Annotated in this window: 50 protein-coding genes (1 of these 50 only partly in view); 6 read left to right on the forward strand and 44 right to left on the reverse strand. The window is 38.8% G+C overall.

The features are described 5' to 3' along the window. From WQ54_RS05075 to WQ54_RS05085, 3 genes are all read right to left on the reverse strand, one after another. A protein-coding gene (locus tag WQ54_RS05075; protein ID WP_052737670.1) for a phosphodiester glycosidase family protein crosses the window boundary here: on the reverse strand, nucleotides 1-1,725 show its 5' portion. Its footprint begins 1,692 nt before the window's first position; only the first 1,725 of its 3,417 coding nucleotides appear in the window; its start codon is at nucleotides 1,723-1,725; the stop codon falls past the left edge of the window. 542 nt (nucleotides 1,726-2,267) lie between these two features. After that, nucleotides 2,268-3,245: a D-glycerate dehydrogenase gene (locus WQ54_RS05080; protein WP_046512995.1), complete on the reverse strand. Its 978-nt coding sequence runs from the start codon at nucleotides 3,243-3,245 to the stop codon at nucleotides 2,268-2,270. Between the two features lie 39 nt (nucleotides 3,246-3,284). Further along, complete coding sequence (locus WQ54_RS05085; RefSeq protein ID WP_084821835.1) at nucleotides 3,285-4,598, reverse strand: Nramp family divalent metal transporter; 1,314 nt, start codon at nucleotides 4,596-4,598, stop codon at nucleotides 3,285-3,287. 540 nt (nucleotides 4,599-5,138) lie between these two features. Between WQ54_RS05085 and WQ54_RS05090 the strand changes: the two genes are divergently transcribed. Further along, nucleotides 5,139-5,840: a GntR family transcriptional regulator gene (locus WQ54_RS05090; protein WP_046512996.1), complete on the forward strand. Its 702-nt coding sequence runs from the start codon at nucleotides 5,139-5,141 to the stop codon at nucleotides 5,838-5,840. 487 nt (nucleotides 5,841-6,327) lie between these two features. On the opposite strand, the gene WQ54_RS05095 is transcribed toward WQ54_RS05090, so the two are convergent. From WQ54_RS05095 to WQ54_RS05125, 7 genes are all read right to left on the reverse strand, one after another. Continuing rightward, a complete protein-coding gene (locus tag WQ54_RS05095; protein ID WP_231597453.1) occupies nucleotides 6,328-7,380 on the reverse strand; it encodes a zinc-binding alcohol dehydrogenase family protein in 1,053 nt (350 codons plus the stop codon). Then, nucleotides 7,377-8,480: a mannonate dehydratase gene (gene uxuA, locus WQ54_RS05100; RefSeq protein ID WP_046512999.1), complete on the reverse strand. Its 1,104-nt coding sequence runs from the start codon at nucleotides 8,478-8,480 to the stop codon at nucleotides 7,377-7,379. The genes WQ54_RS05095 and uxuA overlap by 4 nt, the downstream gene beginning before the upstream one ends. Before the next feature lie 153 nt (nucleotides 8,481-8,633). Beyond that, nucleotides 8,634-9,899, reverse strand: coding sequence for an MFS transporter (locus tag WQ54_RS05105; RefSeq protein WP_046513002.1), 1,266 nt, complete (start codon nucleotides 9,897-9,899; stop codon nucleotides 8,634-8,636). 281 nt (nucleotides 9,900-10,180) lie between these two features. Continuing rightward, a complete protein-coding gene (locus WQ54_RS05110; RefSeq protein WP_046513005.1) occupies nucleotides 10,181-10,936 on the reverse strand; it encodes a carboxylesterase in 756 nt (251 codons plus the stop codon). Between the two features lie 147 nt (nucleotides 10,937-11,083). Beyond that, complete coding sequence (locus WQ54_RS05115) at nucleotides 11,084-11,548, reverse strand: hypothetical protein (RefSeq protein ID WP_156177720.1); 465 nt, start codon at nucleotides 11,546-11,548, stop codon at nucleotides 11,084-11,086. Between the two features lie 274 nt (nucleotides 11,549-11,822). Continuing rightward, on the reverse strand, nucleotides 11,823-15,635 hold the full coding sequence (locus tag WQ54_RS05120; RefSeq protein WP_046513242.1) for a glycoside hydrolase domain-containing protein: 3,813 nt from the start codon (nucleotides 15,633-15,635) through the stop codon (nucleotides 11,823-11,825). A 51-nt stretch (nucleotides 15,636-15,686) separates the two neighbouring features. Next, nucleotides 15,687-18,695 carry a PA14 domain-containing protein gene (locus WQ54_RS05125; RefSeq protein ID WP_052737671.1) on the reverse strand — a complete coding sequence of 1,003 codons (3,009 nt, stop codon included), beginning with the start codon at nucleotides 18,693-18,695 and terminating at the stop codon, nucleotides 15,687-15,689. A 600-nt stretch (nucleotides 18,696-19,295) separates the two neighbouring features. Here WQ54_RS05125 and WQ54_RS05130 point away from each other — a divergent pair. After that, complete coding sequence (locus tag WQ54_RS05130) at nucleotides 19,296-19,811, forward strand: sigma-70 family RNA polymerase sigma factor (RefSeq protein WP_046513010.1); 516 nt, start codon at nucleotides 19,296-19,298, stop codon at nucleotides 19,809-19,811. An 81-nt stretch (nucleotides 19,812-19,892) separates the two neighbouring features. Here WQ54_RS05130 and WQ54_RS05135 read toward each other — a convergent pair whose 3' ends face one another. The 15 genes from WQ54_RS05135 to WQ54_RS05200 form a co-directional block, all read right to left on the reverse strand. After that, a complete protein-coding gene (locus WQ54_RS05135) occupies nucleotides 19,893-20,978 on the reverse strand; it encodes a LacI family DNA-binding transcriptional regulator (RefSeq protein ID WP_046513013.1) in 1,086 nt (361 codons plus the stop codon). Nucleotides 20,979-21,083: 105 nt separating this feature from the next. Further along, the gene (locus WQ54_RS05140) at nucleotides 21,084-24,224 is read right to left on the reverse strand and encodes a beta-galactosidase (RefSeq protein ID WP_046513015.1); all 3,141 of its coding nucleotides are present in this window, start codon (nucleotides 24,222-24,224) and stop codon (nucleotides 21,084-21,086) included. Nucleotides 24,225-24,320: 96 nt separating this feature from the next. After that, nucleotides 24,321-25,598, reverse strand: coding sequence for a sugar ABC transporter substrate-binding protein (locus tag WQ54_RS05145; protein ID WP_046513018.1), 1,278 nt, complete (start codon nucleotides 25,596-25,598; stop codon nucleotides 24,321-24,323). A gap of 61 nt (nucleotides 25,599-25,659) precedes the next feature. Next, entirely contained in the window at nucleotides 25,660-26,544 is an 885-nt protein-coding gene (locus WQ54_RS05150) for a carbohydrate ABC transporter permease (RefSeq protein WP_084821836.1), read from the reverse strand. A 29-nt stretch (nucleotides 26,545-26,573) separates the two neighbouring features. Then, nucleotides 26,574-27,470, reverse strand: a complete 897-nt coding sequence (locus WQ54_RS05155; protein ID WP_331435049.1) for a sugar ABC transporter permease — start codon at nucleotides 27,468-27,470, stop codon at nucleotides 26,574-26,576. A 794-nt stretch (nucleotides 27,471-28,264) separates the two neighbouring features. Then, complete coding sequence (locus tag WQ54_RS05160; protein ID WP_197089546.1) at nucleotides 28,265-28,822, reverse strand: DUF5381 family protein; 558 nt, start codon at nucleotides 28,820-28,822, stop codon at nucleotides 28,265-28,267. Between the two features lie 12 nt (nucleotides 28,823-28,834). Continuing rightward, entirely contained in the window at nucleotides 28,835-29,632 is a 798-nt protein-coding gene (locus WQ54_RS05165; RefSeq protein WP_046513021.1) for a hypothetical protein, read from the reverse strand. Nucleotides 29,633-29,641: 9 nt separating this feature from the next. After that, on the reverse strand, nucleotides 29,642-30,880 hold the full coding sequence (locus WQ54_RS05170; protein WP_046513024.1) for a WXG100 family type VII secretion target: 1,239 nt from the start codon (nucleotides 30,878-30,880) through the stop codon (nucleotides 29,642-29,644). Nucleotides 30,881-31,085: 205 nt separating this feature from the next. Continuing rightward, on the reverse strand, nucleotides 31,086-31,253 hold the full coding sequence (locus WQ54_RS33405; RefSeq protein WP_156177723.1) for a hypothetical protein: 168 nt from the start codon (nucleotides 31,251-31,253) through the stop codon (nucleotides 31,086-31,088). Between the two features lie 35 nt (nucleotides 31,254-31,288). Then, entirely contained in the window at nucleotides 31,289-31,591 is a 303-nt protein-coding gene (locus tag WQ54_RS05175) for a WXG100 family type VII secretion target (protein WP_046513027.1), read from the reverse strand. A gap of 903 nt (nucleotides 31,592-32,494) precedes the next feature. Next, on the reverse strand, nucleotides 32,495-33,079 hold the full coding sequence (gene sipW, locus WQ54_RS05180; RefSeq protein ID WP_046513254.1) for a signal peptidase I SipW: 585 nt from the start codon (nucleotides 33,077-33,079) through the stop codon (nucleotides 32,495-32,497). Beyond that, nucleotides 33,054-33,521: a hypothetical protein gene (locus tag WQ54_RS05185; RefSeq protein ID WP_156177726.1), complete on the reverse strand. Its 468-nt coding sequence runs from the start codon at nucleotides 33,519-33,521 to the stop codon at nucleotides 33,054-33,056. The genes sipW and WQ54_RS05185 overlap by 26 nt, the downstream gene beginning before the upstream one ends. A 48-nt stretch (nucleotides 33,522-33,569) precedes the next feature. Further along, a complete protein-coding gene (locus WQ54_RS05190) occupies nucleotides 33,570-34,136 on the reverse strand; it encodes a TasA family protein (protein ID WP_046513034.1) in 567 nt (188 codons plus the stop codon). Nucleotides 34,137-34,216: 80 nt separating this feature from the next. Next, nucleotides 34,217-34,798, reverse strand: a complete 582-nt coding sequence (locus WQ54_RS05195) for a TasA family protein (RefSeq protein WP_046513037.1) — start codon at nucleotides 34,796-34,798, stop codon at nucleotides 34,217-34,219. 107 nt (nucleotides 34,799-34,905) lie between these two features. Then, nucleotides 34,906-36,348, reverse strand: a complete 1,443-nt coding sequence (locus WQ54_RS05200) for an alkaline phosphatase PhoX (protein ID WP_052737672.1) — start codon at nucleotides 36,346-36,348, stop codon at nucleotides 34,906-34,908. Nucleotides 36,349-36,836: 488 nt separating this feature from the next. Here WQ54_RS05200 and WQ54_RS05205 point away from each other — a divergent pair, with 488 nt between their 5' ends. After that, nucleotides 36,837-37,406, forward strand: a complete 570-nt coding sequence (locus WQ54_RS05205; protein WP_046513040.1) for a dihydrofolate reductase family protein — start codon at nucleotides 36,837-36,839, stop codon at nucleotides 37,404-37,406. A 161-nt stretch (nucleotides 37,407-37,567) separates the two neighbouring features. Here the strand turns inward: WQ54_RS05205 and WQ54_RS33410 are convergent, their stop codons facing one another. Continuing rightward, on the reverse strand, nucleotides 37,568-37,735 hold the full coding sequence (locus WQ54_RS33410) for a hypothetical protein (RefSeq protein ID WP_156177730.1): 168 nt from the start codon (nucleotides 37,733-37,735) through the stop codon (nucleotides 37,568-37,570). 326 nt (nucleotides 37,736-38,061) lie between these two features. Here WQ54_RS33410 and WQ54_RS05210 point away from each other — a divergent pair, with 326 nt between their 5' ends. Next, entirely contained in the window at nucleotides 38,062-38,502 is a 441-nt protein-coding gene (locus tag WQ54_RS05210) for a hypothetical protein (protein ID WP_046513043.1), read from the forward strand. 18 nt (nucleotides 38,503-38,520) lie between these two features. Here the strand turns inward: WQ54_RS05210 and WQ54_RS05215 are convergent, their stop codons facing one another. Next, entirely contained in the window at nucleotides 38,521-38,739 is a 219-nt protein-coding gene (locus WQ54_RS05215; protein ID WP_046513046.1) for a hypothetical protein, read from the reverse strand. Nucleotides 38,740-39,017: 278 nt separating this feature from the next. Between WQ54_RS05215 and WQ54_RS05220 the strand changes: the two genes are divergently transcribed. Together WQ54_RS05220 and WQ54_RS05225 are read left to right on the forward strand one after the other, a co-directional pair. Continuing rightward, complete coding sequence (locus WQ54_RS05220) at nucleotides 39,018-39,371, forward strand: hypothetical protein (protein WP_046513048.1); 354 nt, start codon at nucleotides 39,018-39,020, stop codon at nucleotides 39,369-39,371. 58 nt (nucleotides 39,372-39,429) lie between these two features. After that, nucleotides 39,430-40,782, forward strand: coding sequence for a glycosyltransferase (locus WQ54_RS05225; protein ID WP_046513051.1), 1,353 nt, complete (start codon nucleotides 39,430-39,432; stop codon nucleotides 40,780-40,782). Nucleotides 40,783-40,991: 209 nt separating this feature from the next. Here WQ54_RS05225 and WQ54_RS05230 read toward each other — a convergent pair whose 3' ends face one another. The 17 genes from WQ54_RS05230 to WQ54_RS33415 all read right to left on the reverse strand — a co-directional run bounded on the left by WQ54_RS05230 (nucleotide 40,992) and on the right by WQ54_RS33415 (nucleotide 56,932). Continuing rightward, on the reverse strand, nucleotides 40,992-41,693 hold the full coding sequence (locus tag WQ54_RS05230; RefSeq protein ID WP_046513054.1) for a CpsD/CapB family tyrosine-protein kinase: 702 nt from the start codon (nucleotides 41,691-41,693) through the stop codon (nucleotides 40,992-40,994). Next, on the reverse strand, nucleotides 41,683-42,423 hold the full coding sequence (locus WQ54_RS05235; RefSeq protein ID WP_231597454.1) for a YveK family protein: 741 nt from the start codon (nucleotides 42,421-42,423) through the stop codon (nucleotides 41,683-41,685). Before WQ54_RS05235 ends, WQ54_RS05230 begins: the two co-directional genes overlap by 11 nt. A 700-nt stretch (nucleotides 42,424-43,123) precedes the next feature. Then, a complete protein-coding gene (locus tag WQ54_RS05240) occupies nucleotides 43,124-44,254 on the reverse strand; it encodes an endo-1,4-beta-xylanase (RefSeq protein WP_052737673.1) in 1,131 nt (376 codons plus the stop codon). 58 nt (nucleotides 44,255-44,312) lie between these two features. Then, entirely contained in the window at nucleotides 44,313-45,689 is a 1,377-nt protein-coding gene (locus tag WQ54_RS05245) for a sugar phosphate nucleotidyltransferase (protein ID WP_046513057.1), read from the reverse strand. Continuing rightward, the gene (pssE, locus tag WQ54_RS05250) at nucleotides 45,686-46,171 is read right to left on the reverse strand and encodes a PssE/Cps14G family polysaccharide biosynthesis glycosyltransferase (protein WP_046513060.1); all 486 of its coding nucleotides are present in this window, start codon (nucleotides 46,169-46,171) and stop codon (nucleotides 45,686-45,688) included. The genes WQ54_RS05245 and pssE overlap by 4 nt, the downstream gene beginning before the upstream one ends. After that, nucleotides 46,168-46,635, reverse strand: coding sequence for a PssD/Cps14F family polysaccharide biosynthesis glycosyltransferase (pssD, locus tag WQ54_RS05255; RefSeq protein ID WP_046513064.1), 468 nt, complete (start codon nucleotides 46,633-46,635; stop codon nucleotides 46,168-46,170). The genes pssE and pssD overlap by 4 nt, the downstream gene beginning before the upstream one ends. After that, the gene (locus WQ54_RS05260; protein WP_046513067.1) at nucleotides 46,632-47,615 is read right to left on the reverse strand and encodes a glycosyltransferase; all 984 of its coding nucleotides are present in this window, start codon (nucleotides 47,613-47,615) and stop codon (nucleotides 46,632-46,634) included. Before WQ54_RS05260 ends, pssD begins: the two co-directional genes overlap by 4 nt. A 1-nt stretch (nucleotide 47,616) precedes the next feature. Beyond that, the gene (locus tag WQ54_RS05265; RefSeq protein WP_046513070.1) at nucleotides 47,617-48,828 is read right to left on the reverse strand and encodes an oligosaccharide flippase family protein; all 1,212 of its coding nucleotides are present in this window, start codon (nucleotides 48,826-48,828) and stop codon (nucleotides 47,617-47,619) included. Then, entirely contained in the window at nucleotides 48,825-49,775 is a 951-nt protein-coding gene (locus tag WQ54_RS05270) for a polysaccharide pyruvyl transferase family protein (RefSeq protein ID WP_046513073.1), read from the reverse strand. The genes WQ54_RS05265 and WQ54_RS05270 overlap by 4 nt, the downstream gene beginning before the upstream one ends. Then, a complete protein-coding gene (locus WQ54_RS05275; protein ID WP_046513076.1) occupies nucleotides 49,768-51,240 on the reverse strand; it encodes an O-antigen ligase in 1,473 nt (490 codons plus the stop codon). The genes WQ54_RS05270 and WQ54_RS05275 overlap by 8 nt, the downstream gene beginning before the upstream one ends. Next, on the reverse strand, nucleotides 51,240-51,911 hold the full coding sequence (locus WQ54_RS05280) for a sugar transferase (protein WP_052737674.1): 672 nt from the start codon (nucleotides 51,909-51,911) through the stop codon (nucleotides 51,240-51,242). Before WQ54_RS05280 ends, WQ54_RS05275 begins: the two co-directional genes overlap by 1 nt. 17 nt (nucleotides 51,912-51,928) lie before the next feature. Continuing rightward, nucleotides 51,929-52,822, reverse strand: a complete 894-nt coding sequence (galU, locus tag WQ54_RS05285) for a UTP--glucose-1-phosphate uridylyltransferase GalU (RefSeq protein WP_046513079.1) — start codon at nucleotides 52,820-52,822, stop codon at nucleotides 51,929-51,931. A 16-nt stretch (nucleotides 52,823-52,838) separates the two neighbouring features. After that, a complete protein-coding gene (locus WQ54_RS05290) occupies nucleotides 52,839-54,167 on the reverse strand; it encodes a UDP-glucose/GDP-mannose dehydrogenase family protein (protein WP_046513082.1) in 1,329 nt (442 codons plus the stop codon). Nucleotides 54,168-54,409: 242 nt separating this feature from the next. Then, on the reverse strand, nucleotides 54,410-55,174 hold the full coding sequence (locus tag WQ54_RS05295; protein ID WP_046513084.1) for a tyrosine-protein phosphatase: 765 nt from the start codon (nucleotides 55,172-55,174) through the stop codon (nucleotides 54,410-54,412). Nucleotides 55,175-55,228: 54 nt separating this feature from the next. Beyond that, complete coding sequence (locus WQ54_RS05300; RefSeq protein WP_046513087.1) at nucleotides 55,229-55,930, reverse strand: CpsD/CapB family tyrosine-protein kinase; 702 nt, start codon at nucleotides 55,928-55,930, stop codon at nucleotides 55,229-55,231. After that, a complete protein-coding gene (locus WQ54_RS05305; RefSeq protein ID WP_046513089.1) occupies nucleotides 55,920-56,666 on the reverse strand; it encodes a YveK family protein in 747 nt (248 codons plus the stop codon). Before WQ54_RS05305 ends, WQ54_RS05300 begins: the two co-directional genes overlap by 11 nt. Nucleotides 56,667-56,791: 125 nt before the next feature. Next, on the reverse strand, nucleotides 56,792-56,932 hold the full coding sequence (locus WQ54_RS33415) for a hypothetical protein (RefSeq protein WP_156177733.1): 141 nt from the start codon (nucleotides 56,930-56,932) through the stop codon (nucleotides 56,792-56,794). Nucleotides 56,933-57,671: the final 739 nt, after the last annotated feature.

Genomic DNA, 57,671 nt, shown 5'->3' on the forward strand with positions numbered 1-57,671 from the left:
TGTGATCAAGGTTGATCCTTCATCTGTCTTTGCCATGACCGTAAACGTACCGTCTGCATTCTTTTGTACATCAATAACGGAAGAATCAAAGTCTAAGCTTACATCCTGAGGCTCTATTGGTGCCGTGTAGCCATTTTTGTCATATCCATTAACATGAAAGATATCTGTTGCTCCTGCTGCTAACCCAAGTTTGGGCACATTTGGTTTGATTTGTTCGAGCCCAGCTAAAACGGTAATTGGAGCGGTTCCTTTTTTATTTTCCACCTGTCCCTCGATCTTTGCTGTTCCAGGTTTTTCAGCTCGAAACACTCCATCTTTTTCAAACCTTCCTACATCCCCAGGGAGTGTCCCCCAGCTTATGTCTCCAACCTGAACGTGATCATAGGCATTGTCGTACCCCGCAGCCGTATAGTTTCTTGTTAATCCAGGGAATACACGATCAGAATGCTCTAGTTTTGACTGAGTTGTTACGTTAAAACCTGAAAGAATGCCGTTTCCTTTTTCAGTAAAGATGCCAATTCCATTTGGAACCGCACGTTCTGTCCCATCTGATGGATTATTTTTTATGTTCGCTTGATTTCCGCCAGCTGCACGCGCAACCATTGTCGATGATCCGCCGCCATCTAGATTAAGAGAATGAAAGGACCCGAATTCTTTCATGAGTTCTCCCATTTCGAAAAGTGTCATGCCGCGGCTGCTCGCTTGTCTGCCATCGACAACAACTAAATACATTTCTTTCCCATCAGCAGAAAAACCAACAGCTGTCCGAGGTGCTGTAACAGAATCATCAACCGGCTGTACCTTTCCCTCTTTTACAAGAACAGGATTTCCCCCGATGGCAAATTGAAATGGTTGTCCGTTTTGAACTTTAGGAGAATACTTGATGGTAACCTCATCTCCTACTTTCAACTGCTGCAAGATGGTGGCACCTGCTTCACGTCCGATCAGGATAAATGCGTTTTCAGAGATCGCGTGATTTGAAATGCTTGATCCCATTTCTACCACTTTCCCATTCTCTACTTTGACTTCCTGCACAGTTCCACTTCCATTCGCAACACCGCTTCTTGAAGCTGCTCCCCAAAGCGATGTATAAACCCCAATACCATTAGCAGGGATCGTGCTTTGATTTAAGGAAGAAAGTGAATGATTACGATTATGAAAGGTTACGCTTCCTTCTAATAGAATTGCTGCAAGCTGCCCAATGCCTTCTGCCGTAATACCCGCCGCCTGCTCTCTTCCAGGCTGGGCACCCTTCACAAGCTTTCCGCTTTCAATTTCGGCGCCTAGAGGAGCATTGGTGTTATTAATATCGAAAAAATCACCATTAACTCCAGCAATCGCACCTTTACGATTGGCTGATTTAGATATTCCTTCTGCCTTTGACACTACTCCTGGATGCAAGAGGTCGGCTGAGACAGATGGATTGCTTAAATCGACCTTCAACATTTCTCCGTTAATCCAGCCCCGGGCATCAAATCGTTCAAAGGTTGAAAACTCAACACCGGCACCGATCTGTTCGGTATGCCCTTTCGTAACAAGGGTCCTGCCCCTCTCACCTTCTAGAACTGTCTGAGGCTCATCCTTTTTCGAGGATTGAGCCGGACGCTCATCAAGGATTGAGGATGGGGCAAGTTTTGTCTGTGCTGATTCTGCTAAAGCAGGTGTCACAGAGCCAAATGCTAAAAATAAACTAAAAGACCAAATCAATAAACTTCTGAAATTCATTTACAACACTCCTCCTTTTATACTAAAAATGATTGTTCACTATTAAACTAGCAGTCATTTTTTAAGGGATTGTGTAATTTCATTGCTGTTTTTGTAAATAAATAGTAAAACAAACAAAATAAGGAATTAGACCTATTACGCTATGTAAGGAGAAAAGACATTTTAAACGTTTCTATCCCTATTAAAATAGGCTTTTTAACATAATAGTGCTATTGGACTTAAGTAACTTAAAAAAACGAAAAAAGATATAAAATGAGTCTTAAATCATCTCTGACCTTTTCTCATTCAGACTGCCACCGTTCGGCCCTTCTTGCTATCGGACTTTTCCATGATCATTGAAGAGAGGTTTGGCCTTGAGAGCCTTTCTATCGGACTTTTCTGTGATCAACGAAGAAAGTCTTGGCCTTGAGAGCCTTTCTATCGGACTCTTCCATCTTCTATGAAGAGGAGTTTGGCCTTGAATCTATAAGGCAAAATGAAATAAATCAGATAAAAATCAAAAAAGAGGCTGACAGCCTCTTTTATCGCTAAACAGAACGTATCTACTTAACTCTTACTTCACTTTTAATTAAGTTTGGCGGTGTTTCCCCCTGCAGGCCGGCAACTAAATTGGCTGCTCCCAGCATGGCCATTTTTAAACGAGTTTCATAGGTAGCTGATCCAATATGCGGCAACGTCACCACATTTCTCATAGAAAGCAATTGGTTTTCTGGTTGAACCGGTTCTTGAACATAGACATCCAATCCGGCAGCAAGAATTTGACCAGTTTCCAGGGCATGGATGAGGGCTTCCTCATCGACGGTTTTCCCTCTTGAGCCATTTATAAAAATGGCTGTTTCTTTCATTAACTCAAACTCTCTTTTTCCCATCATTTTTTCAGTCGAAGGTGTTAACGGTGTCATTAAGCAGACGAAATCTGATTGTGTTAAAAGTTCCTCCAGCGAACAGTAAATGGCGTTATAATCTTGTTCTGCTTTTTCATTCCTGGAACGATTATGATACAGAATTTGCATGTCAAACCCTAAATGGGCTCTTTTAGCAAGCGCTGTTCCGATTCCCCCCATACCAATAATGCCTAATACTTTATGGTGGACATCTACCCCAAACCATTCTTCCCCTAAATTCGACTTCCACTGGCCTTCCTTAACCCAATGGTCCAATTCCGGCATCCTTCTTGCAGCAGATAAAAGTAAGCCGAATATCGTGTCTGCCACTGTATCATTCAATACGTCAGGAGTATTGGTAGCCTGGATTCCCCTTTCTGTCAGTTCTGCAAGATCAAGATTATCGTAGCCGACAGAGGTGTTACACACCATTTTTAGATGAGGAGCTTGATCTAATAACTTTTTATCCACTTTTAATCCCGAACCTAAAATTCCTTGTGCATCCTTCAACTCTTGAAGAAATTTGGGATAGGTTTCTGAATCTAGTTTCTCAAAGTAAACAACGTCACAGGTATGTTGAATCAAATCTAATACCCTCTTATCCTTTTTCTTATAGACAATTACCTTTGGTTTCATTATTTATTCATCTCTCCCTTATCTTGTACAAACCGCTAATTAGAAAAAGCTGATTGCTAATTGTACGGCGGACCATATGGCTAAACCAGATGATAGAAATAGACACGCATTTTCAAACCAATTGTTTCTATATTCACCCATCAAACTCTTTTTGTTGGATAGAATGAGCATCCCTATGGCAATGACTGGGAATCCTACAACATTTAATGCATTCACCACAATTGTTAGTGTAATAAACCCGGGCATACCAGGAATTGACCAAATAATAGGAGTGACCAGTACAAAAATCATGACCCATTTTGACATCGGATCTTTGTTATATTGACCATCATATTTATCACGTCGCTTTTTATTAATGACATAATAAGCATCTGTGACTAACCTCGGATAACCAGTTGACTTTCCTACGATACTTGCAAACAAGACCGCAAATACACCTAAATAAAAAATTAGCCAGCCTGTTTGACCTAATGCTAGTTGAAGGGCTTGGCCCAAATCAGTAATGTTTTCCACATGTATATTATTTGGCTTCAATATTTCCGCCCCTACAATCCAAATAGCCAGGTTAATCACAATACAAACAGCAATCGCAAATAACAAATCATTTCGTTGTACTTTTAAATGACTATGATTAACCCATCCTTTTTCTTTCATGAAGTACGGATGAACAAAGTTAGAGATAGAGCCTGCGACTGCACCTATAATTGAAACCGCCACCAAAAGTGCTCCGTGGACACCTGTATCACTTGGAATACTAAAGCCAATGGTTCCTTTGACGATTTGCCCTGCATCTGGTGTTGATTGAATGGCTAAAACAAGGAAAGCAATGGTCATGATTGCCAGGATAATCTTCATCACATTTTCGATTGTATTATAAATATTTCTGCCAATTAATAATAATACTAATCCAACTACTATAAGTGAACCTAGAAAAGGTGAATTGATATTTAGCAAAATTGATAATACTTCTCCTGCTCCCTTAATCATGTAGGAATTAAACAGATGTCCCATGATTAAGGCATAGCCAAAAAGAAAATAGCCAAAAAAAGGATGAAGTCGTCCATATCCTTCAAGCAACGTCAAACCTTCAGTATTACATAGTTGAAAACGAGCAATTACATTTACAATCAGATAACGAAGTAATAAGGATAGAGCAAGTATCCACATTAAACTATAGCCGTAATCCGCTCCTGCTACCGATGAGGTTACTAAATCCCCTGCACCAAGCCATGTTAAAACAGCGAGAATGCCCGGGCCATACGTTTTTTTAAACTTCGTAAACAAATTACTTTTCTTTTCACTAATCTCAGGAACCGTTACAGTAGATTCAGCAAGGTTTGATTCGTTTTTCATAGGCCTTCCTCCATTCAACTAGAATGTATTCGCTTTCATTTTTAATCTGAACAAAAGACAGTGAGTCTTAAGATACATGCCAATCTTAATGGCTGTTCAAGAGCTTTTAAATGAGTCTCCAAGTATATAGGTTATTTGATAATCACTGGGGGTTGGTGTAAGCCCTTGTTTTGATGGTTGAGATTCTGAAACAACATGATGGAAGGACCTCTTTACAGTCCGACAAAGAAGAAAAAAGTAATTAGTTTGACTAAGACATAGTGGATTCTTTCGTGTTTAAATTTACGTTCCCGTCTATTCTTTATTTATTTGAATGGCAACCTCCTTTTTCTTATTTTTCGAATATTATTACTTTTGTATTGTAAGACAAATAAAATTGTTAGTCAATATTAATTAAGAATTTTTAAAAATATTTTAAGCGTTTCCATCCCTGTTAATTTAGCAGTTTTATTACTTAATAGTCCTATTGACTTAAGGAACTTATAAACTTAGAATTTTATACAAGTATATGAAGATCAAAAAACGAAAAAGGGTGTAAAAATGAGTCTTAATCATCTCTCATCTCAAAATAGAATGACACTAGGAAAGGCTGCCTATACGAAAATCCGGGAGGAAATTATCAATCTAAAATTTAAGCCGGGACAAATGCTGTCAGAAAGTGAACTGGCTACAACTCTAGGAGTAAGCCGCACACCTATTCGTGAAGCTTTTCTTAGGCTGCTCCATGAAGGACTGCTTGACATTCTTCCACAGCGCGGGGCACGTGTTGCTTATATATCATTAAAGAAAGTTGAAGAAACCAAGTTTGTCAGAGAGAGCTTGGAAATAAGTGCGTTCAAAGCAATAGCGAGAGACTGGAACCCTGATGACTTACGTTATAAAGAAATACATGAAAAAGCGATTCAAATGATTGAAGAGCAACAAAAGGCTGCTCTGAATGAAGATCATGTTCTATTCATGCAGTTAGATGAGGCCTTCCATCAAACGTTTTTAGATCTTTTAGAAAATCAAACATTAATTTCGACTGTTTCCCAAATGAGGGGTCATTTGTACCGTATGAGATACTTAGAGTTAGAGACACCGAACCATATGTCAAATGTGATGAAGCAGCATCAAGATATACTTCAAGCCATTTCCTCCAAAGATGAAGCAAAAACAGAGAAATTATTAAGACACCATTTTAATCCTAATAAAGAAGAATTTCCAAAAGTGATAGAAATGTATCCAGAGTATTTCAAATAAATTTTCATGTAAAAAAGCCTATTTCACAAGGAGTGAAAAAGGCTTTTTTGTTATCCTTAATTGTTATCCTGCTCTCTGTCAGCTTAGTCATTAAGAAGTACACTGTGTTTATGGCACTTTCTAGATTAAAACGGTTTAAACAAACAGGTGAAAGTAGACCTACAAGCACAGGGCACCGTAGAGCTGCCTTAACATTTTCATACGCGGGATGAAAGACCCAATCGCTTGATATCGTGCTAGGGTTTGGTCTTTAAACATGGCGTGAAAGACCAATTGCTAGATTTCACGATCGATTTTGGCCTTGATACACAGCATGAAAGACCAATCACTAGATTTCACGATCAGTATGGGCCTTGATACACAGCATGAAAGACAAATCGCTAGATTTCACAATCAATTGTGGCTTTCTACACCGCATGAAAGACCAATCACCGGATATCACGCACACTTTAACCTTCATACGTGCTTAAAGGACAAATCCCACTTTTTAATAAGTTAATACCACCTTCGTAACAGTGTTTGGGTGGTTCTTAGCGGTTAAAATCGCTTCTTCAATTTGGTCAAACGGCATGACAGTGCTAATAAAACGCTCCGCTATATCTTTGTTGTTCTCTAAGAAGTTCAGTACTTGATGATACTTGTTAACACTGTGCTTCGTTCCATGTAATTCAATATCTTTTTTCGTTAATAATAAGCCGGGTAATGTTATATCCTTTCCTGTTAATCCAACAATGACGATTCTCCCTCCGGCACTGACAAGGAGCACGGTTTGTTCAATGGTTATTGGAATCCCTGCAGACTCGATCACAATATTAGAGCCTTCCCCATTTGTCATTTCGTCAATCGTTTGAATCACATCTGATTCTCTTGAGTTAATCACGATGTCAGCGCCATAATCTTTCGCCCTGGCTAATCGTTCCGGCACAACATCTACAGCATACACTGTGACATCAAACTGTCTTTTGATTTGGGCTAAAATGTTTAAGCCGATCGGACCCATGCCTAAGATTGTGACGGTTTGCCCACCCTCAATTTTAGCCCGATCAATCGCTTGAGCACCAATTGTAAAGGGCTCACATAAGGCGCCTACTTCATAGCTCATGTTATCCGGCATTACATGAACATGGTTTTCCGGCAGGGCAAGATAATCGGCAAAGCCTCCTTTTTTGACAGAGCCGATCATCCTTAAGTTAACGCATACATTTGTTTTTCCAATTCGGCATGGATAACATTCGCCACATGGTACAGCAGGTTCAATCACAACCCGCTCTCCTACTCTCCGCTCTTTGACTTCAGGCCCTATTTCCTCTATGATCCCTGATAACTCATGGCCAAAGATTTGCGGATAGTTGGCATATGGATTGGATCCATCATAAAAATGAACATCACTGCCACAAATCCCTGCTGCTTTTATGCGAACGAGGACGTCGTTTGCTCCCAATTCCGGCTTTGCCACTTCTTGAAATTCAATTGTGAAAGGTTTTGTCATTACAGCTGCTTTCATGGTTAAACATCCTTCCTGATCTTTCACACTGCTCATACAGTGCTCCGGCTGTTTGTCACGGCCTGCGCCATTTCGTTTTGTTTCCCTCTTTCAAATGCATCCCATAATCCCCATAGGTACATGATGCCAAGCGCCCGATCATACAACCCATAGCCTGGACGGCATTCTTCGTTCCAAATATGTCTTCCGTGGTCTGGTCTGGCGTAACCTGTGAACCCATTTTGATGATATGCCTCCACAATACCGGTTATATCGACAGAACCATCCTGAGTACGGTGAGAGGTCTCAATAAAATCACCATTTTCATAGATTCGGACATTGCGAATATGAGCAAAAGGAATGCGGTCTGCAAATTCATTGATCATGTCGACAATATTGTTATCAGTGTTTGCACCTAATGATCCGCTGCATAACGTAAGACCATTATACGGGCTGTCAACAAGCGTTAATAATCTCCGCAAATTCTCTTGGCATGTCATAATCCGCGGCAATCCAAATACTGACCATGGCGGATCATCAGGGTGAATAGCCATTTTAATATCGTGTATTTCTGCAACTGGAATAATTTGTTCAAGGAAATATTTCAGGTTATTCCACAAGTCTTCTTCTGTCACATCTTTATAGGCATCAAATAATGCTGGTAAGTTCTTTAATCTCTCCGGCTCCCAGCCTGGCATCGTTAAATCACTGCCGGCAATTTTTTCAACTAGTTCATACGGATCCATCTGATCCACCTTGTTTTTTTCATAAAACAGCGCTGTTGAACCATCCTCTAAAGGTCTGAACAGGTCTGTCCGAGTCCAATCAAAAACCGGCATAAAGTTATAACAAATGACCTTTACACCAACCTTTGCCAGGTTTTCAATCGTTTTCTTATAGTTTTCAATATATAGATCACGACTAGGCAGCCCCAGCTTGATGTCTTCATGAACATTGACGCTTTCTACCACATCAATGTGAAACCCGTGTTTGTCAGCTTGTTTCTTTACTTCTTGAATCCGTTCAAGAGGCCATACTTCTCCTGCCGGGAGATCATGCAGGGCCCATACAATTCCTTCTGTGCCCGGTATTTGTTTTACTTGCTCCAATGATACAGTGTCATTGTTTTCTCCATACCATCTAAAGACCATTTTCATAATACATACTCCTCCTCTGTTTTTCCTACACAATCAATCTTATATACTAGTATACCAGTAAAACGATGCTATTTAAGCTGTTCATTTGATAAACGGCTATTTCATGAAACCGCTTAAGTAAAATGGAACAACCCTTTGAATGCTAAAGCATCTTTAAATCACTTTCTCTTTTATCGTATCTGTCTTGTTTAATTGAATTGGTCTAACAAATCTTATGACAGACAATGAGGCAAAAACAGCCAAGCCTCCTGCTAATAAAAACGCAATTGTATAGGTACCCGTTACCTCTACTAGATATCCTGTTAATGTCGGCCCAATGATTCCAGCTGTATTAGCTAAGAAGTGCATAAACCCTCCGACAGATCCAACATTATTTTGGTCAACGACATCCTGGACAATCGCCCAATAAATCGAACCAGTCAAATATAAGAAGAACACAGATAAAGCAACTAACGTAACAGCCGACACGGTGGTGGAAACTATTCCTGCAAGCCCGATACAAACTGCGGATAAAAACAGACAGGTAACCAGCACCACTTTACGAGCAAATAAAGCTTTGCCTACTTTTCGATAAACATTATCTGATACAATTCCGCCTAATGCGAGTCCAACAAAGCCCAATACCCAAGGAATTACTGTAACAACACTCATTTCCTTAATACTTAAGCCGCGGGCATCGGTTAGATAGCTTGGAAACCACGTTAAGAAGAAAAACAGAATATAGTTATAGGCGAAGAAAGCAAAAGCGGTAAACAGCACCGTTTTTTGTTTTAAATAAAAGGTCAGCGGGATTTTTTCTCCGCTTGCCGCTTTATCTGCCAGCTTGTCAGTCGCTTTTGTATGTTTGCTTTCCTCAGCAGGCTTATCTTTAATGAATAACCACCAGCCGATGGCCCATACTAATCCAATGACCATAATGATAACGAAAGAGACCTTCCACCCATAATTCAAGGCAATAATCCCAACGATTGGTCCGGCAATTGCTCCTCCTAACGGTGTTCCGCTATTAGCCAGTCCGATCGCACTTGCCCGTTTATCGGCTGGGAACCAGTTATTCACCATTTTATTAATGGTTGCTGATAATGGACCTTCACCCATTCCAAAAAGGACGCGAATAATGATCATACTGACAAAGCTGAATGCCAATGCTACAGCACCGCTGAACAAGGACCAAACGATCATCGCAACAAATAGCGTCAGCTTTGCCCCATATCGGTCTGATGCAACTCCTCCGACAAAATTAAAAATGGCATATCCTACAGAGAAGCTGCTAAAAATAATCCCTAATTGTGTAGGTGTTAAATGTAAATCCTCCGTAATAAAAGGTGCGGCAATCGAGAGAGCTGATCGGTCTAGATAGTTCACAACCCCAGCCAAGAAAAGAAAAAGTAATACAGACGTTCTTCCTTTTGAAAACATATCTTTACCTCCTCGAATCATTTGCTTTTTCACATAATTGAAACCGTTTACTTTTAATAATAAAAAAATTTACCCCTGTGAATGTTTTCACCTCTCCATGAAATGTAAGCCTCTTCATTTCTATGTAGTTTAAAAGTGCTTACACACATATTACCACACTTCCACACTAGTATACTAGTGTTTTAGTCAAAATTTTTTCCTATTATTGAAATGGAGGAGCTGAACCAATGTCTGTTTGGTGTGATGACAGGGGTTCAGCTTTTTTATTGAACCACTTCTTATTAAGCAACTGCACCATTTAAAACGCTTTCAATAAAGGTTAACGTTCGATCAATAATGATCTGCTGATCATAATCAAGGGTGGCAACATGATAACTATTAATTAATTCTACCAGCTGCTTGCTTGGAGAAGAGATGTTCTGGTAGATATCATGAGAATTCGTCGGCGGCACAACATGATCCTCCGATGAAACAAAGATTAAAGCAGGACATGTGACAGCAGGAAGCTTTTCTTTTACACCCTCCATTAGCTGTCCAATTTCCCTCAAGGATTGAACAGGAGTTTTTTCATAAGCTAATTCCGTTATCTCCTTATTTTTAAGGTCAGATCCGATCGCATCCAAAAATCTGGCTTCTGTTTGCTCAAGTTCCGCAAAATCCGGAATGTCGATCGCTGCATTGATTGGAATAATCCCTTTAATCTCCGGGTGATGTTCAGCAAGATACAACGTCAGCGTTCCACCCATGGAAAGTCCTGTGACAAAGATCGTCTCACAGCGCTCCTTTAACCACTGTAACCCCTCTTCCACAGAAGCAATCCAATCGTGATAGGTTGTTGTTTCCATCTCTTCATAATGTGTCCCATGCCCCTTAAGTCTTGGTCCGCAAACCGTATAGCCTGCCTTTGCATAAGCCTCTCCAAGCGGACGCATGCTTTGAGTGGAGCCTGTGAAGCCATGCGAAAGCAAGATCCCGACTTTATTCCCTTCAAAATAAAAAGGCTCTGCCCCTTCTAATATTGGATATGTTCCTGGCATCCTCATCCCTCCAATCAAGTTTTAAACCCTTCACTTATTGGATTCGCTAGTTTGTCGAAAATACCTGCTTTTGGGGGGAAAATGATAAAGGCTGTAAAAACAAAGGAGAAAACATATTCATTCTGCATAATATGTTTTCTCCTTTTCTTACCATTTAAACATATTAGTAAGACTGTTCATAAATATTTGCAGAATCGTACCCTTGGTATCTGCATTTTTTTCCTGATCGGCAGCCACTTTATCTTTCCCTTTTTCTTCATTCTTTTTATTAACGACTAAATATTCCTCCTGATCCTGTAAGGAGTTTGTCCCAGCAATGATGGTATAGGTTCCATTTGGTACTAGTTGTTTATCATTAGGTATCCCAATTGAAGTTGAGAATGTACCTTCCTTTACAGGCAATACATCGAGATAAAAAACAGTTTGATTTGGACTTACTATTTTAATGGTTACATTGTCAATACCGCTTGCTGTTCCTGAAACCTTTATTTCATCCCCATGTTGAACTTTATCTGCATTTACATCTACCGTCATTTCTACAGCAAATGCATTCGATGGAAGCAACGCAATGATGATGATCATGGTTAGAACATTTAGTAGATATGTTTTCACAATTTTACCCTCACCTTTCATCATGATTGGGAAGTCCGTTTTGAAATCCTCCGATAAAACGGAGCTTAAAGATTACACCGTCCTAAGATGTAAGGAAACTTTTTGCTATTTACCAAGTAGTGCAGAGGGCGATGAGTCTCCTCAGCGTAAACGCCTGCATAAGTCTCATCTGTCCCGCTGCTCTAAACAGGAGTCTTGCAACCATCTCCTATCAACCTTAAACCAGTTTCCTCAAAGAACTTATTAAAAAACAAGAATCTTTTAGTATAGCGCCTTATTTTAGTTCCAATGGTTTCGTTAACCATAATGAATCATTGACGTTGCCATTAAATTGATCCACAAGATACACTTTTACTTTGTAGTGTTTTCCGCTGACATTGAATAGTTGTGAAACTTGGAAGTTTCCATTTTGGATTGGTACAGCATTCGTTAGGAATGGTTTATTCCCTTCTAATAATTGAAAAACAACGACAGCAGATCCTTTATAGTTTCCAGTTAATGAACCGGTCATATCCACTTTCAGGTTCCCCTCCCAATTGATCTTCCCATCCAACTCGTAGACATTCCAAAGCTTGTTGTACGTATAGGCTTTATTTGAAATAAGCACGTTTCCTGCCGGGCGATTCTCACTCTCGTCTGCCTTCACTCTTACCTGAACGTCTCCTTTAGCGTATTGTTCAGCTCCTACAGTCTGCGGATTTGCGGTTACCGGAAGCCAGTTTTCTCCGGCATCTGTACTGTATTCATAGTCCGATGCTTTTGTAAATCCTGGAACAAACGTCCATCCGAATGTATTTGCTTTATCATTTACAACAGGCTTTGTAGGAGCATCAGGAACTTTCAGCTTTTGCACTCCTTCAAGACTTAATTCGAATGCAGTATCCGAACTGGTTCCATTAATTTGATGAACCTCTGCAGTCAAGACATTTTTCCCTTCAACGAGATATTTTGGATCAATATAAAATGTTAGTCGATCCCTTTCTGCTCCAACAGTTTCAGCAGCATAGGTCTCATAGTTGATTTCTCCATCAGGCATGTTGCTGCGAATAATTTCATGGCCATTTAAATAAACGACTGCTCCATCATCTCGAATTAGGCTTGCCATTAGACCCACTATCTCTTTTGCATCTGTGACTTCAAATTCCTTACGGAAGTATGCGGCTGGATATTTATTGTTTGCATCCGGTCCATAGCTTACCGTTGTATTTACACCATCGCCGCCGTAACCTAGCATCGCTTTTCCTGAATTCCATTCATTATCATCAAATTCCAGGCTTGTCCAATCTTTTCCAGGATGCGCCCCTTTATCGAAGTACTTCCATGCAGATTGTTCCGTAATAAGCTCTTTGTGATCGACCAGTTTTTCAACCTCTTCTGTGAAATCCGTTACTGGCGGAGCTTTACTTGGATCAGCACCCCACTCTTTGTTCGGAGTTGAGCCCATTTGAAGTTCAAGTTTACCGCCTTTCATTATATCTTCATAGCTAATCCATGCTTGATCGAAGGTTTCTTTATTCAGATTCGCCTCTTGTATATAGCGATTTTCACTTGATACATCATTAGCCTTAATCGTAAACGACTTGCCATTATCAAGATGCAGTGTCATTTCAGAGAAGATAGGCGAGCCGATTGTGTAGTAAGGGTCTCCTGGATTTCCTGGGAATAATCCCATTGCACTAAACACGAACCACGAAGACATTCCGCCGGCATCATCATCCATTGAAGGCAAATACCCTTCCGGATCCGCGCGGTATACACGTGATGTAATTGGGTAAGCATATAATCCATGGTTATGATATTTTTGTGTAACTACTTCTGTTGTGTATTCTCTTGCATATTTTTGGGTTAAATAAGGCTTGCCGAGATAATTAAACAAAAACGGTGCTTGAATATCCGGTTCGTTTATCGCCATATATTCATCAATTTCAAAGAAATACTCTAAGTCATTTGCTAATTCTTCAGAGCTTCCGCGGAGATTGGCCAGACCTTTGATATCATGCGGAACAAACCATCGGTAATGCCACAGGTTTCCTTGGTAAGCAAATTCATTGATGTTTGAAACACTTGCCACTCGTTTTCCTTCAGGTGTAAAAAATCCGCGCTCATTTTGTTGGTCGTCCCGCTGTGTCGGATTCCAGAGATGCTGATAAGACAAAGCCATTTCCCGGTATTTCTCATAGGTTGCCTTGTCTCCAATGAGAGAGGCCAGCTTCATCGGGTAATAGGCACTGTATGCTTTCTCCAGTTTTCCTGAAACCCCTGTATCAGCATAATGATTTGTATCAATCGCCATTCCTTGAAGCGCGGTAAACGCATCAAAATCATCAAATCCTTTTGTATAAGCATCGAGGATGACGGCGCCGTTAAATTCATTCCTTACAGTTGGACTCGGCCAGTACCCTTGTCCCCACTGAACATATGAACCTCTTGTCTTATAGATATCGACCATGGATTTAACCATATTTTCATAGTTCTTAGGTGTTAGAATTGAAAACAATGAATATTTTCTAAAATCATCCCATGTCGCCCAACCTGAGTAATACTCAAAATCATCACCAAGTTCAGAGGCCTTGCGGATTGTATTTTCATCCCTCGCTGCCCGGAACTCCCCATTAGAACTTGTTACATTATTTGGGAGAAGGTAGGCGTGATACAGCTGAGTATAGAATATAGTCTTGTTTTCCTCATTGTCATCGGTGATTTCCACTTTGCCGAGCAGCTCGCTCCAAAGGTTTCTCGCCTTCTTTTGCTGCTTTGCAAAATTCCAATCCGCAACATCATGATCACGTTCGAATTTTGCCTGTTGGACGCTAATCGTAGAGAGACCGACCTTCGCTTGAATCACTTTATTGTCTTTCGTATTAAAATTAACCCATACCCCGGTGTTTGGGCCGGTGCGTTCAGCTTCAGTGCTTACCTCGTCCCCTTTCCAAGAGGAATAAGAGTCAAAGTCATGATCAAACTGAATGGAATAATACATCTTGTAATATCCATGTCCGCATACATTTTTCGCTTGAAACATCCCTGAGATTTCGTTGTTGTTCTCTACCTTCAGATTTGCATCGATCATGCCTGCATAGGAGTTAGAAAGATCAACGAGTATAGATCCATCCTGTTCAGATGCTGGGAATGTGTAACGATGGAAGCCAACATTATCAGATGCTGTCAGTTCAGCTTGAATGCCTGATGCAAGATTCACAGAATAGTAGCCAGGAGATGCTTTCTCGCTTTTTTTATCGTATTTCTGCTTATATTCGTTGCTTTTATTCGTAAAAGAACCTGTTTGAGGCATGATTAAAACATTTCCGCCAGCACCGCTGCATCCCGCACCGCTGAAGCGAAGATGTGAGAACCCCTTCAAATGTTTATCCTGATAGTAGTAGCCGCTAAAGGCTCCTCCGTCAGAATCGGGTCCCAATGCAACGAGACCAAACGGCGTTTTCGGCCCTGGATTTGTTTGGCCATTGTCGCCTAATGTGTTGATGAACGGATCCACATAATCCACCGGTTCTTTATTAACCTCTGGATATGCAGGTGTTTGATCCACCTCTGTTCCATACAATTCAAACTCGTAAATCCGTGCGATCGAATCTTGAGTTGACGCTTTATCAAGATACAACCTAACATAACGAGCTGTGAACACAGGGACATATCTGTCAACAATCGTTTGGATATTATCTGTTACGACATCGATATCTTCCCAGGTCTTTCCGTCCTTACTCATCTGCAGACGAAATGAGTGGGTGTTCCAGAACGGACAATTTTTTGATTCCCCAATACATGCATTTTGTACAATCCATTGGTTAATGTTATATTCTTTACCTAAGTCCAATTCTAACCATCGTTTAGTAGCACCGGAATTGTCGCACCATTTCGTTTCCGTGCTGCCATCGACTGCAAAAGCTGGTTTTTCCCTTTCATTACATTGACCGCTGGCTGTTGCCTTTGCATTCAAAGCCACATTTGTCGTCTTTGTATCCTGCGAAGGAGCGTTAGTCATCGCCGAAACGAAATTTAACGGTATGGGCCCAAACGTTGTCAACAGAATGAGTACGATCAACATCATGGATAAAAGCTTTTTTCCCATGGATATACTGCCTCCCAATCTGGTTAATGATGAATTTATTGTTCTAATCCTTTACTTAAGCACGAGTGGTTCTGCCAAATGGATCGGAATATCAAGATCATTATTGAAGGTATTAAACACAAATACTTTCACCTTGTATTCAGATCCTTTTACATGAAAATACTGGGTGATATCCATTGTATTTTGATGAATAGGAACCGCATTCATCATCATTGGAGTGTTGCCCTTAAACAATTCGAATACGACATAAGCAGCATCACTATAAGCAGCTTGCCTAGCAACCTTCACATTCACCGCTAACTGTTTGCCTCTAGTTAAGGTGCCCTCTACAGAAAATGTTTCGTGAAGATTGTTTTCAGTAAATGCCTTATTCGATTTTAATGGTACACCCGCAGGGATGACTTCATCGGCCTTAACGCGAACTTGTACGTCGCCAACTGGGAAGTTGCCATTCTCGATCGGCTGCGGATTTGCCGTTACCGATTCCCATGTTTCTCCGCCATTGATACTATATTCATAGTTTGCAGGTTCTTCGTATCCAGGGACATTTTCCCATCCAAATGTATTCAACCCGTCATCAACCGACGGATTCGTTGGGGCAATTGGTTTAATAGATTCTGTGTTAACCATACGAGGAGCTGAATTATCACGCTCATCTACCGATTTCACTACAAATTCATAGGTTTGATTGGCGCTGACATTCTTTACCGTATACTGATAGGTTTTCTTATCTGCTTCAACAGGAACATAGACACTCCAGTTTGTTCCTAAACGTCCATTTTTCTCAATAATCCGGAACCCTCTGGTAAGATCTTTATCCTCATTTTCTTGTGGTTTACTCCAAGAAAGAACGATATGGCCGTTTCCATCTTTACCTGCCGTTAATTCTTCCACCGGCTCAGGTTTGCTGTCATCTCTGATAATTGTATAAGTGTCAAACGCCTTTTCTTCTCCTATTCTGTAAGAATCAATCGTTAAGCTGTTTTCAGTAATCTGGATCCCAGAATAAATCGGCTTTCGCGGCTGTTCAAACGCCGCTGCGAAGTATTTATTGACACTATTATTAATATCGTAATACTTGTTACCCGCAGAGTTATTGATCATATATAATGTTCCGTCCGGATTGATGACATTCCCCTCTTCATCTGTCGTGATATTGGTTACCGGTCTGTCTCCATACATTTGATATGATCTCATGAAGGCGTGGTCATGACCTTGCAAAACGACATCAATTCCTAGCTCATCAAAAACAGGGTACAGCATGTCTCTCAATTCCATAATGTCTTGGTCCTTTGCATGTCCAGCAACTGAATAGATCGCTTTATGGAAGCCGACAATCTTCCACTTCTTATCGGTTTCTGCTACTTCCCTCTTTAACCATTCAATTTGCTGCTTAAAGGATTCCCTTTGACGATCATCCCATCCCATATCCATCGTATTGAGGATCATGACATGTGCATCTCCGTAATCATACGAATACACACTTCCAGGTGGTAAAGGATCTTCAATCGAATCATTTGGATAGTGGAAATGATGATAGTAGTTATCATTATAAGGTCCTTCATGGTTCCCTACCGCTGTCATCAACGGAAGATTCATTAACATTTTTTGAGGCTGTCCAAAGTAATCCAGCCACTGACTTTCGAGTGCTCCAGCATCGACCATATCTCCGGTCATAACCAGGAACTTAGCATTTGGAAATTTCCCAAGACCTTGCTGCAGTGTGTTTGCCCAAGTGGCATAGTCTTGTGTACTAGCACCTTGAGAATCTGTCATATAGAGAAACTCATACTCTTTTTCATTTTCTCCTTCGGTCGGAAAGGTCCCAACATCACTCCAGTTGTCTTCACTTCCTACTCGATATTTATACTCAGTTCCTGGGGTAAGTCCAGAGGCGAGTACTTTATGACTAATGAAGGAGCCATTCGTTTCATTCGTAACCTTTAAATCTAAGGTTTGAGAATTCCCCTCAAAACGTTTCACTTCATTTGAGTTGAAATCTTGATCAGCAGGTACAATTTCTACGATGCTGTCTTTTATTGTCTCAGGTGCCCTTGCTGGTACTTCATAGCTTGTATACCAGGCAAACGCCCGATTCGTTTTTGGACTTCCAAAAAAGGACATCGCAATCGCAATTGGTGAATAGTCAACGAATTCCGACTGATTTGTTAATGTATAGCTAAAGCTTTCAATCGCAACACCATCTTCGCCTTGAAGAGTACTTTTCCCATCATATGTAGCCTTAACATCCTCTGTCGGTCCAATCTTTTGATCTAGCTTTATAAGCAGAACTGTAGAGTCATCAGGATCTACCTCAACCGACTTAATGGAAGGTGTACCATTTCCTGTTTCTACCTTTAAGTGCTCTGTCAGATCTGCTGGAAGAGCACCAAATGTTCTTGGGAATGTTAGCTCAACTTGATCTCCTTCAGCCGTAAGGGTTCCTTTGACTGGTCCGCTATAATCTGAAGGAAGGGTAAAGGCTGTTTCTGGAACAATCTCTTTTTCCACGCTTGGACTCGACCAGCGCAGGTAAAGATTCGAACCACCAAAATCCTCAAAGTATTCAACTTTGAAATCGTATTTCTTTCCTGCCTCTAGAGAAACTGGAGAGCTTGTTTGCTCTTTATCCCAATCATTCACCCAATGATCAATAACCAATTTGCCGTCTATCCATAAACGGAAGCCGTTATCACCAATCATGTAGAACGTATAGTCTTCCGAATGCTCGGCTTCAATTTGTCCCGTCCAGACGATGTTGGCGTCATCTGATCGTCCAACACGCTCCTGTAAGATTAGATCTAAATTACTAAAGTTGATATTGGGGTCAATAACAGTTGTTTTTAAATCCACAGAATCAAAATGACCATCACCTGTATTCGTGTAATACTCTGCTTTTAACCCCTTTGGAAGCCCTACTGAAGAAAGGTTTCCCCCACTTTCGTTTTGGATATTTTCATTCGTTATCTGTTGCGCAAAGCCGGTATAATAGACATTACCTACTAGCATAAGGACGATAAGAACGAAAGATATTGTTATTCTTATCCTTTTCGTTATCAATGGATTACCCTCCCTGTAAGTATTACGATACAAAAATAAGTCCCGCCTAATCTTTCTGAACCACCATACATGACATTCATTAAATAAACGATTGTTTACATCCACCGATGATAACCTTTACATTTCTCCCTCCTAATCTACTTATTTTTCAAACGAGTTCAGTTTAATCAATCTATATGAGATGTTTATATGATCCCAGTAAATTTTCCGTAAAAAAATGGTTTAATTTGTGTAAATATGTAAAATATGCTATATATTTGGCTGATTTTGATGAAATAAATTAGTGAAAAAAATGAAAAGTTAAGGAGGAGCTGATCTTTGTCGTCTTGGAAGGGACTTCATTGGTCAGTTTTTTTCTGCATAGAATTAACAAGTTGCAGCAAATCTTACATCTGTATAAATGGACAAAAACTACAATAGCATCATCTACTTCTCTAAATTTATAGAGATAAGCTCATTATCTCTAACAAATAACAACGTTATCCCCCCATTTCCCCCTCCCTTATGCCGCTTAAGGAAATTTTCTCATAGAAACAAAGCTTGCTATTCTCAAGGTACCGCGGAATAAAGGAAGAATGCATTCTTCACAAGGATTCTTACATGATTGAAGAGGCGAAATTTGAGGAACTGCTTGAACAATATAAACCAATGATCTATTACATTATAAGAAAACTAGCGATCTATAAAAATGAACAGGAATTCTATCAAATCGGGTGTATTGCCTTATGGGAGGCTGCGCAACGCTTTAATAAAGAAAAAGGAGAGTTTCGGTCATATGTTTATTCCTTTATCAGCGGCCGGATGAAAACTGCCCTCTCGAAGGAATGGAATAAATGGAATAATGAATGCCAGTTTGGGAACGACGGATACCTTGAAGTCGACACAGGGGAATGCGATTATACCCCATTGTTGACAAGCTCCGTTTTTGACAGCATTGCCACCCTACTGACCGAAAATCAAAGCAAATGGTTAAAAGCATACTGTCTTTATGAAAAATTACCAGCTGACATTGCAAAAGAGGAAGGGGTATCCGTTCATGCCGTTAAAGCTTGGCGCAGGGATACGATTGCTAAGTTGAAGAAGTATTCGGTTGAGGAGCTTTTGGGAAATAGGTAATTGGGACCTAACAAACGCATGAACAAACAGAAATGGAGTGCTATCAACAGCCACTCCATTTCCCACCAATTAATCCAATTTTCACTTTTGGTGTTTAACACCATCGTTCGTTCTTACAGGTGCACATGTTTCGCGATGCATGATCACACCTGACAATAAAATTTTTTCCGTCGGAGAATCCTTGCTTTTTTGCCGTCTTATCAACATCGCAACCGCCCGTTTACCAAGTTCTTCTTTCGCTACATTTACGGTCGTTAAATTCGGGGCCGTTTGGTAGGACTCCTTAATATTATCAAACCCGGTAACCGAGATTTGCTCAGGTACTTTCATACCCAGTTCCTTTAAGGCGGAGATGGTACTTAACGCAATCGAATCGTTAGCACAGACAAAGGCTGTCGGTAATTGATCCACTTGTTTTCCTTGTATCCACTCTTTTATATGCTGCTTAATATCCGCATTACCGGAAAATTTTAATGTTGTCAACGGATCAGGATAAGAATTCACGATACCGTTTGATTCTAATACACTCCTAAATCCCAGCCAGCGGTCAAAAAAACTTCGAGAATACTCAATATCCCCTACAAAGCGTAAGTTTTTATGGCCAAGGCCGATTAGATAATTTGTCAGCATGGCACTACCATCAAAATTATTATTAAAAACGGTATCTGCTGGAATGAGAGGCTCTTCATGATCCACCAAGACAATTGGGATGTTTAACTGATGAACCTCTAATAGAAGCGAAGTTGATACAACACCCACTCCTATGACTCCAAGTAATACGTTTGGGTTCATAATGGTTGCTATGCTTTTGACCGTATTTTCTGTAATAATCACTAAGCCAAATCCATTACGCTCTAACTCCTCTGAGATTCCATCAACAATTCTGCCCCAATAGGAGGATTCTTTGGTTTGGTGACGGATATTAGGCATTAAGACTAATACGGTCTCTTTTTGACCCTCTATTTCTGAAGATGTTTCCTTCTCTGGGCTATCAAAATTAACACTCATATTTTTTTGAGCGAAATAACCTAATTGTGATGCTGCTTGAAACACTTTCTCCTTGGTTGAATGGCTGACTCCACTCTTACCTGAAAGTGCTCTTGAAACGACAAATTTTGATACCCCCAAGTAATCTGCAATTTGCTGCATTGATACTTTACGTGCCATCCTGCCACCTCCAACCAAGGATTTTAACCGTTTCTGAATCTAATTGTTGTTATTATATCATTCAATCGAACCTAACAAAATAGCTATCTAGATTGTCACTTTGGATTATGCCAGTACATATGGGACAGCTTGAACGGATACCTCATTTGGACGATAGACTCCGATAATCCTTCCTGATCGGTCTGCCGCAAAAAGGACTGACCTCTCACTCTCTAGTGTAAAGAAGTATGTCATGTTTGTCGCTGTATCTGTTATCTCAATCTCAGTTTCACATGCGTATTCAGATGTAAAGACAAACAGGGCACCGTCTTTGAAGGACAATTTTCGTCCGTAAATTCCTGGTAACTGACCACCTGCATTCCACTTCAATTGGCGGTGAATGTTAGCCTTTGTTAAGGAATAGGTGTACATTTTTAGAATCGAGTCCTTCCGTTCATTCAACTCAATTGGTAATGGACACCAAATGAGCGAGCCTGTTCCAAATTGAATTTCATGGATATCGGTTACTTGTGAAGGATTTCCGTTCTTATCCATCACTACTTCCTTATTTAATTCGGCAATTCTGCTAGCACCAAATGAAACCGGAAGCAGCTCCCCCTCAAGTCGTAGCATTTCTTCGCGAACAACATTCGATATCTTTCGTTGACCAAGCTCCTCTATAAAACGATTCGTCGGCTGCCAATATTCGTTAAGTCCAAGAGGTCCAGTAATTAGCAGTGTTATCCCTTTCTCTTTTACAGCCTCTATGATTTTCTTAAAGGCCTGATCACTAATATTATGTGCACTAGGAAGAATGAGAAGTTTAGGTGGATTTGTCCATAGTGAATTGACATGATATTCACCAAGTGCACGGAATGGTACCTTCATTTCATATGTCAAAATCCTCGTTAATGTTGTTGTTGCGTCATAGGCTAATTTCCGATTAGAAAAGTCATTGGAATAAGGAAAAATAACGGCAATATCTTCAAGCTCTCTTCCGACAAACAAGTCGCGGATTCCTTCGATAAACTTCCCAAAATCATAGGAAACATTTGCTTCCGGCTTTTCGGTTCCATCTGCACGTAAAGCCCCGATGTTCGATTCGTTAATATTATCCATATAAACGTTTGTATTCCAAATCCACTGAACGGCTCCGGCTCCGCCTGTTGAAAAGGCATAGGCATATTTACGCTCCAATATATTTCTCAGCTCTTTTTCAGACCTTTTTGCACGTCCATCCGGCGTTTCGACATACATGATTCCTGTTTCCTGCACCAAATTTGGTTTGGTAAGCGCCTTGGTAAAAATACCGTCCCAGACAAGAGCATCCATATGCCACCAGGAATGAACCGTTGTGTAATCAACTGCCTCCTCATAAAAGAATGGGGATGGCCGCCCGCCTGCAAGTCCCTCATCCTGCCCAACCGTTACAAGTTGATTCGGATTAATCGCTTTAATGGCAGATGTCAGCTCAGCTGCCCAACGATTATGCATATCCATCGTAAATAAAGTGTAATCAAGCCATCTTGTCCCCTTCTTTTCCGTTCCCATATCCTGAATATGAAAATTAATGTCACTCGGCTCCGGTGGAACTGCTGCCTCAAAGCTTGGTAATTCATCTGGTGTCATATTCCATTTTTCTTGGAGATTCCGAATCGTCCCATGTCGATCCTTTAACCACTCACAATAAGCAGCCTTCTCAAACCGGTCTCCAGCAGAACGAGGGCCGGAAAAGATGCGATTTGGATCAAACATAGATGGTTCATTAATTAAATCCCAATGGACATTTGTTGTCTCTTTATGCTTCGATACGATGGTCGTAATAAATCTTTTCTGAGCTTCCACACTTCTTGGATCCAAATAAGGATTTGCCCCTTCCCAGCTTTCAGGTGTAAACGCAAAAAAGGTAAACGTCACTTCAAGCTCATGTCTCTTGGCTGTTAAGATAAAGGCATCGATCGCGCGCAGGATTTCTTCATGTACATGACCATCCTCGAACATGATCTTTCTCCAACCTGTCCATATCCCTGTCCGGATGAAATTGATCCCGGCCTTTTTCATTTGTGCCATATCTCTGTCCCAAACAGCCGGGTTCGGAAGGAATAAGAATTTCCTTGCAACATCAGATGTCATATACGTCATTCCGACAATCGGCATTGGGCGCTGATCCTTCCAAAAATAATCGCGGTCACAGCTTAAAAGGCTGCCATCCTTCAATAGATGTTCATCAAAACCCCAGAAACCATGTTTATAGATACGTTTTTCTCCAGCTTGGGAGATACCCTCACAAACCACCTCGTACATTCCTTTTTCAATATGGATTGGAACAGGAATACGAGTCATTTGAAATCGATTCGTTGTCTCAATTTGTATCGTCTTTTTCCATATAAATTCATTTGGGGCATCCTTCTTCATAATGGCCATGTCAAACGTCCACCATGTGGCTTCCTTAGAAGCAAGCCCATCTTTTCTCCTTAATGACTGTGTTTGTATCGTGATCGTCGGACTGTCACCTTCATCATAGGAAGCATAGTTGGATTTCAGCCAAACCTCTGTTACCCCTTGAGCACAATAGTCCGCCCACTCAGTTAACGACTCTCCCCCATTATTCGTCCAAAATTGTTCCTGTAATGGTTGATTGATAAACATCATCCGGCATCCGGCAAAATCACCCTTTGTATATTCCAATAATACCGCTGGAGCTCCCACTTCTCGCCCTTCATCCGAAACAAGCTTTAGAAGAGGATAAATGCGGGCATCCATTGGACCAGCCGAGCCCATTTCCTTTGGCGTATCACTATGCCTTGTGACATGAAGAATAAACCCATATGTAGGTTCGATTGTGAAAAGATGTTCTTTTCCTTCGAACAATGGAATAGTTGAATTATGTTTTTGTTGTTTTATGCCGGTTACATCAACTGGTAAAGCTTCATGAATCAGCAGCTTTTGATGATACGTGGTTTGCGCCTGCTCTACGACCCAATTTTCATTTTCCAGATAGACCGGATGTTTAAAGGGAGCACCGCCAATATAAAGCAGATTCCCGCCTTTTTTTAAAAATGATAGAATCGCACTCCAAGATTCCTTTGGAAAATAGGCTCCATGAAGATGAATCAAGCAATCAAATTTGCTAGAATTTAAATGCTCCTTCAGATCATTTGCAGAGGCAATTGTAAATTGTTTAGATAAATTCATTAAATGCTCATTACTGGGTCTTACCCCATCATATGGAAACTGTTGATCATAAAATAAAAGCGACCTGCCCATTTGTACCCTCCTAGGTGGTATGGAATAGTAATAAAATTTTTAACTTTTGAATAAAAGGAGAACCCCCTTGTTCGTAAGGTTCTCCTCTCTTTCCATTTACTTTATATTTAATTGGCTGCGAATTTTGTCAGCGACCTTTGGCAGCTCATCTTCAGCCTTTGCTTCCCCATTCATAATTTGGTCAATCACAGGCTGCAGTGTATTCATCGCTTCCGAGTATGTTGGGAAATTTGACGTGACCACGGTATTTTCCTCCATTGCTTGATGCACCGTGTCTACATTTTCCGGAGCATATTCTCCCTCAGAGAATTTGCCAGTTGCACTTTTAATCGAAGGATAGGCACCCACGATTTCTGATTGGACTTCCTGGCCGCCGCCATGTGTTAAGTATTCAAGAAGCGTCCATGCTTCTTCCGGATGCTCCGTATTTGTCCCAATCGCAATTGGCAAACCTAGTAATTGCGATTTATTTCCTGCTTTTCCTGCTGGAACTTCAACGATGTCCCAATTAAACTTACCTTCTGTTGTATAAGGTCTCCAGTTCCAAGGACCGGTAAAAGCCATGGCAGCTTTTCCTGCAAGGAATAAATCACCCAGACCTTGTGATTCTGTTGCAGTAGGTGATACATGGTGGACATTGCTTAAATCTGCTGCCCATTGAATCGCCTCAATGGCTTCAGGTGAATCAATTAATACCTCTGAACCATCTTGAGCGAACTTGCTAGCACCGTTTTCAACTAATGCTTCTTCCCAAGAGTAGCTTGCAGAACCAAATTGAACAATTTTCCCATTCTCTTCTATGGTTAATTTTTTGGCCGTTTCTACATAATCCTCCCATGTCCAGCCATCTTGAGGATAAGGTACTCCCGCTTTATCAAACATATCTTTGTTGTAGACGACATGGTGAGAAATGATATCTCTTGGCAGGGCATAGATGGTATCATCCCAAGTACCCATCTCGATACCGCCAGGAAGCCAATCTTCTTTATTAATACCAGCCTTTTCAATAAGATCGTCTAATTTCATAAGCAGACCTTGTTCTGCAAAGCCCGGTAAATAGGAACCCTGCAGCCAAACTAAATCCGGCTGATCTCCACCTGCCGACATGGTGACGAATTTATCCATGACTTGGTCATAAGGAGCATGAATCAACTCAACGTTAATATTCGGATTTTCCTCTTCAAACTTCGCATAAATTTCTTCCTCACCCTTTAATTCTTCCGGCCCATTTCCCCAGACCAGCACTCTTAACGTTGTTTCCTTCCCATCTGATGATTCTCCAGACCCTCCAGAGCTCTCACTGCACCCCGCTAATAATAGTGAGAACGCAAGTAAAACGCTTACAAATAAAGTGAAACGCTTCTTCAATTTCATCCCATACTTCCCCCTTCATGATCTTTTTCCTTTATTCCCTTTCAACCTGAGAAAGGAATAACTACCCTTTAATGCCCGATAAAGCAATTCCTTCGATAAAATGTTTTTGAGCAAAGAAGAATAAGAGAATCAATGGCAGAATAACCAATGTACTTGCAGCCATCATAGGTCCCCAGAGCATATTCAATTGTCCATTAAACATTTGAATGCCAAGTGCGAGCGTATATTTATTTGGATCATTTAAATAGATTAATGGATTCATAAAGTCATTCCATGTCCACATAAAGCTTAAAATGGCAACCGTAATCAATGCCGGCTTTGATAATGGAAGGACAATTCTCCAAAATACACCAAATGTATTACACCCATCTAAGATGGCAGACTCCTCTAATTCACGCGGAATCGTTTTGAAAAACTGCCTAAGCAGAAAGATAAAAAAGGCATTCCCTAAAAAGGCTGGTACAATTAATGGTAAAAAGGTATTGACCCAATCCAGCTTAGAAAAAATGATGTATTGCGGAATCATTGTTACTTGTTGCGGAAGCATCATCGTACTTAATAAAATAACGAACCAAAAGTTACGGCCCTTTCCGTTAATTCTGGCAAAGGCATAGCCAACAAGCGCGCTGGATAAGATGGTCCCTATGACAGTGAAAAAGGTAATAAAAATGGTATTCCAATAAAACTTGAGGAAATCAACGACTTGAAATACTTCCTTATAATTAGCCCAATCAAAATCAGTAGGAATCATTGTAGGCGGATAGGTAATCGCTTGTGCCTCATGCTTCAATGATGTACTGATCAGCCAAACAAACGGTAAAATAAATAAAATGGAAAACACGATTAACAGAGTGTAGATTCCAAAACGTTCCAACCGTTTCGTTTTAGACATGCTTTTATACTTTATTTCCACATTGCCATTCGTTGCAGCAGCTACTCTCTCCATATAACTCCTTCCTTTCTGAAATCCACATTTTAATCATCAAACTCGTAATAGACTTTTTTTCCAAATAATTTAAACTGAAGCAATGTAAAGAGTAGAACAATGAGAAACAATACCCATGCCAGTGCCGATGCATAACCCATTTTGAAATATTCAAAGGCATTATTATAGAGGTATAGGACATAGAATAGTGACGCATAATTCGGTCCGCCACTGCTCATCACATAGGCCTGTGTAAAAACTTGAAACGAGCCAATAATCCCCATAATGAGATTAAAGAAGATCACATGTGAAGACATCGGTACGGTAATATGCCAAAATTTACTCCAGCTTCCTGCCCCATCGATATCAGCTGCTTCATATAGACTTGTAGGTATTCCCTGAAGTCCTGCCAAGTAGATCACCATTCCTCCACCTACGCCCCATAAACTCATAATAATGAGCGCTGGTTTGACCATTGTCTCACTTAGCAGCCATTTAGAGGTTGGCATATTAAATTGATCCAGCATCGCATTCGCTAAGCCAAATTCCGGCTGGAAAATAAGTATCCATAACAGCGAGCTTGCTACCGCAGGAACGATGGACGGCAAATAAAAAATCGTGCGGAAAAGCCCCATGAATTTTACCTTTTGATTTAATAACACCGCTAGCAAGTACCCAGCAACAAGCCCTAACGGAACGCCAATCGCAGTGTAATAAACCGTGTTCCACAATGATTTCCAAAATAGCGGATCATTAAGAAGCGTTTTATAATTTTCAAATCCAACCCAAGTTGTTCCCCCAAAAATTTTCCAATCGGTAAAGGACATATAGAGAGAAAACAACATCGGACCGGCAGCTAAAACCAAAAACCCAAGCAACCATGGAGATATAAACAAATAAAATATCGATGTCTTACTTTTGACCATCCGTCTTATGGAAGTCCCCAAAACCAATCCCCCTCCTTTTGTTTAGTGAACCATCATTTATGGATCCCCATTTGATTTTTGAGTCTCCACCCTAAGGTGCAAACGGTTACAAAAGATAAAAAATGAAAATCACCTGCTACTGTTCCAAAACTGAACGTATCCCTTTCGTTTTCAGTTCCTCCTCATCCTTCATTTTGTTATTTTTGTTATCGTTGTTGTTAGTTGTTAGTATAACATAGATACTTTTTGTTTGTACATATCTTTTATCGAAAATATTAATCTATTCTGAAAATTTAAAATTACTATTGAGAATTGTCTAAATATAGCGATTCACAACGCTTAAGGAGGAGTTTTTGATCAAAAAAATCATATAGGGATATATTTCACTGTAAACGGGAAGGTGTGGAGATCAATGAAGAACGTTTTATTTTGATCGTACGTTATGTTTGTTATGTTTTTACTTAACATTTGTTAGATAATGAACGATAAGGAGCAGCATTATTTTTGGTAAACCGGGATTTACTTTGAAATAGTTCGAAGAAGTAAAAAGGGAGTAGAATTTAAATTAGATGTGATTTCATTTTCAAGATGATCGTTTCATAGAAATAGGGAGGATATTGAAATACATAGATTTATTCTCAGGAGAAATGCATGATTAAATCTGAAGGCATTTAAGCTGAATCTCTTTAGCATTTGTTAACTAGATTAACTGTTTGATTGACTCAGAATGAAACAGGTGATAAACCATGAAAATCTATTGTTTTCACGGTTTATCACCTGTATTGAAATGTTGTCACATCTCTAGGAAATGAACATTAATCAATTTTCTGTTCCTGCCGCACGTATTTAGCTACTCTTTGCAATTTCTCTAAATTCACCTTACGATCCCACACTTTTCTTGCATTTTCTGTCATGTAAGGATAGATATATTGATCAACTACTACCTGATAATCCAGGTCATCAAGTAAATTATAGGTGCGAATTTTCATTGTTTTGTTATCGAAGGTTTCGATGACAAGATCATTAATCAAATTAAGCGGATTTCTAATTAAATCGATATTACGGATATTTTTAATAAAAACGGTCCCTTTCTTGGATTTAATCGTACCGTTCTCACCTTGAACAATTGTTAACAGGGTCTTCCCTGGAATAAAACCTGGTAGTGACCAGAAAGTTAGGTAAAGGTAAAAAGGAGTGAAGATAAGACCGCCGCCAAGGTAAAGTAAAGAATATTTGGAATCAAATTTTAACCCATGTATGATTAAGAATAAACAGGCGATTAAAAAACCTACAGTGGCAAGAAACATCCATCCGTACATGAATTTTGATCCTTTTATATGTATCACTTCATTTTCTTTCTTAACATTTACCAAACGATGCACCTCCTAAGCTGAAAGAATCTTGTTCGTTACGAATAGTTGTTTAATAGATGCCTCATTTGCTCTTTGAATGTTCAGATCTAGGCTGTTGTCCCTTGTCGCCAGCCAACATTCATTCTTTCCTGGAATAAGAAAATAAAGATCTGTTAGGTCAGGGTTATTTTCTGAGTCATAGGCTAAGCTTACTAAACTATCCATTTTACCATTTCTATCCGAAAGATCATGTAAAAACGCGAGGATACTAGCAGACTCTCCCTTTTTGCTTATCCATTTCTGAACAATCGATTCTGAGAAAGAATGAGATTGACTTACATCTTCTAAAAGTTCTTCAAATTCTTCACTTTTTAACTGAAGGATGACTTCACCTTGCTTTTCTAAGGCAGGGAAGTTGAAAAACCTGCTTATCACTGAAAGGATTCCTTCTTCCGGCAGCTTTGAAATTGAATGAATTTGATTGTCGTATAATAATTTATGTAAATAAACCTCTCCATTTTTATAATGAAAGGAGATACTTGCTTCTCCATTTAAGTCTGACTGATGTTTAGAAGCCTTAATGGTACCTTCCGCATAATTCAATATATGGATATAGGCAGCAAATTCATCCTTTAATTTATATTGGTTATCAACTTCCTTAATCATATCTTTTGCTAACAAGGATCGCGAGGCAATTTCCAGCATTAGTTTTAACTCCGCATCCTGAAGCGTTGGAAAATAGGCTTCTTTAATAGATATTCCTTGTTCAAATAAGCCTTCACTGTAAAATGAAAAAAGTAATTCCTCAATACTTAATTGAATCGTATTCATAGGTCCTCCTTAAAAAAATGACAATTTATCCTCAAGAAAATCTTTTGCTCCATCTACAAGGGAGCTCGCGGTTTCTTTTGCTTTCGAACCAATTTCTTTCACCTTCCCTACAGGGTCGGCAATGGTCTCCTTAATTTGATCATTTACAAAATCAACACCTTTATTAACCCCTTCAACAACTTTCCCAGCTTTTTCGAGACCGCCTTTAAAAAACTCAACCCCAGCATGTATAGGTTCTTTAAAAGCGATAGCTGCTTTCTCCGCGATCCCTGCGGTAAGTTTAGCCGCTTGCTCTCCAATAAGTCCTCCTACAAAGGAACCTGCAGCTGCTCCTACAACCGTGCCAACTGGTCCTACTACACTTCCTAGAGCACCGCCTACGAACGCTCCCGCAATTGAACCTCCAGAGATGGCTACGGTATTATTCACTGCATTTCCAACGGCTTTTGCATTTTCACGTTTTAAGACCTCTGGATTATTTCCATATTTCGCATAGTTTTCAGAAATTTTCAGGCCCATTCCGCCTGCTTCCATTACTCCTGTTACTAATAGAGTACTAACGACATTTGTTTTTGCGAATTTTGCTCCTGTCTTAACAAATGATTTAAACGTTGTCGAGTCCAATGTTCTATGCTTAATCCCTTCAAATAAAGCCTTTGAACTATCTGTATACTTAACCACATCGCCAGGAAGATATTTAGCCAGCTTTTTGTGAACTAAATCAGAAAAAGGCACATCTCTATATTTCTTTAATAGATTTGTTGGACTTAAATAGGCTCTTGCTACATTACGAAATTTAGAATTATCAACGACATCAGAAAGTTTATTTAGGGCATTCATATGCCTATACATATAGACATCATCACTATTTTTAATAAATTGTGTGAAGCCCAGTCCATAAAATGCCAGCTGTTTCGATACTAAAGCACCCAACGCAGTTAATGCTCCGTATTTCTCATGCAGTTTATAAAGCTGACCGACTAAGTTATCGGCATCTGAAAATTTATTGACGGTCATTCGCAGGTCAATCTCCATTTCACTCAAGAGATCAACTAATTGATTTCCCGTTCCCCAAGGATCCCCTACTTGATAAAAACAATGACTATACTCTGCCGGAGCACTGCTAATCAGGTTGTAAAGCTCCATATGAAGGTCATTATATTCCTCTTCAATTTTCGACAATTTCGAGACATGGTCATTTGCTAAATCTTCTAAACGATCTGGATCTACTGAAATTTTATTACCCACTCTATCATCCTCTTTTCTTTCCCTATATGTAGCATTTCATCTAAATACTATTAAAAAAGTAATGTCCCACTATCATATTCTGTAAAGGCAAGATAAATAGATTGACACAACCAGATACCCAATTGTCATCATCTATTCCTTTCATGCCATCAACGACTTATTACGAGCCATTTTAAACCTCTGCTTTAGCGGACATAAGGCAGTCTTAAAAAAGACTAATTACTTGATGGGCCAAAACACCAAATTGAATGAACAAAATAAAAAAATCACTGCAGCCAGGAAGAGAACTGCCATCTTTACTTTTCTTATTTTTATCAGGGAGGATCCAGCCTTCCTCCTCTAAACTTTTGCGATCTCTATTTTTCGGTTTCATATGACACCTCTTTATATCCTTGAATCATTGTCAGTCTACTCATCCTTCATACAAGCAAGCCGCTCTAATTCTTTTTGTCTTTCAATCTCTTCTCTCACTCTGTCAACATCATTTGCTGCGCTTTCTAATTCTCTGCTGATTTGATAAAGGTTGTCTGAATGCCTTTGAAATAAGACAGCTGCTTCATCAACCATAGAATCAAATTTTTTGCGGGCTTCACCCGACCATGTTTCTGTATTCGTATGTATACTCTGCATTAATTTTGATTGATCTACTTTTAACTCCTCAGAAGATTCCTGAAACACTTTTGCTAATGCTCTGACTTTATCCGAATTCATCTTTTCACCTCATTATTACATCAACGTATTTTTGCTCGATTTATCATCGTCCGTTACCATTTTCATACAATAGTTCCCCTATTATGCTAAGTAAATATTACTATAATTACCAAGTCACTTCCATAAGTCTCCAGTATAGAAATGAAAAATGAATATAGGAAAAATGTATCAATTTTAGTGACGTAACTTGTTGTCATACATAAATAAACGTTGCAAGGATCGGGAAGAACAAAAATCCCTTGCTTCATTTGACTTTACATGAACGTTTTAATTATCGCTAAATTAACTTAATAGCCTGCATGGCAAATGAGAAAGCGGGATGGGTCTATACCGTGAAAGCTTGGGGCAGAGATACGTTTGTAAGGCAAAAGGAAGGTTCGTTTGATGCACTTTTGAGTAATAACCTATTTGGTATAAAATGGCCCAAGAGCCCGGATGAAGGACATTATTCTCGTTAAATTGGTTCAAAACGGCCTTGTGAACCTCTGTGAAGGACATTTCTCTCATAAATTTGGTTCAAAACGGCCTTGAGATCCACTGTGAAGGACATTTCTCTCATTAAATTGGTCCAAAACGGCTTTGAGAACCTCTGTGAAGGACATTTCTCTCTTTAATTTGGTTCAAAACGCTTTGAGATCCTCTGTGAAGGACATTTCTCTCTTTAATTTGGTTCAAAACGGTTTTGAGAACCTCTGTGAAGGACATTTCTCTCTTTAATTTGGTTCAAAACGGCTTTGAGATCCACTGTGAAGGACATTTTTCTCTTTAATTTGGTTCAACACGGCCGTGAGAACCTTGAGAGGGACACAACTCTTATTGAATTGCCCAGTATTAATCCACATTCGTTTTCAAACATGAAAGGAGCTGTTAGAGATCTCATGGAAAACAGCTCCTTTCAATCATTTATAAATTTAAACATTTCCCTTCATTTGGATTCTCTTTCTGCTTTTCCTCTACTTGTCTTAAAACACGCCAAATCGTTATGAGAGAATATCCCAGCATCAGGAAACCGGGTATGATCATAAATAAAATACTGCCATTAGGGGATTGGGAAAAATTAATGAGATAGCCGGCATAGGCGACGGTGAATCCATGATATTCTGCGACTACGTTTTCAGCTAAAACAGGGTTTGAATCTGGTGTATTGTTATTGTCACCTTTTGTCGTGTATTGGACTCCGCTATTTGTAGATTTTACATCGATGACTCGGTGAGTGATTAACATATTTTCATCTTCCATGAAGGTAATCACATCGCCCTTTTGTAATTGAGTTCGTTCCTCTTCGCTAAGGGATTTCACTGCAATGACAGATCCAGTTTGAATACCAGGCTCCATCGAACCGGATAAAACGGCTTTTAACTGGTAGCCAAAAATTTCCGGCATACCGCCAGACAGTTTAGACAAAAGAACCAGTCCGGCTACGGCTACTAGTAAAACCATGAGAATACCTGTAATAACCCGATTAATCCACGTTCCCAGCTTCTTCATTTTCAACCTTTTCACCTTCCTCTTCATTCTTTGAAGGAACAATAACTTCGTTTTCTATTGTTGGCTCTTCTTTTGCTGCGTCCGTTGCTTCCGTTTGAGTTGATTCCGTATCTTGATCAATCTCGGTTTCTGTTTCGTCCATTTCGATTAGCTTGTTTGACTCTGTATCGTTCTCTTTTGCTGCGCTATTTTCTTCTGGTTGGTTATGGTTCTGTTCATGCTCTGTCGCTAAACTTTCCTCAATTGGTTCCTCAGCCTTTTTTTGCTGCTGGTCACTCTCCCAAGTACCAATCGTCATCCTATCATTCACCTGCTTCTCGTCACGATAATAGGCTGTTGTGGGACTCGTTACAGATCCTGCAAATAGGATCACGACATACCAACCCAACGCCATGAACAACCAATTTCGCGACCTGGATGTTTGCTTACGGATGCATTTCACGTAAACCTCCGCCTTCCATACGATTTCCTGCTTCATATGATCTTGATTCTATCTGCGAACCGGTTTTCCGTCCCTTTGAATCGCTTCAAATTCCCAGGTAAGCTTCAACTGATCACCTTGAAAATGACTTTGATCTTTGCCATTGTTAATAAACGTGATTCGAATCATACAATCCTCTGCAGCGCCTCCGGCTTTAAATTCCTTTAAAGCTTGTTGGGGCTGAGCCTTTAGCTCAGATAATGTTTTTTGAAAGACAACCGATTGCTTTCCATTGACCATCCTGACAAATTCCACACGGATATATTTACCTAGGTCATCTCCTTGATTTTGATCTCCGTTATCGATGACTTCATATGCAGAATGCAGCTTCACTTCCTTCATATCAACACTGCCATCATTGGTCAGCTTGAAATTCCCTGTCATGGAATCACCTGGGACAATATCGTCAATTTGAAAAATGGTTTCTTTATTGATGCCAAGATCCAATACACCAGTGGAAAAGGTGTTGGTTACAGGCTCCTTGTCATTAAAATAAGCAACCGTCCCCTCAGTAATTAAACTCAAGCCAAGTGCAGCCATCGCGATACTTGTTAAAATTTTGCCTTTTACACTCATGTCAGTCCCTCCCTTTACGTTTAAATGCAGAAAAGGAGGAGAAATCTTCTCCTCACTCATCATAGAAAGCTAGTAATCTATTATTTCGCCTCAAATGCCCAATTAAGCTTTAATTGATCGCCTTGGAATTGGTTTTGATCTTCCTCATTATCAACAAACTCGAATTCGACATACATCGTATCCTTTGAACCAGCTGGTAATCCGCTTTGTTCATTATCAAAGCCAATAACCTTTTTCTCAACAGCATCTGGTGTCATTTGTTGTAAATCATATAGAGTTGTTGAATAAATGATGTCATTATAGCCAGTTTCTTCAGACTTATCACTGTTTTCAAGGAAGTTTACGCGGATATGCTTACCAAAATCATCGGTATTGTCGCCCATTGCATCAACTACTTCATAACTTGTTTTGATCAGTACCTCAGTGATATCAAGTGAACCATTATTCACAATATCAAAGGCACGAATCTCCCAGCTGCCTGGTTTTAAATTATTTACATCAATCACCACTTCTGGATCAACTGCAAGATCCAATGTTCCAGCTGCAAATGTATTATTCGTTTCTGCTGTATCACTAAAGTAAGCAAACGTTCCTCCGCTGATTAATCCCACTCCTAAAACGGCTGTTGCTAAACCCATAGCTAATGTGCTTTTAATTCCCATCTTTATTTCCTCCCAATTTTATTTTCTATCATGTGAAAAAAATCATAATTTAAGAAGGCTTGACCAAAAGATGTCATTTCTTATGAAGAATTTCCAAGCAATAACTATTAGAGAATCGGCATCCCATGGCGCTCTAATGCAGCCGCCTCTAAACGGGACATTCCTTGCTCTTCAGCAAACGCAAAAAGCTTGTCAGATACTGCAGGTGCCAGGGATGCTGGTGGCTGGGCAAGTCCCATTGCACGTTGGCGCGCAGTATTTCTGCGAGCGAATGGTCCCCAGATCGCAAAGGTAATTCCAGGTGTTTGCATATTGACGAAGAAGGTCTTTCCATCTGGTGAGAAGGTAGGACCTGCAAATTCAGAGCCGTTCATCATATTTTCAGCAAATTTGTAGATTTTTCCTTCCGGTGTTAAGCCGATGATACGGTCATTTCCGCCGCCATCTTCTGCAATCCAAAGGTCTCCCCATGGAGTGATCGTGATATTGTCAGGCATTTCTAACTCATTTTGTGATGTAGATTCATAGAAAAGCTCAAGTGTATTTGTCGCAGGGAAATAACGATATACACGACCAAGGTCTTGAGAGCCGGCACTTGTGTCATCAAACCAGAATGTTCCTGCAGAGAAAATCGCTCCCTCTAAGCGGCTAAATTGAATACAGCCTAAATCCTTTGCATCCTGCTGAGCACGCTCAGGATTTAATTTCTTCCATACGATTCCAAACTTTTGTCCGCTGTTTAACTCACCAGCAGATGAAGTTGAAATTTCATCAATCGCTGCTGCTTCAAGAATTCCGCCTTTTTGAAGTGAGCCAAGTGTTTGGCTGCGGTCATGCGGCGTAAAACGATACAGGAAGCTTGGGTTAGCATCCTCTGTTAAATACCAAATGCCAGTTGACGGATCAACCGCACATGCTTCATGAGAAAAATACCCCATATCACGAATAGGTGTTTTCGACATTTCATTCTCTGGATCAAGCGGATTCACTTCAAAAACAAAGCCGTGGCCTAAATCGCGTGTTTCTTCACATGTTAACCAAGTGCCCCATGTGGAAGCTCCGCCAGCACAGTTACGGATTGTTCCTGAGTTGGTGACATACTCGTCAATCACTTCACGGTCAGGTGTCACAATAAGAGCTGTCGTACCGCCAGCTGCACCTTTGCTCCAAGGATTTTTTCCGTTTACAGGATAATCAGCATTTGTTCCGTTCTCATGGTTACGTACAAGAATGGTCGTATTTTTCTCACCTTTAAACGCAGCCATTCCATCATGCATAGCAGGAACTTTGTCACCGTTATGCATAACGTCCCCTGTTGATGAAATAATCTTATAATGAAAGCCTTTTGGAAGATCAAGAATGCCGTTTGGATCCTTTACAAGAGGACCATAGCCCCCAAATCCGCCGCTTGTGCTTCTAGTCGCTGCCATTGCTTCTGATGCACCGTTCAATGACAAAAGCCCTGTTGTTCCAAGTGTTAATGCAACCGTCCCCATTCCGCCAGCCTTCAAGAAATCACGTCTGTTTAAGCCTTTACTGTTACCATTCACAATCTATTCCTCCCTAACAATTTTAGTCTTGAGGTCATATTCTATGAAATTTGCTCTACTAAAACGTTACCAAATGGGTTTGAAATCTATGTAAATTAAATGTAATTTTGTCGTTTACGATGAAAAATGAGGAGAATGGATGGTTAAAAACGGGGAAAATGGAATATTTTTTCGGACGCGTCGGTCATTAGCATCATTTTCTACCATTTGTGATAGAAAATGAGGGTTGAAGAGACTAGGAGTTTGGTTGGATATGCAGGAAATTGGTTCTGGTGATATTAACTTAGCGTTAAGAATGTTAAGGGAATGATTTACAAAATAGAATCGGTTCTCTCTTTTTTAATGGTTTGCCTTGCGGCTTAGTGCAAAAGTTAAAGATGGGAGCTGTCATTATCGGCAGCTTTTTCTTTTTGTGGAACGAAGCAGGTTAGCCCAACAAGAATAGAGAATTCTTTAATTTAAATACGTAGGTTTGGGGAGGAAAAAGAATGTCTAATAACGATAGACCAAGAAGGATAATTTTAGATTTAGCAGTAACGTTAGATGGTTTTATTGAAGGAAAAAATGGGGAAGTTGATTGGTGCATAATGGACTCTGAAATGGACTTTACTCATTTCTTAAATCAAATTGATACGATTTTATATGGAAGAAAAAGCTACGATTTGTGGGGTCAATTTACTCCAGAAATTGAAGATAATGAAGCTGAAAAAGAACTATGGGAACTAGTTCACAGTAAAGAGAAATATGTTTTTTCCAGTACGAAAAAAGGGAATGATACTAAAGCAAAATTCATAAATGATAATATTGTTGAAGAAGTAAATAAATTAAAGAAGAAGCCTGGTAAAGACATCTGGCTATATGGTGGAGCAAGTCTTATTACAACGTTTATCAATTTGGGGCTTGTTGATGAATTTAGATTATCTGTTCACCCTGTTATTTTGGGAGAAGGGAAACCATTGTTTATTGATATAAAAAAGAGGTTGGATTTAAAAATGGTGAAAACAAGAACATTCTCTTCTGGTGTTGTACAACTAATCTATCATTTGAATAGGAATTGATAAGATTTCACATCCCAAAGATAACATACACTAAAAATCATTAGGAAATACAAGATAGTAATAGATACAAGATGGTGAAGCATTGTACGGAAACGAACGAATGTATTAGGACAAAAAAGGATAGATAGAGCTTTTCATTCTGCTCATCTATCCTTTATTCATCAAGATGCTTTTTTCCCACATAGTTCTTCAAGCTTTATATTATGATAGTCTAATTTATTTTTTAACTTAGCTCTTAATTCATGATCAAGGCAGCTTTCAATTAATTCTTTGTGATAATTTCTTCTTAAATAATGCCAGCCATACTTCAATTTAGATAGCAAAGACATGAATAGCCGCCTCCTAATCTATTATTATTTTCATTTTACAGGCGTGGAAACGCTGTCAAAAGTGTGGGATGGACTATTTTCAACGTGTTACTTTGTGTTGATATGTTCGTCTGCAGATCACTCTGATCTGTCCAAATCATACTTTTTTAGTAGAAAGGATATATCCAACGGGAAGAGCGCTTTGCAAAACCATTCACATTGTTTAATGGTCTTTCCTTGTGAGAGTGAGTCTTGTCAATGTATTATTCTGTTTTGTATCCTAAGGAATAAATTTCAAATCCCCTCATAAAACATAATATGTAAATAAAAATGATCGGGGGTATCTTATGAAGAAAAACTACCATCTGGATCCTGGGTATGTGACCGTACCTGAGGCAAATAAGATTGTCTTACGTATACTTAGAATCGTTAATCAGCATGATAAATCTCATTACAATAAAATACTTGAAGGTGCGAAAAAGGGATTGTTTGGAGGTAAAAAACACGGTACACGCATGTATCAAGTTCGCAAAGAGGATATTATTCAATATGCTGAAAAATGCTTGCAAAGTGAACAATTGCAATTGTTTGACCTCGAGCTTGGAATTAGTTTAAACGATATTGAAGCACAACAAAAGCTGCCTTTCATCGATGAAAGTACAGCGAGCAATATTCATTACTATTTAAGATATTTAAAATTTCATGGAATTATTACAGAAGAGGCTTATTTAAAGGGAGAGAAAATTCTCGTCCTGCGGTTAAATATGAATAGTCTTTCTCCGAAATAAGCATAGAGATTGACCAAATTAAACCCAATTTAATAATCTTCCGTACGTTCTCCACAAAGCTAAGATCAAAACCATTAGAACTGCCGCTGTTATCAACCATGTTCGTTCAAAGATGTTGTATCCTTTCTTTCCTGCATACCATTCACATACCAGAATAACAGCAAAGAGGATTAAGAAATCCCCAATATAGTCCAGAAAGGTCCATACAGTAAAATCTCTTATATGTTGAGACTCCATCCCTTCCCCTCCTTAAGAACATTTTTATTCGAAAAAACGATCATTAGAAGGAAAATAATAGTAAAAATAGGAACCCATGGACATTCGCCTTTCTCATTCACAAAAAATAAAGCATTTTCAACATGAAATACCCCTTCATTTCCTATGAAAAAGGGTATGAATAACTATTCCCTCTCACAAGGGAATTTCCATAATCTGAATATTGATTAATTAATTTTGAAATTTTATTATTACTAAATACCTATGAAAAACTCATTTTGCTTTTAAAAGGTGGAGCCATGAAAAACCAATCGAAGAATGAAAAAATTAGTCAAGCCATGAAGGGATGGAAGCTCTCAGAGGAGCATAAGCTGAATTTATCCAAAGCGAAGCTGGGCCTGGCTAGATCAAGTTTAACCAAGGCAAAAATTAAAAAAACGATGCTGGGACCTGCATATGAAACGATAAAAAGAGATCATCCATTAGTCCCAAAAACAAAAATGAGCCGGTCTCACTTAACAGCTGAGGATGTGAAGGAAATTAGAGACCGCTACTCAAATGAAGCAACGATTTCCATACGGAAGCTAGCGGAAGAATATAAAGTGAGCAGGCACACCATTCATGCCATTGTAACTTATAAAATATGGAACTAAGTCCTAGTTCTGCAAAACGATATGATAAAGATTTTTTATAGAAAGGCACAGATGAAAAGTGAAAACAGTAGTAGACCCTTTAAAATCGCCACTTAAACCAGAGTATAAAAGGTTTTATATTCCAATCAAATCAAAGTTTATAATCAGCCATGCAGCAGCTTTTCTATGGATGTGCATTTCGATTTATTTAGGCCTTCCTTGGCTGGAGGATTTATCTAAAATCGTATCGTTTCCAGTTGCCTTGCTTATCATTGGCGGGATCTCCTATATCCCAGGTTACTTAAATGCCTTTCTCGTCATGAGTTTACTGTTAGACCGGCAGCCGCCTTTAAAAAATGAATTTCCTACTGATGAAATTACTGTCCTTATTGCGGCCCATAATGAGGCAGATAAAATATTTCAAACTCTTTATTATTTGGATAAACAAGACTATCAAGGAAACATGAAGGTTATTGTGATTAATAATGCCTCAACTGATCACACAGTAAAAGAAGTTCAAAGAGCAAAGAAGGAGCTTACCTTCGAGATTGATCTTCTTCACGAGGAAAAGCCTGGTAAGTTTCATGCCTTGAATCTCGCATTGCAGGCCGTACATACTCCATATGTGATTACGCTTGATGCTGATACGCTCCTGCCGAAGTCTTCCATTCGATATCTGGTCGCACGTATAAAGTCCAGCCCGGATGATGTTTGTGCTGTTGCTGGATCTGTTCTGACAAAAAACAGCAGGGAAAATATTTGGACAAAGATACAGGAATGGGATTATTTTTTAGGAATTGCCTCAATTAAAAGATTGCAGGGCCTCTACCAAGGTACACTTGTTGCACAAGGTGCTTATAGCCTCTATAAGACAAGCTGTGTGAAGGAAGTCGGCGGCTGGCCGAATGCAATTGGCGAAGATATCGTGTTAACGTGGCGTTTGCTGCAAAAGCATTGGAGAGTATACTTCGAACCGCTGGCTGTAGCATTCACTGAGGTTCCAAGCTCCCTTAAACACTTCATCCGCCAGCGAGCAAGATGGGCAAGAGGCATGATTGAAGGATTGAATGAAATCAAACCCTGGAAGCAGCCGCAAGTTTATAGTAAATATTTAACTGGAGTCAATTTAATTATGCCCTACCTAGACCTTACTTTTACTTTATGCTGGATTCCAGGACTCGTGTTGGCTTGTTTCGGTCATTACTGGATCGTCGGGCCGATGACATTACTTGTTCTGCCATTAACTCTTTTTAGCTATGGCATTCTTTATTACTATCAAAAGCATTATGTCTTTAAGCCTTTAAATCTAAGAATCCGCAAAAATATCGCAGGGTTTGTTCTATTTGTGATAGGTTATCAAATGATAATGTCTCCTGTTTCTGTATATGGATATGTGCAGGAAGTGTTTAAGTTTAAGAGGAATTGGAAGTAATGAAAAAGCTGAGCCAATGGTCTTGATAGGACAAGTGGTTCAGCTTTTTTATATCTTTTGTAAATTTATCGATGTGGTCTTCGTCTAAACTTCTAAATAGATTAGTTCATAAATGCTCATGATTCAATGATGATTAGCTAGCTGCTGATCATCATTCAAGTATAGTAAACGTTTGTATCCTTAAAACAGAGCCAATTGCATCTAAAAATCTATTTTCCCCCGTAATAGTAATAATGTTGACCGAGCTGTTGTTTTTTTGCATTAAGGACAACACCTAGATATTTCCCATTTGCATCTACAAGCATATCTTTAGCTTTCTGGGCTAAATCAATCTCTGTTTTTCCACTATGAATAACCAGAACAGTTCCGTCACACTTATTCGCTAGAATTTGAGCATCTGTCACAGCTAAAATGGGCGGTGTATCAAAAATAACAAAATCAAAATGTTCCTTTACACTGTCCAACAAATCATTCATCGCCTCAGATTCTAATAATTCTGCAGGATTTGGCGGGATCGGACCACAGGACAATACAAATAAATTTTCATTTTCTGTTGACTGTATTGCTTGGTCGATTGATGCTTCTTTTGATAGAACATTGATTAAACCAACAATATTTTCTACACGAAATGTATAATGAACAGTAGGTTTTCTCATATCAGCATCAATCACCAAAACCTTCTTACCTTGTTGGGCGAAAACAACAGCTAAATTCGCAACTGTTGTGGATTTTCCTTCCATTGGATTTGATGAAGTTACCATTAATGTTTTAATTTTTTGATCAACTGTAGAATATTGTATATTCGTCCGAATGGTTCGATACTGTTCTGAAACTGGGGATTTCGGATTAGTCATAGTAATTAAGTTTCGGGAAAGATTTCTTAGTTGAGACCCAAATTTCTTACGCGCCATGAGATTCCCCCCCAACTCTTTGTTTTACCATTTTTGAAGAACTTGCTTTTCCATTTTCTTCTTCACTTTTAATCAATATTATCGATCCCAATACTGGGGAATCTAAATACTTCTCAACATCTTGTTCATTTTTTACCGTGTTATCTAATGCATTTAGCAAAAAGGCTATTCCTGTTCCTGCCATTAGACCTACAACAAATGCAATAGCCGTGTTAAGTGCAGGATTTGGTTTAACCTGAATTCCTAATTCAGCCTTTGATAGAATATTAACGTTATCAACATTCATAATAGTAACCAGTTCACGTTGAAAAACAGATGCTACTGTATTTGCAATATCCCTAGCTAAAGCAGGATCAGTATCATTTACCGTAACCAATAAAATTTGTGATTCGTTTTTCGTTGTGACCGTTATTTGCTCAGTTAAATCTCGGTCTAAACCTAATTCATTTGCAACTTCCTCTAAAATAACAGGACTTTTAATAATCTCGTTATACGTATTAATGATTTGTGTATTCATTGAAATATCGTTTGGATTGATGACGTTCTGTTCTGACTTAGGTTTAACGAGAAGTTGTGTAGTAGTCTGGTAGACGGGTGTTAAGACGAAGTAGCTTATTATTCCACATGTGATCGTTGCTATAAACGTTGTGATAATGATGATCCAGATGCGTTTTTTTATAATTTGCAGCAACTCTCGCAAACTTATTTCTTCTTCTATTGCTTCCTTCATTGTTACCTCCAAATATCTATATAAATTTTTATCCTTAGTACTTTTGTCCAACTTACGAAAAAATACCAACAGTTGTAATTATAACGATTTCGTTACAGCATTTCTACAATATATTACACTTAATAATTGCCATTTTTTCTCCTACCATATTTCGACAAGAATTAAAACGTTTCCATCGTTATATCTATTATATTTATCATTTATCATGATAAGAAATTTGTCGAAAATTTATTATTTTAGAGTCTCTGGTTTAATTGAATGTTACATTCATGTTACAAAAAATTATTATAGATTATAACAGACACAATCGTTTTAAGAGCCTATCATTATCCGAAAACAGCTCCTTTTCTAAATATAAAATGTATTACTAGTCATAAGGGAAATTTCATGAATTGATAGAGAAACTTCTTCAGGATGGAGGAAGAGACTGAACAAAAAAGGAGATGTGTTTCACTAAATTTACAACCCTACTTTTTTAAATTAAAAAGGTTTATTTAATTATACCGTTCGTAATGAAAAGCGAAGGAGAAAAGTCTGAATTAGATCATTGCTCTTTCTCTCCTTCGCATAAATAAAATTATACTACAAGTATTACCAGATATTTTAATTTTTCCAATTTTATTATCCCTAAAGTCCAATATTCAATAAATATCATAATTGACCAACATCAACACAATATAGATTCTTATTTTAACTCTTATTATGAGGATGACAAAATATCATTCAACACATCATATGAAGGTTTAGGTTGATAGTTTCGATCAAAGATCAGTGGATAATCATCTGTTTCCGTTTGTTTTGGTATCCAGCTATGCTTATCCGTAAATCCCCACATAACTAACGCTTTGCAATTATTAGCAGATAAACATGTGGAAAGGATGTCACCATATATTCCAGATTGCTTATCGAGCTTTTCTTGAAAGGTCAGCTCCGTTCGATCCTGTAGTTTTATATCCAGTTCTGTTATATGTACCTGCAGGTTTGATTTAGCCAATCGTTTCATGTTTTCTTGGGTACTTTTAAAATCATACTCATTATTGATTGTTGTGTGCATTTGAAAACCAACGCCGTGGACAGGAACACCTTTGCTTTTTATATTGTTGATATGTTCATAGATAGCCGTCGATTTTTTATTTACTTCTTCATTATCATAGTCGTTATAAAATAGCAGCGCATCAGGATCTGCTTCATGTGCCCATTTAAAAGCTAGTTTAATATATTCCGGACCTAGCTTGCGCAGCCAAAAATTATCTCGATACTCACCATCTTCTGTAAAAGCTTCGTTCACAACATCCCATGCAAATACTTTGCCGCGATAATGAGTGACCACGGTTTTGATATGAGATTTAAGGATCTCACGCACTTCTTCCTTTGAATAATTTCCTTCCGTAAGCCATTTTGGAAGAGACCGATGGACTAACGTATGCCCTCTTACCTTTATATTGTTTTCATTTGCGAATTCGACAATTGCGTCTGCTTCCGTAAAATCATAAACGTACGGTTCAGGATGGATCGTACTGAATTTCATTTCATTTTCGATTGTAATGACATTAAATTCTTCTTTTATCTTTTCCCTGTAGTCCTCTTCCTTCATTAATGGATCATATCTTACAGCAGAACCGATTAAAAAATCATTCTTTTCCGCTTCTGCTTTTAATGGATCTTTACCAGATATAAAGGTGAAGAAGAAAATAGCACCAATCCCTATTAATACAAAGATGATCGGAAAAAACTTATTTTTCCGTAACTTCCAATACCTTTTTCGGAAATAACTATTTCGTATGATAGTATCACCCCCTATTAATCGTTTTGCATAAATATCAGTTTCCATTTAGAAAGTAAAAAGCGCTAAAGAGCGCTTTTTACTTTTTATATAGAGACAATTGAACTTAATTAGCAGACGCATAACAAAGCTCTTCAATTTCATCCCAGTTCATCATGACTCGGACGATATCCTCTTCGATAAGCTCACTGCCGCTTTGAACCTCAATCAGCTCTAAATCCGTCACGGCCTTAAGGGCATGATACTCGCCTTTGTTAATTTGAATGACGTCATTCGGCCGAACCACGCTCATCTTGCCATTCAAAACAAGGACACCTTCTCCTTTTACAATCGTCCATACTTCACTCCGTTGATGATGGAACTGATAACTGAGATTTTTGCCAGCTTTAACGCCAATTCTCTTCGTAAGAACTTCGTTTCCTCCGTCAAACTTACTATGATCAAGAACTTTATACCAACCCCAGCGACGCTCTTCATACATCGGACGATCGACGAGATTGGCTACCACTTCTTTTACACGGGGACTTGCGCTTTTTTCAGTTACCAGGATTCCATCAGGACTTGCCGCTACTACGACATTTGATAATCCCATGACCACAACCGGAATATCCAACTCATTAATTAAATGGGTGTTATCACATTCCGGACTAATTTGGCCTTTTCCAATTAATCCAGCGGCCATTTCTTCTGTCAGCGTATTCCACGTTCCTAAATCCTTCCAATATCCGTCATAAGGAAGAACGACAATTTTCTCCGCCTTTTCCACAACCTCATAGTCAAAGCTGATTTTTGGCAATTCCCCATACCCTTCAAGCAACTCATCGTAGTTGGTTGGAAGGCCTTTTTCTTTTAGAAGGTTGATGATGTATTCCAGTTTAAAAGAAAACACGCCGCAATTCCAAAGCGCTCCATCCTCCATTAACTCTGCCGCATGGCTCTCTTTTGGCTTTTCGACAAAGCGATTAACAACCCGATAATCATTCGTTTGTGTATGAGCTTCAGGAACAATGTACCCATATTTTTCAGATGGGAAGGTTGGCTGTACACCCATTAACGCAATATCAGCTTGACTTGAGTTTAGTGCTTCTTCCATGTCCAGCATTCTTTCAAAAAACGATGCCTCAACAAAAGGGTCTACAGGTAAAACAGAAACGACTTCATCTAAGGAAGCATTTTTCACACTATACAGGTAGGAAGCAGCAAGAACAATGGCAGGAAACGTATCCCTTCTCACAGGCTCAATCACTAAGTCTGCCTGACTATTTAATTGGCTTTGAATCATATCGACTTGGGATTTGCTCGTGGCAATAATGGTTGAATCCGCAAGACCTACTGTATTCAGCTGCCCCCAAACTCGTTGAACCATTGATTCTAATTGCTGCTGTTCATTTTTTAACACCTTTAAAAATTGTTTGGACCTGGCATTATTTGAAAGCGGCCATAATCGGCTTCCGCTCCCGCCGGATAATAGAATCAATTTCATGCATATTCACCAGCCTGTTTAATATAGTGGGCAATATCATTTAATAGATCACGCTTATTGCTGACATATTGATTAAACGTTTGAGTTTTCAAGCCTTCAATTTTATCGATGATATGTTCATCCTCTTTTAAAACGGTCAGGTAGCCTTTTTCCTCAAAGGTTAAGCAAATATCAAGCTGATGGTCATCAACATGCTCTTTAAATTTTGCTAAACGAGGAACAGCGATAACCTTCTTTTTCGCTTCAAGCGATTTAATAATACTGGAGGTGCCGCCGTGTGTAATCACAATATCAGCCTCATTGATGTAATTAACAAAAAGATCGCTGTCCATAAAGCTTTGGGAAAGAACCCCGCTTAGCTCACATTTTGTATAGCCATTTTGAATCACAATGTCGCCCTTATACGTTTTTCTAAGTTCTTTCACCTGATCAACAATCCGATTTAATGGAAATCTCTGCGTTCCTAATGTAATAAATATCAATATAATCTTCCTTTATAAACGGTATTTGGTATTTTATGTGATAGTTCATTCCACTGAACATAAAATCGATTGGCGAATTTGCTGCTGATTTTACCCGTTATGGTCAGATTATTGATTTTGGCAAGACTCTCAATATAAATGACCTTTGTCCCGAATAATTTAGCCAGGACAATCACCGGCAATGTGGCGCCTGCCCCCGTACTTAGCAAAAAGTCAGGCTTTACTTTTCTTAAAACGTTAAAGGCTGTAAAGATGTTTTTGATAAATTTAAAGATAAAAAATTTATCCTTACGATCTTGTTGAACAAAATAAAACACATCTTTAACATTTAGGAATTTATTTTCAAAAGGGCTTTTCTCAATTAATACGTAGCGATCTGTCTCTTTTCCAACATTTAATTCGTTGACTAATACCTTTAATTGCTCTAAATGTCCACCCGTAGAAGAGGTAAATAGAATTTTCATAGATTATATTCTCCTCTCAACTGCAGTAACTTCACGTTCCACATGTTTATTTTTTCTTCTCGAACTTCACTTAATTCCTTCGTTAGCTTTTTATAATCGTCCAAGTAGTGCTTAATGCTGATATTCATATGCTCGGGCTGATTATCCGTAAAGATAAATCCACTTGGATATAGCTTCCTCAAGGTTTTCGTATCAGAGAGAATAACTGGTCTTCCAAAGGACAAACTTTCCGTCGAAACACTTAATTGAATATTTTCATTCTTTGTTAAGCCCATCACAACATCTGCATGCAAGAACAAATACTTGTATTCCTCAGCGCTTATGAAACCTGAGAATGTAATATTCTTTGGAATCTCCCTGTCACCTAACAGCTTGAACGCTTTATTTTTGTTCCCCGTTAAAATTAAATGAAGATCCGGATTCATTTTCGCTAATTCCACCAGCTCAAAAATCGGTTCATCCGGGTTATATGAACAAGGGATAAGGACGTTTGTTTTGCCTTCCTTCAAGAAATCTGAATGGTTTAAACCTAAAATAGTCGTTCGATGCTTTTCTGCCGGCGGATCTGGCAGCACTTCGATTAACTTCGTCGTTACCTTTCCTGTACTTGTGATTTCGTTAAAATAGTCCTCGTTATGCACAATGATCAGATCTGAATATTTATTCATAATCTTCCATATAAAAGGGAGCTTTCCCCAGTTGCCCCTTGTTGCTCCATTATGCATATCTAGGATGATTTTTGCTCTTTTATTAAACATCTTAATAAAAGGGATCAGATAGATGATTAAATTAGGAGGAAGCTGGATAATAAACGTATCAGATTTTGATTTCAAGATAATATTCAGGGATTTGATAAGACTAGACATATACCGAACAAGTATTGATTGATCCGAGTGAATATAATGGATATTACAATCATCTAGGTAGCTTGCTAATCGCTCCGCTCTAGATTGATATTTCCCCCATATGATAAATTCCATATTAAATACTCCTTAATTTTTTTATTGTTCTAGACACCAAGAGTGTGAATCTTATTAAAATAAATAGTTCAACAATATAGAAAGAAACAATGGCGCCTAGTACACCCCATAAATAGATAAATAGGAAGCCCATTATGATTGATAGGATGGCTGCATATCTCTGAATGATTGATTTCTGCTCAACTGTATCCTCATTTATTAATAAGGCTCCAAACCCATTGATTAAAATCCGGACTGGTACGAAAAAGATCATGATGGAAAAATAAATACTTGCGTCTAGCAAATCATCCCCATACGCCAGCTGAATAATCTCCTGGCCAAAAAAACTAATGATCGAAATGGGAATGACTGATAACAAAGCTAACAAGATCGTCGTTTTCCTGAAAGCTGCAAAATAATCATACCGATAGTTTCGGTGAATCTTTGGAAGCATATAGGTTTGAAAATAAAGAAGCAGAAAAACACTTGCTACATTCATAAAATTAAACACCGCAGAGTAATAGGCTGCTTCTGTATCCATTTGTAATAGACCAAAAAGGATAATATTCACCTGGAAATAAATCTGGTAGTAGATGCTTGCCCCTGCGTATGGCACCGTAAAGGTAAAAGCCGATTTCACATCGGTTATAACCGAATCATGGAAGTTGTTGCGTTTTTTCTTTAAATCTCTAAAGGAAACGATCGAAATATAAATAGAAAATAGCGATAGAACACCAGCAAGCGTTAAAAAATCCAAGCCTTTAAAAGGAAGGTAGATTAAGAGAGCAGCTGCCACCAATCTGGCAAATTGCTGGTAAAATCGTAATAAGCTCAACGGGACCATCTGATCGTTGATCTGAAAAACAGCCTCTGTAACAGGGGTGAAGATCCTAGTAACTAAAAGAACAATCGAAAAGGCCAATAGAATAAAAGTTACATCATCGACAACAGTGAAAAAGAAAAGACTGAATATAGCAACAGAACACAAGCTTGTCATCATCAGCAAGGTAAAAATAGGTTTGATCGATTGTGTAAGATTAAATTTGTTATAGATTCTTAGAAGATTGGGACCAATCCCAAATGAACCGATCGTACCGAAAATAATAATCGCGGTTAAAATGACATTTAAGGTCCCGAACTCCTGGACCGTTACATTCTTTGCCAGAATGACCTGATAGAAAAACCCTGATAGGACTGACAAGAGCTGAAATAAATAGAGAAAAATCAGTTTCATGTAAATAACACTACTTTTACATGCTGACTGCGAACTTCATCAACATAATATTGAATCTTCGGTGAGTAATTTAAGGCTTCGCATGGAAGATTTGCTTCTTCCGCAATAACGGCAACATGCAATCTTGACGTAAAGACAAAGCATGATTCACAAATGACCTTCATCTTTTCATTCATGTCCGTACTCTTGTTGTAAACGACATCCAAATCCGTTTTTTCCTTCAACAAATCATATAGGGTTTGATTGATGTCAGCGTCAAAATAGGAATCGACATCAAACATCACGATTTTCTTTAATCCTTTTTCCTTCGCCAGCTTCAAAATGTAATCAACCACATAATTTGGGTCATTCCATTCTTTGCAGTCGTACCTCTTTAAATCTCTCCATCCTAATGCTAGATATGGTTCCTCACGATTCACTGTGAATTTTTCCTGTTTAATAATGTTCCCGATTGACTTAATCGCTAAGTCATCTTCCTTTACAATTCGCTTTTTATTATTAGTGAATTTTTTAGCTCTGCTAAACGATTGTTCATCTCTTACGGAAATTTCATCAGCAATCGATAATAAAACCTTCGTTTTGAAAATCCTTGATTTTCGCTTTAAATTTCCAATCCCAATTGCTTTATACTTCACCTTTTTTCCTAAAAGCTTCGCCATGACCATATATTTAAAGAAGCCATCGCCATCCTCATCAGTAAAGCAAGTGCCACCGCCAAATATGACTTCTTTTGATTGCATAATAAAGCGAAGAGCGAAGGTGATTTTAGCGAATTTCCCGTCAGGCCATGTTAAAAACGTGATGTTTTTGTCTTGCCCTGGCAGAGGGTTATCTTTAAATTGAATGACCTGTGTTTTTTCATTCGTATCGTTTTCCAATAACGTCTTCAGCATTAAATCATCACCCAGATTTAACATGCCGTAATAGCCTAAGTAGGTTTTACTCATTTTGCTCACCCTCATCGTATCTAAGCTGATACGCTAAAATTAAAATGATTGTCATGAAATACATGTTTTGATTATGGTACATCGCCCAGCCGAACATACAATAAATAAACGATATCCCGATCGTCACGAGCAGGGTAAATGCCAGCAGCCGCTGCTTACCAAGGCGGATGCTATTGATTAAAATCGCCAAAATAGAAAGAACCAATATCGCGATGCTTAAGAAATGCAGAATGCCGCCCTCTACCAGCATAAGGATAAAGAAGTTATGCACCGGATGCTCATAGGCAAAGCCCGTACCGCGTGAGGAGATCACATCTGTATATGCATTAAGACCGGTACCAAAGATCATATTCTTGGCAGATTCACCAAAAATAGAGAGTGCTAACACATTCAAGTCGCTTCGGTAAAAGATTTGGTAAATAAAATCGCTATTCAGAAACCGTTCCACAATTCCCAGCTTAGACAGGGTATAGACAAACACACCCGTAACAGGGATGATGGAAAATAACACAATCAACACACTCGATTTTTTAAACCTTTTCTGTCCGATGACATGAAAAAGAAACAAGACTCCGATCGCAAACAACGTAATAAAAAGAGAGGTTCTCGATGACGTCAGGATAATCAGCACCATTGTGAAAAGAAAGATGATGAACCTCATTTTTTTAAAGCTATATTTCCTGTCCGAAAGGAAGAAATACACCTGCAACGGAATCGTGAGAGAGAGAAACAGCCCCATAATCCCTGGATGGGAAAGAGTTCCGCTCACTCCTTTTTCAGATTCATCGATGAGTGATGTTGCCCGAAACGGCTCATAGCTCTCTCCTAAAATTCGAAATCCTGCATAGCTATCTGTCACATACTGGATGAGACTGATGAGCGTTTCAACAGGAACAAGAATCATCAACCCATAAATCATATAGGTCAAATTTAACTGCAGCCGGTTCTTTAGAAGAATGACAGCCAAAAAGAATAAACAAATATACCTCAACAACACATATAAGGAAGCGAAGGTATTTTCGGATAAGAAGGTAGAGAGCAGCGCTGTCCCAAAGAAAAAGATCCATAAAACCGTCATCTTTAATGAATCTTTATCTTTTTCTAAAGTTAGCTCCTCTGTTTTAACAAAATAATTCCACACAACAATCATAAAAATGATCAACTGAAAGTGATTAATCACAACAGCTGCTCGTAAGCCTCCCACATGCGTGCCGCCAAATCCGAGCCCCTCTGCAATGATTGGGTACTCGATATTAAAAGCGAGTGTGGCAAACAAGATACCGTAAAGAAAGGTTTTCTTTTTTGAAATTATAAAGACAAGCAGCATCACCAAGCCTACAATGCTTAGCATTAAAAAATATTTCTCTAGCTGCAGTTTATTAAGCACGACCAAAAGCAAATAAATAACAGGTATGATTAATACATATAAGAAATTGTATAGCTTGCGATTCGCATAAACATTCATCAATAAGCATTTCCTTTTATTAATGTAATAACTGTCATAAAGACGATCTTGATATCAAAGAGGATCGATCTCTTTTTAATGTAAGTAAGATCTAATTCCACCATTTCCTCAAAACCGACACTGTTTCTAACCGTAGCCTGCCATAGGCCTGTACACCCCGGCTTTACCAGCAGCCGTTGCTTGTGATAATCGTTATACTCGGCTACCTCTCTTGGCAGAGGGGGGCGAGGCCCCACCAAGCTCATGCTGCCATTTAAGACATTAAAAAATTGAGGAAGCTCATCAATAGAGGTTTTCCTAATGATTTTTCCGACCTTTGTAATCCTAGGGTCATCTTTCATCTTAAACATGGCGCCATCTACCTCATTTTGTGCCAAAAGCTTCTCTAACCGTGCTTCTGCATCATGCACCATTGAGCGGAACTTATACATTTTAAATTCCTTCCCGTTATGGCCTACTCTAGCTTGGGAAAACAGGATTTTCCCTTTTGGATCTTCCAGCTTGATTAAGAGTCCAACGATCAAAAAAAGCGGCAGGCAGATGATAATCCCTATAAGAGAACCGACGATATCAATCAATCTCTTCCATCTTTCATAGGATTGAGTGCTGGCTAATTTACTTTTAATAGATGGATCGATATATGAAATAGCTGTTGCTGAAGACTCCCTCATTTTTTCTCCACCTCTACTTAAACTTCTTGCTTGCGGAATTTGCTTTCTTCCAGAAGCTTTTCCATGAATGTGAAGATCTCTTCACCCAGCTCATCGTTATTCAAGGCAAATTCAATCGTCGTCTTCACAAATCCCATCTTCTCGCCTACGTCATAGCGAATTCCTTCAAAATCAAAGGCATACACATCTTGCATTTTATTTAATTCTTGAATCGCATCTGTCAATTGGACTTCCCCGCCGGCACCTAATTCTTGCTTCTCTAAAAAGCTGAAAATGTCAGGAGTCAGGATATAGCGTCCCATGATCGCAAGGTTTGATGGCGCTGTTCCAGGAGCAGGCTTTTCAATAAAGTTATTAACTTGATAACGTCTTCCTTCAATGGTTTTTGGATCAACAATCCCATAGCGGTGGGTTTGGTTATCTTCTACTGTTTGAACGCCAATCACAGAAGAGCCCGTGTTCTCATACTCGTCCATTAATTGCTTCAAGCATGGCGTGTCACTCACAACAATATCGTCGCCAAGTAAAACAGCAAATGGTTCATTGCCAATAAATTGTCTTGCACACAATACCGCATGGCCTAAACCTTTTGGTTCTTTTTGACGGATATAGTGAATGTTTGCTAGATTACTGGAATGTCTTACTTTCTCAAGTAAGTCTGTTTTGCCTTTTTCAGATAAGTTTCTTTCAAGCTCCGGCGCCACATCAAAATGATCTTCAATGGCACGTTTTCCCTTACCCGTTACGATGATAATATCCTCAATCCCTGCAGCGATCGCTTCTTCTACGATGTATTGAATCGTTGGCTTATCTAGAATCGGAAGCATTTCCTTTGGCATTGCTTTTGTCGCTGGTAAAAATCGAGTTCCTAATCCTGCAGCTGGAATAATGGCTTTTCTCACTTTTGTCATGTTCAATTCCTCCTATTTATTCAACACTTAGTAGATTTAAAGAGTTAATAGACGGTCTACCCATTGAGTAATATTCAACTTCATAGTCTTTGATTATCGAAAGGTCATAGCAATTACGACCGTCAAAAATAACAGGAGTTTTCATCAATTCCTTAAATACTCCAATATCAAGGTCCTTGATTTCATTCCATTCCGTTAAGATTAATGCCGCGTCAGCGCCTTGGAGGGCTTCGAGCGCACTAGAAACATAGATGATATTCGGATCTAATACATTTTTGGCATTATCCATTGCAACAGGATCATACGCAACGACGTTTGCTCCTTTTACAAGCAGCTCTTTTGTGATGACGATGGATGGCGCTTCTCTCATGTCATCTGTGTTAGGCTTAAAGGCTAATCCTAATACAGCAATTTTCTTTCCTTCTAAATGATCGAAGCGATCTTTCAGCTTTTCAAAGAGAATTTCCTGCTGCCTTTGGTTAACACGAATGACTCCCTTTAATAACTCAAAGTCATATTCAACATTGCCGGCAATTTGAACAAGTGCTTTTGTATCTTTAGGGAAGCAGGATCCTCCATAACCTATCCCGGCATTTAGGAATTGAGAGCCAATTCGTCCATCCTGTCCCATTCCATTGGCAACATCCTCAACATTTGCTCCCAGCTTTTCGCATATATTCGAAATTTCATTGATAAAACTAATCTTTGTCGCAAGAAACGCATTGGCTGCATATTTAATCATCTCAGCACTGCGGATATCTGTTTTCATGATCGGAATACCAAATGGTTTATTTATTTCCTCGATGATCGTTGCAGCTGCTTCATTTTCAGCGCCAACAACAATTCTGTCCCCATTAAAAGAATCGTAGATAGCAGATCCTTCCCGTAAAAACTCTGGGTTTGATACGACATCTACTTTTACCGGATGAACAAGATGCTGTTCAATCACTGATTTGATCCAATCATTTGTTCCAACAGGTACGGTGCTTTTCGTGACGACAACGACATCTTTTTGCACATGTGCAGCAATATCCTTTGCTACCTGTTCAACATATGTAAGATTAGCTGAACCATCCGCTTTTTCCGGAGTACCTACCGCAATGTAGATTACATCTGCCTCATGAAAGCCTTCATCATGATTGGTTGTAAAAAATAGGCGTTGTTCTTGAATATTTTTTTTCATCAATTCATCAAGACCTGGTTCATAAATGGGAGAGATCCCTTCACGCATCTTATTTACTTTGACCTGGTCAATATCGATACATGTTACTTGATGACCTATCTCAGATAAACAAGTACCAGTCACTAAACCAACATAACCAGTTCCAACTACGGCAATTTTCATATTCGTTCACCTTTTTCTAAAGTTTTAAATGTATTAGGTTAAAAATTGCTTTTACAAATTCAACAAAAGGAAATAGATACAAGAGTGCTTACCCATTCAGGATTTTCAACCAAAGATTGATTCATTCTCACTGTTCACCCTAAACAATTCAGAATATTCAGACATAATTCGACATGAACCTGCTAATTTTCACGGGATAATCGCGGTAGCAGGAAATCAAGATCCATCTAGCAGCCATTTTATTAGAAAAGCCCTAAAAATTTCTTCTGCCTGATCTTACTTGGTTCTTGTCTGTACACTACCTGCCCTTGTGTAAGGAGTTCCGCATTTTCTTGAAAGTAGTAAACAGCTTGTATGCCAAATTCCTTTTCAATTTCTGAGATCGATTCCAGAACCTTAAAGCTTCTGGTTGAAACATTATGGGCATCAGAGGAAATAAAGTGTGTCAAATTCGCCTCGATCAATTTCATTGAAAACTTTTGAATTTTCTTTCCGAAATGCCCGGTAATACTCCCAGCCGTCACCTGTGTCAGCGCGCCTTTTTTTACTAGATTCAGCAAGAGATCAGGATTTTCCATCACTTCTGCATTTCTCTCAGGGTGAACAATAACTGGGGTCAGACCCTTCATCTGAAGATCAAACAAAAGCTTTTCCGTATACCTGGGAACATGCCCGGAAGGCAATTCAATAAATAAATAATTTGTTTGATTGAGAGGAAGAATTTCCCCCATTTCTAAATCCTCCAGAAGCTCACCATAAATGCGCGTCTCCTGGCCTGGTAAAACCTCTAAGGGAATATTTTCTTTTTGAAGGATTTGATTAAGCTCAACTACCCCTTTTAAAATATTCTGCTTTGTATTACGATACTTACCATTTTGATGATGGGGAGTCGCAATGATCTTGGTGATTCCTTCTTCGACTGCCAGTTTTGCCATATTAATGGCATCCTGGACAGAATGGGCTCCATCGTCCACACCAGGTAAAATATGACTGTGGATATCGATCACCTTACTCACCTCCAAGGAAAATTCATTTCATTCTTTTCCCTATCCCATGCGGAGTTATTTTCCCCCGTAGTAATAATAATACTGACTATCCTGTGCCTTCTTGTTGTTTAAGACAACGCCAAGAATTTTTGCTTTCGCACTTTGAAGAAGTTCCTTTGCTTTCTTCGCAGAATCTACTTCTGTTTTTCCGGCACTCGTAACCAATACCACGCCATCTGTGACATTCGACAAGACTTGGGCATCAGTAACAGCTAATACAGGCGGTGAGTCCAGAATGATCACATCAAACTCCTGTTTAGCCTCCTCCAACATGGACTTCATTCCTTTTGAACCTAGAAGCTCGGAAGGATTTGGCGGAATTGGACCGCTTGTTAAGACAAACAAATTCTCTTGTGAAGTCGTTTGAATCGCTTCAACCAGCGTTTCTTGTTTTGTTAGGACATTTGATAGACCAATATAATTTTCTTTATTAAACGTGTAATGAACGGTTGGTTTACGAAGATCCGCATCAATCATTAACACCTTTTTCCCTTGCTGGGCAAAGACAACTGCTAGATTTGCTGTAGTTGTTGATTTCCCTTCCGCTGGTCCGGCAGAGGTGACAATGATTGTTTTTAACTCCTCATCAACACTTGTAAATTGAATATTCGTACGAATGGTCCGAAATTGCTCCGCAATTGGTGATTTTGGATTTGAAAGAGAAATTAAACTTCTGTTTTGGGATATAAATACTTTATTTTTGTCTTTACGAGCCAACTGACTCACCTCTCGTTCTGATTACAGTAGATTGGCTAACCTTTTCAGCTGATTCGCCATCCATATTAATCACCGTAACCGCACCTAATACTGGAAGGCCTAACTGATTTTCAATATCTTGCTCTGATTTAATCGTGTTATCTAAATACTCAAGTAAAAATGCCAGTCCGACTCCTACCATGACGCCTACAACTAAAGCAATCGCCATGTTGAGAATTGGCTGAGGCTTGATTGGTGATACGTCTTCACCAACTTGGGCTTGAGTTAAAATATTGACGTTATCAACGTTCATAATCTTTGTAATTTCCGTCTTAAAAATAGCTGCAATGGAATTTGCAATAGCTGCTGCTTGTTGCGGATCCTCATGCTCAACTGCAATATTGACAACCTGTGAATTTTCTTCACTTGAAACCGTCACGATTTCGTTTAGTTCATCAATAGTCATCGGTAACTTCTCTTGAGCAATGACTTTATCTAAAATAGCTGGACTCTTGATAATGACGTTATAAGTATTAATAAGTTGGAGATTCGTTTGAACCTCATTTGGACTATACACTTGCTGATCGGTTTTTGCTTGATTGACTAGAAGCTGTGTTGATGACTCATAAACAGGCGTTAAAAGAAAATAACTAACAACACCGCTTGTTGAGGTAGCTATAGCTGCAATAATGAGAATGAGTGAGAGACGTTTCTTTAAAGTTAGAAACAGCTCCTTCAAGCTAATTGTTTCTTCCATGATAACCTCCATCATTTTTGTCAATTTCGTTCTAGCAGTAGTAGCTAAATACAAAAATTGTCGAACTAATCTTACTATTGTTACAAAATGTGACGTAATTAGGAATGTTTCTCAATAGCTCCACCTTACGTGACTAATTCTACCATTTTTTTTTGCAATTTCTTTGGGTCATTAAGACCAATTTCATTGAACAGTAAATCTGGGGCTTGAATTGTAAAGGAATCAAAGGGAGGGACTAATTGCATAAAAGCATTCTTCCATTTCATGCTTTAGTACCCTATCAATTGTAAGCGTTGCCGTTTTATCGCTTGCAATTTTGGGAAATAGCCGTAGATATGCGATATTTCCTGGCTTTTCTGGTATTTATTTTATATAAATAGCTATAGGAGTTTTCTATATGTAATTTCGTATTTTTCCTCTAAAAATCATCCAAGATTTGTTTATTGCTTTATTTATATATAGTCTAATGGTGATAATTCAATTTAATTTTTGTAGTACAAAGGGTTCGATTTTTTTAGGTTTTATGTACTAAAGATTTAGGATTTTTTACAAATTTTGTAATATTACATTTTAGTAAAAGACGGTAAAGAATCTGATTATTTTTACAATTCGGATTGGAAATGTAGTTTTAAGTGTTCTTTTGTTTTATTTTGTGTTTTTATTATTTGTATGGATGGTATTGGGATGGGTAGAAGTGTTTAGGGTGTGGGGTGTGGCTATGTAGCTAGGGAGATTTGGTAACCAATGAATGTTTATTAAATATATCTTTTTTTATGGAAAACATGCTGAAACTGGAATTATTATAATTGAATTAAATTATTTTTTAATTCTTAGGGATTTAATTATCTTTGAGAAATGGATAGAAGAGTCTTAACTATCAGATCTTTACTAAAGATGTCAGTGTGGATCTTGTCATCATTAAGTTGAAGTATTATAAAATATGAGGGAATGACAGATCTTCTAGTCATTATTATGTATTTGAGGTAGACTTAAGATTTATTATTT

Origin of the sequence: Bacillus sp. SA1-12 (genome assembly GCF_000981385.1) — a bacterium.
GTDB lineage: Bacteria > Bacillota > Bacilli > Bacillales > Bacillaceae > Metabacillus.

What these genes read in the sequence shown, in the direction of transcription:
- WQ54_RS05080 (WP_046512995.1), bottom strand. Translation starts at nt 3,245, where the DNA reads ATGAAACCAAAGGTAATTGTCTATAAGAAAAAGGATAAGAGGGTATTA.
- WQ54_RS05085 (WP_084821835.1), bottom strand. Translation starts at nt 4,598, where the DNA reads ATGAAAAACGAATCAAACCTTGCTGAATCTACTGTAACGGTTCCTGAG.
- WQ54_RS05090 (WP_046512996.1), top strand. Translation starts at nt 5,139, where the DNA reads ATGAGTCTTAATCATCTCTCATCTCAAAATAGAATGACACTAGGAAAG.
- WQ54_RS05095 (WP_231597453.1), bottom strand. Translation starts at nt 7,380, where the DNA reads ATGAGCAGTGTGAAAGATCAGGAAGGATGTTTAACCATGAAAGCAGCT.
- uxuA (WP_046512999.1), bottom strand. Translation starts at nt 8,480, where the DNA reads ATGAAAATGGTCTTTAGATGGTATGGAGAAAACAATGACACTGTATCA.
- WQ54_RS05105 (WP_046513002.1), bottom strand. Translation starts at nt 9,899, where the DNA reads ATGTTTTCAAAAGGAAGAACGTCTGTATTACTTTTTCTTTTCTTGGCT.
- WQ54_RS05110 (WP_046513005.1), bottom strand. Translation starts at nt 10,936, where the DNA reads ATGCCAGGAACATATCCAATATTAGAAGGGGCAGAGCCTTTTTATTTT.
- WQ54_RS05120 (WP_046513242.1), bottom strand. Translation starts at nt 15,635, where the DNA reads ATGGGAAAAAAGCTTTTATCCATGATGTTGATCGTACTCATTCTGTTG.
- WQ54_RS05130 (WP_046513010.1), top strand. Translation starts at nt 19,296, where the DNA reads ATGATTGAAGAGGCGAAATTTGAGGAACTGCTTGAACAATATAAACCA.
- WQ54_RS05135 (WP_046513013.1), bottom strand. Translation starts at nt 20,978, where the DNA reads ATGGCACGTAAAGTATCAATGCAGCAAATTGCAGATTACTTGGGGGTA.
- WQ54_RS05140 (WP_046513015.1), bottom strand. Translation starts at nt 24,224, where the DNA reads ATGGGCAGGTCGCTTTTATTTTATGATCAACAGTTTCCATATGATGGG.
- WQ54_RS05145 (WP_046513018.1), bottom strand. Translation starts at nt 25,598, where the DNA reads ATGAAATTGAAGAAGCGTTTCACTTTATTTGTAAGCGTTTTACTTGCG.
- WQ54_RS05150 (WP_084821836.1), bottom strand. Translation starts at nt 26,544, where the DNA reads ATGGAGAGAGTAGCTGCTGCAACGAATGGCAATGTGGAAATAAAGTAT.
- WQ54_RS05165 (WP_046513021.1), bottom strand. Translation starts at nt 29,632, where the DNA reads ATGAATACGATTCAATTAAGTATTGAGGAATTACTTTTTTCATTTTAC.
- WQ54_RS33405 (WP_156177723.1), bottom strand. Translation starts at nt 31,253, where the DNA reads ATGAAACCGAAAAATAGAGATCGCAAAAGTTTAGAGGAGGAAGGCTGG.
- WQ54_RS05175 (WP_046513027.1), bottom strand. Translation starts at nt 31,591, where the DNA reads ATGAATTCGGATAAAGTCAGAGCATTAGCAAAAGTGTTTCAGGAATCT.
- sipW (WP_046513254.1), bottom strand. Translation starts at nt 33,079, where the DNA reads ATGAAGAAGCTGGGAACGTGGATTAATCGGGTTATTACAGGTATTCTC.
- WQ54_RS05190 (WP_046513034.1), bottom strand. Translation starts at nt 34,136, where the DNA reads ATGAGTGTAAAAGGCAAAATTTTAACAAGTATCGCGATGGCTGCACTT.
- WQ54_RS05195 (WP_046513037.1), bottom strand. Translation starts at nt 34,798, where the DNA reads ATGGGAATTAAAAGCACATTAGCTATGGGTTTAGCAACAGCCGTTTTA.
- WQ54_RS05205 (WP_046513040.1), top strand. Translation starts at nt 36,837, where the DNA reads ATGTCTAATAACGATAGACCAAGAAGGATAATTTTAGATTTAGCAGTA.
- WQ54_RS33410 (WP_156177730.1), bottom strand. Translation starts at nt 37,735, where the DNA reads ATGTCTTTGCTATCTAAATTGAAGTATGGCTGGCATTATTTAAGAAGA.
- WQ54_RS05210 (WP_046513043.1), top strand. Translation starts at nt 38,062, where the DNA reads ATGAAGAAAAACTACCATCTGGATCCTGGGTATGTGACCGTACCTGAG.
- WQ54_RS05215 (WP_046513046.1), bottom strand. Translation starts at nt 38,739, where the DNA reads ATGGAGTCTCAACATATAAGAGATTTTACTGTATGGACCTTTCTGGAC.
- WQ54_RS05220 (WP_046513048.1), top strand. Translation starts at nt 39,018, where the DNA reads ATGAAAAACCAATCGAAGAATGAAAAAATTAGTCAAGCCATGAAGGGA.
- WQ54_RS05230 (WP_046513054.1), bottom strand. Translation starts at nt 41,693, where the DNA reads ATGGCGCGTAAGAAATTTGGGTCTCAACTAAGAAATCTTTCCCGAAAC.
- WQ54_RS05235 (WP_231597454.1), bottom strand. Translation starts at nt 42,423, where the DNA reads ATGAAGGAAGCAATAGAAGAAGAAATAAGTTTGCGAGAGTTGCTGCAA.
- WQ54_RS05240 (WP_052737673.1), bottom strand. Translation starts at nt 44,254, where the DNA reads ATGGAAACTGATATTTATGCAAAACGATTAATAGGGGGTGATACTATC.
- WQ54_RS05245 (WP_046513057.1), bottom strand. Translation starts at nt 45,689, where the DNA reads ATGAAATTGATTCTATTATCCGGCGGGAGCGGAAGCCGATTATGGCCG.
- pssD (WP_046513064.1), bottom strand. Translation starts at nt 46,635, where the DNA reads ATGAAAATTCTATTTACCTCTTCTACGGGTGGACATTTAGAGCAATTA.
- WQ54_RS05260 (WP_046513067.1), bottom strand. Translation starts at nt 47,615, where the DNA reads ATGGAATTTATCATATGGGGGAAATATCAATCTAGAGCGGAGCGATTA.
- WQ54_RS05265 (WP_046513070.1), bottom strand. Translation starts at nt 48,828, where the DNA reads ATGAAACTGATTTTTCTCTATTTATTTCAGCTCTTGTCAGTCCTATCA.
- WQ54_RS05270 (WP_046513073.1), bottom strand. Translation starts at nt 49,775, where the DNA reads ATGAGTAAAACCTACTTAGGCTATTACGGCATGTTAAATCTGGGTGAT.
- WQ54_RS05275 (WP_046513076.1), bottom strand. Translation starts at nt 51,240, where the DNA reads ATGAATGTTTATGCGAATCGCAAGCTATACAATTTCTTATATGTATTA.
- WQ54_RS05280 (WP_052737674.1), bottom strand. Translation starts at nt 51,911, where the DNA reads ATGAGGGAGTCTTCAGCAACAGCTATTTCATATATCGATCCATCTATT.
- galU (WP_046513079.1), bottom strand. Translation starts at nt 52,822, where the DNA reads ATGACAAAAGTGAGAAAAGCCATTATTCCAGCTGCAGGATTAGGAACT.
- WQ54_RS05290 (WP_046513082.1), bottom strand. Translation starts at nt 54,167, where the DNA reads ATGAAAATTGCCGTAGTTGGAACTGGTTATGTTGGTTTAGTGACTGGT.
- WQ54_RS05305 (WP_046513089.1), bottom strand. Translation starts at nt 56,666, where the DNA reads ATGGAAGAAACAATTAGCTTGAAGGAGCTGTTTCTAACTTTAAAGAAA.
- WQ54_RS33415 (WP_156177733.1), bottom strand. Translation starts at nt 56,932, where the DNA reads ATGAAATGGAAGAATGCTTTTATGCAATTAGTCCCTCCCTTTGATTCC.